The sequence below is a fragment of the Polaromonas vacuolata genome (genome assembly GCF_012584515.1).
GTDB lineage: Bacteria > Pseudomonadota > Gammaproteobacteria > Burkholderiales > Burkholderiaceae_C > Polaromonas > Polaromonas vacuolata.
Window position 1 is genome coordinate 997,773 of the sequence record NZ_CP051461.1, and the last position, 56,753, is coordinate 1,054,525.

Below are 56,753 nucleotides of genomic sequence, written 5' to 3' on the forward strand. Positions count from 1 at the left end.
GTGCCGACCAAAGACGTACCTTCACTGAAAATATCGGCGGTGCGCAAGCCTTGCGTGAGTACGCTGTCGACAGCTTTTTCAATCCGCGCTGCCGCTTCCGGTTGGTTCAAACTAAAGCGCAGCATCATGGCTACGCTCAATATCGTGGCCAGTGGGTTGGCCACGTCTTTGCCGGCGATGTCTGGCGCGCTGCCGTGGCTAGGTTCGTACAAGCCTTGGCCTTTGTCGTTCAGGCTGGCCGAAGGCAGCATGCCTATGCTGCCGGTAAGCATGGCGGCGGCGTCCGACAAAATGTCGCCAAACATATTGCCGGTCACGACTACGTCGAACTTCTTTGGTGCGCGCACCAGCTGCATGGCGGCGTTATCGACATACATATGGTCAAGCGCGATATCCGGGTATTGAAGGCCGATTTGCGTGACGACATCTTTCCAAAGCTGGAAGGTCTCCAGCACGTTGGCTTTGTCTACGCTGGTCACACGTCCTTCGCCGCCAGCCGCCTTGCGTTTGCGGGCTGCTTGAAACGCAACGTGAGCGATACGTTCGATTTCAGGACGCGAGTAGCGCATGGTGTCAAAGGCTTCTTCGGCGCCGGGGAAATGCCCGTCGGTAGCGATGCGGCGACCGCGCGGCTGGCCGAAGTAGATGTCACCCGTCAGCTCTCTAATGATTAGTATGTCTAGGCCTGAGACTAACTCGGGCTTGAGGCTAGACGCTTGGGTCAGCTGGTCGTAGCAGATGGCTGGGCGAAAGTTGGCAAACAAGCCAAGGTTTTTACGCAGACCCAAAATCGCTTGCTCTGGGCGCAGCGGACGGTCTAGCGTGTCGTATTTCCAGTCGCCTACTGCGCCGAACAGTACTGCATCGGCATCCATGGCTAACTTCAGCGTGGACTCTGGCAAGGGGTGGCCATGAGATTCGAAGGCCGCGCCGCCTACCAATGCGGATTCGGTTTCAAATTTCAGGTCTAGTACATTGAGAACCTTGACGGCTTCTGCAACGATTTCAGTGCCAATGCCGTCACCGGGAAGAATTGCGATTTTCATATTTTGGTATTTCTTTTTTTTAGGGTTGCAAGTGTCAAGCTGCGGTGCCACCGGGCACGGTGTTGGCTAGCCACGGCTTGGTTGCTAGGCGTTCGGCTTCAAAGGCTTTAATTTTGTCGCTGTGGCGCAAAGTCAGACCGATGTCGTCCAGTCCATTGATCAAACAGTATTTGCGAAATGGTTGCACTTCAAACGGCAATTCTTCGCCCTGCGCTTTGATGACGACTTGGCGCTCCAAGTCTATCGTCAAGCTATAGCCGGGAAAGCCTTGGCATTCGTCAAACAGCTGTGCGACTTGGTCTTCCGGCAAGGTGATGGGCAGCAAGCCATTTTTAAAACTGTTGTTAAAGAAAATGTCGGCGTAGCTAGGCGCGATGATGGCGCGAAAACCATATTGGTCTAGCGCCCAAGGTGCATGTTCGCGCGAGGAGCCGCAGCCAAAATTTTTGCGCGCCAGTAGTACTGATGCACCGCTATAACGCGGCTGGTTCAGCACAAAATCTGGATTCGGTTTGCGGCTGGTCGGGTCTTGGCCGGGAAAGCCAGCATCGAGGTAACGCCAAGCATCAAAAAGGTTTTGGCCAAAGCCGGTTTTACGTATGGACTTTAGGAATTGCTTGGGAATGATGGCGTCGGTATCGACGTTCTCGCGGTCCATTGGCGCGACCAGGCCTTTGTGTAGGTTAAATTTCTGCATATTATTTCTTCATTGAGTTTTCGATGGCCGATCCGGCCCTTTGCACATCCTGACCCACGCCCCTAATGGTGTTGCAGGCAGATAAAAGACCGACTGCAACAAGGCTTAGACAAATCAAAGCGAGTTTGGTTTTTTTCATGTGGGTGCTGCTTTGGGTAAAACGTTAGAGTCAGCGTTAGATGTAGCGGCGAACATCGACAAAATGGCCGTGTACTGCAGCAGCGGCAGCCATAGCTGGACTGACCAAGTGAGTGCGACCACCAGCGCCCTGACGACCTTCGAAATTGCGGTTGCTAGTCGATGCGCAGCGCTCGCCGGGTTCTAATTTGTCGGCATTCATGGCCAAGCACATAGAGCAGCCAGGTTCCCGCCATTCAAAGCCAGCGGCTTTAAATATGACGTCTAAGCCTTCTCGTTCAGCTTGTTCTTTGACCAATCCTGAGCCTGGCACAACCATCGCAAGCTTGATATTTTTCGCGACTTTTTGGCCTATTTTTTGGATGATGGCCGCGGCCTCGCGCATGTCTTCAATCCGGCTGTTGGTGCAAGAACCTATGAAGACTTTGTCGACATAAATATCGCTCATGGCTTTGCCCGGCTCCAAGTCCATATAAACCAGTGCGCGCTCTATGGCGCTGCGCTTGCTCAAGTCTTTTTCTTTTTCCGGGTCTGGCACATTGCCATTGATGGAGACCACCATTTCGGGCGAGGTACCCCAGCTCACTTGCGGCAAGATTTCGCTGGCATCGAGCACAACCGTGGCGTCAAAAACCGCATCGGCGTCGGACTGCAGCGTGGCCCAATGTTTCACCGCCATGTCCCACTCAACACCAGTGGGCGAGAGCAGTCGGCCTTTGACGTAGTCGATCGTTTTTTGGTCAACTGCGACCATACCAGCGCGCGCACCGCCTTCGATGGCCATATTGCAGACCGTCATACGGCCTTCCATGCTGAGCGCACGAATGGCGGCGCCGCCAAATTCAATCGTGTAGCCAGTACCGCCTGCCGTGCCAATTTTGCCAATAATGGCCAGCACTATGTCTTTAGCCGTACAGCCGCGCGGCAAAACACCATCTACCCGTATCAGCAAATTTTTGGCTTTTTTCGCCAATAAAGTTTGCGTCGCCATCACGTGCTCGACTTCACTGGTCCCAATGCCGTGAGCCAAGGCACCAAAAGCGCCGTGGGTTGAGGTGTGTGAGTCACCACATACGACCGTCATGCCAGGCAAGGTGGCGCCGTTTTCAGGGCCCATCACATGGACTATGCCTTGGCGGCGTGACAAAAACGGAAAGAATGCGGCGGCGCCGAATTCCGCAATATTGCTGTTGAGCGTGGTGATTTGCTCTTTGCTGACCAAGTCTGTGATGCCGTCGTAACCCAGTTCCCAGCCGGTGGTTGGCGTGTTGTGGTCGGCGGTGGCGACGATTGAGCTGATGCGCCAGACCTTGCGGCCGGCTTCACGTAGGCCCTCAAACGCTTGCGGGCTGGTGACTTCATGCACCAGATGTCTGTCGATATACAAAATGGCTGTGCCGTCTTCTTCGGTATGAACAACGTGCTCATCCCAGATCTTGTCGTAAAGCGTGCGTCCCATGAAAAGTCCTTAGTGGTTTGAATGAATTTTAGGCTGCTGTGTGGCGGCTCAGGTGCTCAACTAGTAGCCGGGCTGTCACAGGCAGGGTTGAAAAGTCTCGGGCAACGAGTTTTATCTGACGTGTTGCCCAGTCGTCTAGCAGTTCAACGGCTTGAAGCTCGCTGGTGCCGCGCATCAGTTCAAAAGCGCGCTGCGGCATTACTCCCAGCCCTAGGCCGTTATGAATCATGCGGCACATGGCGTCCAGCCCAGTCACATGTATGCGTAATTTGATGGTACGGCCTAGCGCTGCGGCAGTTGCCCGCATGGCCAAATAAATTGAGCTATTCGAGTCCAATCCGACTTGGTCGTAGTCCAAGGCAGCTTCAAAATAAATCGGGCCTTGATCGCACAGTGCATGAGCTGTTGGCACGATTAATACCAACTTGTCGCTGCGGTAGGGCAATGTCTGAAGTTCACCCGCCCCGTCAGCAGTATTGCAAATACCTAAATCTGCTGCGCCTTCCAGCACGGCGCGCACGACCTCTGTGCTCAGGTGTTCTTCAAGGTCAATCTTGATTTCGCTGTGCTGGTTGATAAAAGCGCCCAAGTCTTCCGGCAAAAACTGCACGGTGGCTGAAATGCTGGCATGCACGCGTACGTGGCCGCGCACACCATCGGCATATTCGCTCAGTTCAGCTTGCATTTTTTCTAAGCTAAACAGGACTGAGCGCGCATGATGCAGCAAGCTTTCCCCGGCCGGAGTGATGTTCACGCCGCGTGCGTGGCGGTATAACAAGCTCGTGCCTAAAGTAGCTTCGAGATCGCTAAGACGTTTGCTGACGGCTGATGCAGCAATGAATTCGCGCTCGGCCGCCTTGCCTATGCTGCCTTGTTCGCACACGGCCACAAACAACTGAAGCGAAGTCAGGTCTATGCGGCGGGCGAAATTGCGATCAGAGCTTTTGGATGACATGGATTTTAGTGGTCGTATCTTGCGACGACTTTCCATTTTGGCATTAATAAATAATCCCAGTCATCGTAATATGAGATGACTAACATGCCCGAGGCGCTGAGCTTGACGTCAAGCATTGGCTCAGAGCACTTATTTAAATAGCTAAGAAATTAGCCTGTAAATAAAAAAAGGCCGGAAAGAAGTCTTCCCGGCCTTTTGTATCTCACGAGATTTTGGGCTCGTGATTTTGTTTGACGGTTTTTTAGCGCTTTACGATTGGCATCACATCACGGGCAGCAGAGCCAGTGAACAACTGGCGTGGACGGCCGATTTTGTACTCTGGGTCACCAATCATTTCGTTCAGCTGAGCAATCCAGCCCACGGTGCGGGCCAGCGCGAACACTGCGGTGAACAGTGGCACTGGAATACCAATAGCGCGCTGAACGATGCCGGAGTAGAAGTCCACGTTAGGGTAGAGCTTGCGGGAGACAAAGTAGTCGTCTTCAAGTGCAATTTTTTCCAGTGCCATGGCGAGCTTGAACATCGGATCGTTCTCTAAGCCCATTTCTTTCAGCACTTCTTTGCAGGTTTCCTGCATCAGCTTGGCGCGTGGGTCGTAGTTTTTGTAAACACGGTGACCAAAACCCATCAGTTTGACGCCTGAATTCTTGTCTTTGACTTGTTTGATGAAGTCGCCGATTTTCTCGATTCCGCCTTGCTTTTGAATGTCACCCAACATGTTGAGTGCCGCTTCGTTGGCGCCGCCGTGTGCTGGGCCCCAGAGACATGCCACGCCAGCAGCAATCGCTGCAAACGGGTTGGTGCCAGATGAGCCGCATAGGCGGACGGTCGATGTTGATGCGTTTTGCTCGTGGTCAGCGTGCAGTATGAAGATGCGGTCTAGTGCGCGCTCTAATACTGGATTGACAACGTACTCTTCACAAGGTGTAGCAAACATCATGTGCAAGAAATTACCGGCGTAGCTCAGGTCATTCTTGGGATACATGTAGGGCTGGCCCACCGTGTATTTGTAAGCCATGGCAACCAAAGTAGGCATCTTGGCAATCAGGCGAATCGCGGCGATTTCGCGGTGCTGTGGATTCGTGATGTCGGTGCTGTCATGATAAAAAGCTGAGAGTGCGCCCACCAAGCCAGTCATGATGGCCATCGGATGCGCATCGCGGCGGAAGCCACGCAGGAAAAACTGCATCTGCTCGTTGACCATGGTGTGGCGTGTCACGAGTTCTGAGAAGTCTTTTTTGCCCTGTGCGTTTGGCAACTCACCGTGCAGCAGCAGGTGGCAAGTTTCCATGTAATCGCAGTTGGTGGCTAATTGCTCGATCGGATAGCCGCGGTATAGCAACTCACCCTTGTCGCCATCAATATAAGTAATTGCAGATTGGCAAGCCGCGGTGGACATGAAACCCGGATCATAGGTAAACATGCCTGTTTGACCATAAAGTTTACGAATGTCGACAACATCAGGACCAACATTTCCCTGGTAAATCGGCATTTCCAGGCTAGGGCTTCCATCGCTAAAGGACATGGTGGCTTTGTTGTCGGCTAACTTCATTGCGTTCTTCTTTCTATTCAGGTCAAACTTAAGGGTGATAAGAAGCTACGCGGCAGGCCGCAGCATTAGTAGGACTTCCCGGGCTTCAGGAGTAGAGGCGTTAGCCTTGGAATCTGCCTCAATTAATTGCTCAGGCTCTTTGCGTCTTAGCAGCAGGTCGAGCAGGTCATTGTCAGACAGTTCCATTAGATCATTCAAGCCTTGGGCTTGACTGACGCTAAGGGTAGATTCGTAGCTGTTAAAGAACTTTTCTATCAGTAAATCGTTCTCTAGCAGGCCGCGGCGGCAGCGCCAGCGCAGCTTGCTCAAAGAGCGCTGATCGAGCAAATCACTGCCGGCTGCCGCACTAGGTATGGCGGCTGCAGCGCTAGCTGCATTAGAATTCGATTCTGACATGGGTTTTATTAAATCGAGCGTAAAACCATCATCTCTTTGATCTTGCCAATCGCCTTGGTTGGGTTCAAACCCTTAGGGCAGACATCGACGCAGTTCATGATGGTGTGGCAGCGGAATAAGCGGTACGGATCTTCCAGATTGTCCAGACGCTCGGCGGTCGCTTCATCGCGTGAGTCGGCGATGAAACGGTAGGCTTGCAGCAAGCCTGCTGGGCCTACGAATTTATCTGGATTCCACCAAAAACTTGGACAGGCTGTCGAGCAGCTGGCGCACAAAATGCATTCGTACAAGCCATTGAGCTCGTCGCGCTCTTCTGGGCTTTGCAGACGCTCTTTTTCGGGTGGCAAGTTGTCATTGATCAAGTAAGGCTTAATCGAGTTGTACTGCTTGAAAAACTGCGTCATGTCGACGATTAAGTCGCGCACAACGGGCAGACCTGGTAACGGCTTGAGTGTGATGACACCGGGCAGGGTGCGCATATTGGTCAAGCAAGCCAGACCGTTTTTGCCGTTGATGTTCATGGCGTCAGAGCCGCAAACACCTTCACGGCATGAGCGCCTAAAGCTGATGCTTGGCACCTGGGCTTTGAGCTTCATGATGGCGTCTAGCAACATGCGCTCGCTGCCGTCAAGCTCGACCTGTACGGTCTGCATATAGGGCTTGGCGTCGGTATCGGGATCGTAGCGATAAATATTAAATGTACGTAATGTCATGGTGTTCTTTCCTTGTGTCTTTTTAATTGGACGGTAGGAGCCTGAGAAAATGCTCAGGCTTTTTTAACGCAGGGCTTAGAAGGTGCGCACGGTCAGTGGAATGGATTCAACTGTGAGCGGCTTCATTTGCACAGGCTTGTAGCTCAGGCGATTGCCTTCTTTGTGCCACAGCGTGTGTTTGTGCCATTCGTCGTCGTTGCGACCATTTGGATGCTCTGGCGTATCACCGTAGTCATCTACAGAGTGAGCACCACGGCTTTCGCGGCGCGCGGCGGCGGACACGATAGTCGCTTCTGCGGCTTCGATCAGGTTTTCGACTTCTAGCGCTTCGATACGTGCGGTGTTGAAGATTCTGGACTTGTCCTTCAGTCCTATCTTGTTGACACGCAAACGTAGTTCAGCAATCTTGGCCACGCCCTCATCCATGATGGCTTGGGTGCGGAAAACGCCAGCATATTTCTGCATGGCGGTACGTATGTCGTTAGCCACATCTTGTGCGTATTCGCCATCGGTAGCTTCGTCAAGACGTGCAATTCGGGCCAGCGTCGCGTCGGCAGCATTCTCTGGCAAACCGGTATGGGTAAGAGAGCTGTTGTTCTCCACAATGTGGTTACCAGCCGCGCGGCCAAACACCAGCAAGTCCAGCAGCGAGTTGGTGCCTAGGCGGTTACCGCCGTGCACGCTCACGCAAGAGCATTCGCCGACTGCGTACAAACCGTTGACGATGACGCTTTCGTTGGCATCGTTTTGAGTCACAACTTGGCCGTGAATGTTGGTCGGTATGCCGCCCATTTGATAGTGAATCGTTGGCACCACGGGGATTGACTCTTTGGTGATATCGACATTGGCGAAATTGTGGCCAATCTCGAACACCGAAGGCAGACGCTTCATGATGGTCTCTGCGCCCAGATGCGTCATGTCAAGGTTGATGTAGTCCTTGTTCGGACCGCAGCCACGGCCTTCTTTGATTTCTTGGTCCATGCAGCGAGAGACGTAGTCACGTGGTGCCAAGTCTTTGTACGCTGGTGCATAACGCTCCATGAAACGCTCACCCGTGCTGTTGCGCAAAATTGCGCCTTCGCCGCGGCAGCCTTCGGTCAGCAATACGCCTGCACCGGCTACGCCTGTGGGGTGAAACTGCCAAAATTCCATGTCTTCGAGTGGAATGCCAGCGCGTGCTGCCATGCCCAAGCCGTCGCCGGTGTTGATATAGGCATTGGTAGAGGCTGCAAAAATACGGCCCGCACCGCCGGTGGCCAGCATGGTGGTCTTGGCTTCAAAAATGTGCACGTCACCGGTTTCCATTTCAATGGCGGTGACACCGACTACATCGCCAGCCTCATTGCGAATCAAATCCATCGCCAACCATTCGACGAAGAAGCTGGTTTTTTCTTTGACGTTTTGCTGATACAGCGTGTGCAGCATGGCGTGACCGGTACGGTCAGCAGCAGCGCAGGCGCGCTGGACAGACTTTTCACCGTAGTTGGCGGTGTGGCCGCCAAATGGACGCTGGTAAATCGTACCGTCTGGGTTGCGGTCAAACGGCATGCCCATGTGCTCTAAGTCATAAACCACTTTAGGCGCTTCACGGCACATGTATTCAATCGCGTCTTGATCACCCAGCCAGTCACCGCCTTTGACGGTGTCATAAAAATGATAGTGCCAGTTGTCTTCCGACATATTGCCCAGTGCAGCGCCAATTCCGCCCTGCGCTGCCACGGTATGGGAGCGGGTTGGGAATACTTTGGATAGCACGGCGACGTTCAAACCAGCACGGGCTAGTTGCAGCGAGGCACGCATGCCGGAGCCGCCTGCGCCAATGATGACGACGTCAAATTTACGCTTGGGGAGTTTGGAGCTAGAGGTCATGGTTTTCTCTGAAATTGACTAGCTAGTCGTGCGGCAGGATGGCCGGCCGACTGCTCGATAGGGGTTTGCCTGACAAATAAACAATGGGTTCAAAGCTGCGTCAGGACCTTGTTGGCAATGGTTGTCGTAGTGCTTTTTATCTCAAAGACGCCACAGCACTTGAACACTCCAGCCGCTACAAGCGAGCAGCCAGACAATCGTGAAAACATGCAGGCCAAGGCGTAGGCCGACTGGCTTGACGTAATCCATCCAGATGTCGCGCATACCTACCCAGACATGCCAGAGCAGGGCGACGATGATGGTGAAAGTCAAAGCCTTCATCCACTGTGAAGAAAAGATACCGGCCCACTTGTCATAGCCAATCGGGCCTTTGTTCAAGATTAGCTGAGCCAATACCAGTAGCGTGAATAAAGCCATTAGCGCAGCCGTTACACGCTGGGCTAACCAGTCGCGCAGACCGTAGTGAGCGCCAACAACAATGCGTTTACTTCCGTAATTTACAGACATGGTGTTCTTCTTTTTGTGATGAATTAATAAAGACCAAACAGCTTGGCGCCGAGGATCACGGTCAGGCCAATACTCACAATCAGTGTGAAGATTGCCGATGACTTGCCAAACTCTTTCGTTGCCGCCGAGTGACTGGTATCCATGCGCAGGTGACGCAAACCGGCAAGTATGTGGTGTAAGGATGCCCAAATCAAAGCCAGCGCCACGAGTTTCCAAATCACGCCTGGCAAGCCCAGCATGCCGACTTCAAACGCGCCTTTAAAGCGCATAAAAGACACTTCAGACGATACCGATGTGTCGAACATCCAAATGATGAAAGGCATCAGGAGGAACATGATGGCGCCACTGACACGGTGCAAAATTGAAACGATTCCTGCGACCGGCAAGCGGTAGCTTGGCAGATCTCTGAAGGCGTTAATGTTGCGAAATTCTGGCCGCTTTTTGCTGGTGGCTTGCATTGGTTCAGACATGCTTGGCTTTCTTTGTTTTTAAGTAACTGCGATGTAACTCGCAAAATCTTCAGGATCCGTAAATTCTATTGCAATGCAGCATTGCATCACGACGTATGCGAATTTGTTCTTCAATGTTTTTTGTGTTTCTCATCGTACGATTTTTTCTTCAGTATTTATTTAACGCTGATCGATACCTTATCGCCAACATCAGTTGAGTATTTCGTCATGTCTGGTTTGAATATTTGTTATAGGACATCGAGATCAGACAACATTTCGGCGGCCTGTTTGCGCAGCGCTAAACGATCTTGATCAGTCATGCGTTGCAAATTCTTAATCATCAGCGCTGTGCGTGGATTGCTAGACATATCTTCTTCGTGGCGGTCAAGAAAATTCCAGTAGAGCGTGGTTATCGGGCAGGCATCTGGGCCAAGCCGAGCTTCTGGCGAATACGCACAGCCATCACAGTAATTGCTCATTCGCTTGACGTAGGCGCCGCTGGCCACATAGGGCTTTGAGGTAAAACGCCCACCGTTGGCAAACAGCGCCATGCCGGCCGTGTTGGGCAGTTCCACCCATTCCACCGCATCTACATATACCGCGAGATACCAGTCGCAAAGCTGCTGCGGTTCAATTTGCGCTGTGACACCAAACATACCTGTGATCATCAGTCGCTGAATGTGGTGGGAATAACCATTGGCCAATGTTTGCTTCAAGCTTTGGCGCATGCAGTTCATTTTTGTCTCACCCGTCCAATACCACTTGGGCAGGGCATTGGTGTGACCGAAATGGTTGGCTTTTTTCAGCTCTGGCATGTCCAGAAAGTAAACCCCGCGCATAAATTCGCGCCAACCCAGAACTTGGCGAATAAAGCCTTCGACGCTGGCTAAGTCTAGGTCTCGTTCGCGATAGGCGTTTTGCGCCGCCATCACGACTTCGAGAGGATTGAGTAGTTTGAGGTTGAGTGAGCTCGACAGCAGGGCGTGCCAGCCAAAGTCCATACCCGTCCACATCGCGTCTTGGTGAAGGCCGAATAAAGGCAGTCTGTGGGCGATGAAGTCGTCCAATGCCGTCAATGCTTGCTCGCGCGTGACCGGCCAATTAAAGCGGGCCAAGTCGCCGGGATGCTTGGTGAATTTTTCTTCCACTAAGGCCAGCACATCTTGGGTAATGCTGTCCGACTCAAAAACCAGTGGCACGGGCAGTTGCTGCGGCCCTTTGCGGCCAAAGCCTTTGCGGTTTTCTGCGTCAAAATTGAATTTGCCGCCCAACGGCTTTTCGCCGCAATCTTCCATCAGTACGCGGTATTGCTTACGCATGCGGCGATAGAAAAACTCCATACGCAAGCTGGCGGACTGACCGGCCCATTGGTTGAAGTGGGGCAGACTACATAAAAAGTGCCGGTCTTCGCGCCATTCGAGCGTGATTTTTGCGCCACTGTCTTTCACCGTCTGCTCAATCTGGGCTCGAACTCTGAGATCGCCCGGCTCGACACCAATAATTCGTTGCGGTTGGTGTTTGTCAATGGCTTGTTGTAAGCCTTGGCCTAGCGTTTTGTCGCCTTCAACATCCAGCGATCGGTACTCGACCGGCCAGCCGCGGGATTTCAGGCTTTCAGCGAAATGCCGCATAGCAGATAAAAACAAAGCGCTGCGCACTTTGTGTGACCAGACGTGGGTTGATTCTTCAAACGACTCAACCATCAATACCGAATCCAGCGCCGGATCGAACCCGTCGAAAGCTGCTGAATCATGATCGAGTTGATCACCTAGGATCAACAGGATATTACGGCGCGGTATTGATTTCATACCAATTATTCTAATAAAAAACTCATTAGTATTATTTGTAACATGGTTTTGCAACTTTGCATGGCTTACTTTTTTGCTGCGGCATTGACAACAGCCTTGGATTTGCTAGCGCGGCAGGCGTCTGAACAGTATTTGACGTCGTCCCAGTTTTTAGCCCAGCTTTTGCGCCAAGTCATTTCCCGGCCGCAGGCGACGCAGGGCTTGCTCGGCAGACTGGATTTATTTCCTTTAAAGCCCATGTGCTGTGCTCAGTTCAGGACGTTGAAGTAGTGATGGCTGTCTGTGCGGTAGTAACCACGGCGCAACTCCATGGGTAAGTCTTGGTAGGTGTAGGCGATGCGTTCAACGCAGAGCAAGGGTGTGCCTGGCGCCACTTTGAGCAGCAATTCGCGCCCATTGACTGCGGCTACCGCACGAATTTTTTCTTCTGCCCTGACCATACGTACATTAAATTCGGTTTCAAACAATGCATACATTGCGCCGTGGTGCTGGCTCAGGCGTTCTGCGTTCAAGCCTTTAAAAGGGGTGGCCGGCAACCAGAGGTCTTCCAAAATGGTGGGTACACCGACAAAACTCAGTACCCGGCGCACCTGAAGCACGGCGTCGCCTGTGCGAATCGCCAATGCACGGGCGACTTCTGCGCTTGCACGAATTTTTTTGCAGTCAATGATTTCACGTTGGGCCGGACCCTCGGCGCCCGGCGCGCCGCTGTCGGGCGCTAGCTTTAGAAACCGAAATTGCACATGTTGCTCAGAGTGCGTCGCCACGAAAGTACCCTTGCCTTGGCGCCTCACCACCAGGTTCTCAGTGGCCAGCTCGTCAATGGCTTTTCGTACCGTTCCCTGACTCACACCAAAGCGAGCAGCCAAATCCATCTCGGAAGGAATAGCTTCACCCGGTTTCCATTCGCCTGACTGCAGGCTTTGCAGTATCAAAGCCTTGATTTGTTGATATAGCGGGCTAAACGCTGGCGCCGCAGCCACCACCACTGGTACTGGCACTGAAGCGCGCGCCGTAGGGGCGGGCGGCTTGGCTTCAAACAAAGCGTTTGCGGCGTTAGGGGTGGAGTGTGTTGCGGCCATGGTGCTAGCTTTTTGTAGATCTGTATCATATCTTATATAAGACATAAGACAAGTTGACCTTTTCGTCAGTTCGAGCGTAGAATCCCGGGTTAGAGTTGGCGCAGTGACGCATGCGAGTACTTAAGCCAGCACTTGATATGGCTTACCCGCCGACGTAATCCGCCTGATTTTTCTAACCAACATGAAAGTTTTACCATGATCAAAAAGCCAGTCCGTGTCGCCGTTACCGGTGCAGCAGGTCAAATCGGTTACGCATTGTTGTTCCGCATCGCCTCAGGCGAGATGCTGGGAAAAGACCAGCCAGTGATTTTGCAATTGCTTGAAGTGCCAGTTGAAGGTCCACAAAAAGCCCTCAAGGGCGTGATCATGGAGCTCGATGACTGCGCTTTCCCGCTGCTCGCTGGCATTGAAGCCCATAGCGACCCAATGACTGCTTTTAAAGACACCGATTACGCATTGCTGGTCGGTGCTCGCCCACGTGGCCCGGGAATGGAACGCGCTGATTTGTTGGCTGCCAATGCGCAAATTTTCACAGCTCAGGGCAAAGCACTCAACGCTGTTGCCAGCCGCAATGTCAAGGTCTTAGTCGTCGGCAATCCAGCCAACACCAACGCCTACATCGCCATGAAAAGCGCGCCAGATTTGCCGCGTAAAAACTTCACCGCGATGCTGCGCCTTGACCACAATCGTGCACTCAGCCAGATTGCCGCTAAAACCGGTACAAAAGTTGCTGACATTGAAAAGCTCACGGTCTGGGGCAACCATTCACCCACCATGTACGCCGACTACCGTTTCGCCACGGCTAACGGCAAGATGGTCAAGGACTTGATTAACGACCAGGTCTGGAATGCAGACGTATTCTTGCCAACCGTTGGCAAGCGCGGCGCTGCCATCATTGAGGCGCGCGGTGTGTCGTCTGCTGCCTCAGCAGCTAACGCCGCCATTGATCACATGCGTGATTGGGCGCTGGGCAGCAATGGCAAATGGGTCACCATGGGCATTCCTTCGGACGGCCAATACGGTATTCCTGCGGATGTGGTGTTTGGCTTTCCAGTCACTACCGAAGGCGGCGAGTACAAGCTAGTTGAAGGCCTAGAGATAGACGCTTTCAGCCAAGAGCGCATCAACAAAACCTTGGCCGAGTTGCAGGGCGAGCAAGACGGCGTCAAGCATCTGCTCTAAGCCATTGAAAAGCAGCAAAACATTGGGAGACAGCGTGTGAGTGACTTCATTCATCCGCGTGTCGCATTGCTAGGTGCGCAATCTGGCGCTTGGCAACTCCCAGTCTGCGACCACTACAGTGGTGTTGAAGCCTTGATGCGCAAAAGCTTGAAACTTCAAGCCGACATGCAACAAGAGTTCGGCAGCTGCCTTTTTGATGTCACGCTCGACTGTGAAGACGGTGCGCCCGTGGGTGGTGAAGCCGATCACGCCGAACTAGTCAGCGCCTTAGTCCTACAAGCAGAGAGTAAATCGCGTGTTGCCGTTCGCGTACACCCAGTCGGGCACGCCGCCTTCGAGCAAGACATAGACATCATCGTGCGCCAAGCTGGCCACCAGCTATGCCACCTGATGTTGCCCAAGGTTGAGTCGCTTGCCGATATCGAAAGTGCCTGCAGCGCACTGGATGCCGTTGGCAATAACGCGCTTGCCCTGCATGCGCTGATTGAGTCGCCTTTGGCAGTTAGCAATGCGTTCGAAATTGCGGCCCATCCACGGGTTCAGTCTTTGAGCTTTGGTTTGATGGACTTTGTTTCCTCTCACGCCGGTGCGATTCCCCAATCGGCCATGAATAGCCAAGGCCAGTTCAGCCATCCGCTGGTGCTGCGCGCCAAGCTTGAGATCGCCGCGGCCTGCCACGCTAATGGCAAAGTACCGTCGCACTGCGTGGTCACCGAATTTTCCGACAAGCAAGCCCTGCAATCAGTAGCCCGGCGCGCCGCCCAAGAGCTGGGCTATATGCGGATGTGGAGTATTCATCCGAGCCAGATTTTGCCAATCCTCGCCGCTTTTGCGCCGGATCAAAGCGAGATTGATGATGCGGTTGAAATCATTGCCGCTGCCATCAAAGCAGATTGGGCGCCCAGCGCTTACGCGGGCAAGCTACACGACCGCGCCAGCTACCGTTATTTTTGGCAGGTGCTAGAGCGCGCTCACCAGACTGGTCGCGAGTTACCGCTCTCGACGCAGCAATATTTTGCCAACCCGATTTGAATTTCTTTTGTCGATCGCACCAGCCCCAACAGAAAACTTTATGAAAAAATTATTTAACCTTAAGCGTCTCGCCAATGCACTGTCGGTTGGCTTGATGGCGGTTTCAGGGCTGGCTTGGTCTCAGACTGCGCCCTCGCCAGATACGTCAGAAAAGGCCAAACCTGCAGCGAGCGCCAAAAAAGCCGTGACTAAAAAAGTTCAGGCTAAAAAAGAACCTGTGAAACCTGCGCGTGCGGCACTCAAGCTCGACGCCATAAACCTCGCGGTGGCGGCCGAAGCCGCCGATGCTGCGCTAACCCCCGACGAACTCGATATTGCTTCCCGCGTCTACATAGGCAAGCTGCCATGCGAGCTAGGTGCAAATGTGACCCTCAGTGCTGACGAAAAAAATCCGGGCTACTTTCACGTAGTCGGAAAAAACTTTAAGTACTACATGTTTCCAGTTGCCACCACGACCGGTGCGATCCGTTTGGAAGACCGCAAGGCTGGCGCTGTCTGGCTGCAATTGGCGAATAAGTCCATGCTGATGAATAACAAGCTAGGTACGCGCCTAGCCGACGAGTGTGCAAGTCCAGCGCAAGTGGCGGTGGCCGATGCGCTCAAACTCAATCCAGTCAGCGTGTTCGACGCTCCTAAGCCGGCTTTGCCAGCAGCATCGTCTGCCCAAGCTGAAGCCGAGGCAGCGCCGGCGAAATAAGCCGGTGCACCCCAAGTTTCTTCATTTTGATTTTTGCCCACAGGAGATTTCCGTATGTCATCAGAATTCTTGAAAACCTACCGCAGCCATGTCGCTGAGCGCTTGAGCCAAGGCATCCCGCCGCTGCCGCTGTCGGCGCCGCAAACCAGTGCTGTGATCGAATTACTCAAAAGCCCACCCCAAGGCGAAGAAGCCTTTTTGGTCGATCTGATCACGCACCGCGTACCCGCCGGTGTGGATAATGCCGCCAAGGTCAAGGCTAGCTATCTGGCTGCTGTGGCCCATGGCAGCGAAAAGTGCGAATTAATCTCGCGCGTCAAAGCCACTGAACTGCTGGGCACCATGCTGGGCGGCTACAACATCAGCCCAATGATTGCGTTGCTTGATGACGCTGATGCGGCGGTTGCCACACAAGCTGCCAGCGGCTTGAAGACCACACTGCTGATGTTTGACCAGTTTCATGACGTCAAGGAAAAAGCCGACAAGGGCAACAACTACGCCAAGGCCGTGCTGCAAAGCTGGGCCGATGCCGAGTGGTTTACCAGCCGTCCCGAAGTGGCTAAGTCGATCACCTTGAGCATTTTTAAAGTTGCCGGTGAGATCAATACCGATGACCTCTCGCCAGCGCCTGATGCTTGGAGTCGCCCCGACATTCCGCTGCACGCACTGGCTATGCACAAAAACACCCGTGCTGGCGTCACGCCAGAAGAAGACGGTAAGCGCGGCCCGGTTAAATTTATCGAAGCGCTCAAGGCCAAGGGCCATCTGGTTGCCTATGTTGGCGATGTGGTGGGAACCGGTTCTTCACGCAAGTCAGCCACTAATTCTGTGCTGTGGTGGACGGGCGCAGACATTCCGTTTGTGCCAAATAAACGCTTTGGCGGTGTCTGCTTGGGCACGAAAATCGCGCCTATTTTCTACAACACCATGGAAGACTCAGGCGCGCTACCCATTGAGTTGGACGTCAGTGAAATGGCCATGGGCGACGTGATTGAGCTGCGTCCTTACGAAGGCGTGGCCTTGAAAGACGGCAAGGTAATCGCCGAATTCAAACTCAAAAGCGAAGTATTGTTTGACGAAGTACGCGCTGGTGGCCGTATACCTTTAATCGTTGGCCGTGGTCTGACGGCTAAGGCGCGTGCCGCACTTGGTCTGCCGGTTTCCACCCTGTTCCGCTTGCCGCAAAATCCGGTGGATAACGGCAAGGGTTTCACACTGGCACAGAAAATGGTTGGTCGTTCAGTCGGTTTGCCAGAAGGTCAGGGCGTTCGTCCCGGTACGTATTGCGAGCCAAAAATGACCTCGGTCGGCTCACAAGACACCACTGGCCCAATGACACGCGACGAACTCAAAGACTTAGCTTGCTTGGGTTTTAGCTCGGACTTGGTGATGCAGTCCTTCTGCCACACCGCAGCTTATCCTAAGCCGGTCGATGTCAAGATGCACCACGAGTTGCCAGACTTCATCAACACCCGTGGCGGCATTTCGCTGCGCCCGGGTGACGGCATTATTCACAGCTGGCTAAACCGCATGCTGCTGCCTGACACGGTGGGTACCGGCGGTGACAGTCATACGCGTTTTCCTATCGGCATTAGCTTTCCAGCAGGCTCCGGCCTAGTCGCCTTTGGCGCAGCCACTGGCGTGATGCCGCTGGACATGCCGGAATCGGTGCTGGTGCGCTTTAAAGGCGAAATGCAGCCCGGCATCACCTTGCGTGACTTGGTAAGCGCGATTCCGCTTTACGCCATCAAAGCCGGTTTGTTGACGGTTGCCAAACAAGGCAAGGTGAATATTTTCTCGGGCCGAATTCTTGAGATAGAAGGCTTGCCAAACCTCAAGGTTGAGCAAGCATTTGAGCTCAGCGATTCGTCGGCAGAGCGCTCGGCGGGCGGCTGCACGGTACACCTGAATAAAGAACCCATCATCGAGTACATCACCAGCAACATCACCATGCTCAAGTGGATGATTGCCACGGGTTATGACGATGTGCGCACTATCCAGCGCCGTATTGATGCGATGCAGGCATGGCTGGCGGACCCACAATTGCTCAAGGGCGATGCGGATGCAGAGTACGCCGCTGTGATCGAGATCGATTTGGCTGAAATTCATGAGCCTATCGTGGCGTGCCCGAATGATCCGGATGATGTGAAAACCCTGTCCGACGTGGCTGGCAACGTGATTGACGAGGTCTTTATCGGTAGCTGCATGACCAATATCGGCCACTTCCGTGCTGCTTCCAAGCTGCTCGAAGGCAAGCGCGATATTCCGGTCAAGCTGTGGGTTGCACCACCGACAAAGATGGATGCTAAGCAGTTGAGCGAAGAAGGTCACTACGGCGTTCTGGGTTCGGCTGGCGCACGCATGGAAATGCCCGGTTGCAGTCTGTGCATGGGCAACCAAGCGCAGGTCAAGGAAGGCGCCACAGTGTTTTCGACCTCGACGCGTAACTTTCCTAATCGCTTGGGTAAAAACTCAAATGTTTATTTGGGTTCGGCTGAATTGGCGGCGATTTGCTCCAAGCTCGGGCGCATTCCTACCCGTGCGGAATACATGGCGGATATGACGGTGCTCACGGCCGCTAGCGCCGAGATTTATCAATACCTCAACTTCGACAAGGTCAAGGATTACACCGACATCACTGAGGCGGTGAAAGCGCCTGCAACGGCTTAATTCAGAGCTTGTTAAAAGTCTAAAAAGCGGCCTTAATGGCCGCTTTTTTTTGTGTTCGCCCGCCACCCATTGTGGTTAAAAACCCCTAGGTATTCAGACGTCATTTGCGTTAGCGTTAGAATATAAATGCAATTAATTCGTATTTGTATTTAGAATCGCCTGGCCAGGCTTGTTTTTATAAATCCTCGTGTGAACATAAAACTGTTAATCAAAGGTCAATGATGAAATTTCCCCTTCCGTCTTTAGCTACAGCCATCGCAATGGGCACCGCCATGCTGGCCGCGCCCATGATGGCAAATGCACAATCTTCCGACGGCATAGTGGTCTACAACGCCCAGCATGCAAGTCTGAATAAGGATTGGGTTGCGGGCTTTACTAAAGAGACCGGCATCAAGGTCACCATCCGCAACGGTGGTGACACCGAGTTGGGCAATCAGATTGTTCAAGAGGGCAAGAACTCTCCGGCTGATGTATTTTTGACTGAAAATTCGCCTGCTATAGCGCTGGTCGATTCGGCTGGCCTGCTTGCACCGTTAGACGCAGCTACGCTGGCCTTGGTGCCGGCCAACTTTCGCCCGGATCATGGCCGTTGGATAGGCATTGCCGCCCGCAGCACGGTGTTTGTCTACAACCGTACCAAGATGACAAAAGAGCAGTTGCCTAAGTCAATGCTTGATCTGGCCAATCCAAGCTGGAAAGGCCGTTGGGCTGCATCGCCAACAGGCGCTGATTTCCAAGCTATTGTTGGTGCGCTGCTTGAACTCAAGGGTGAGCCGGCGACGCTAGCTTGGCTCAAGTCTATGAAGCAAAACGTCACCGCTTACAAGGGTAACGGTTCAGTGCTCAAAGCTGTCAATGCTGGCCAGATTGAAGGCGGTTTGATTTACCACTACTACTTGATCTCTGACCAAGCGCGTACTGGCGAGAACAGCAACAACACTGAAACACACTACTTTCGCAACCAAGACCCAGGTGCATTCCTGAGTATTTCTGGCGGCGGAGTGCTCGCTACTAGCAAGCACCCAAGCGAGGCTCAGGCCTTTGTTCGTTGGGTTGCTGGCAAGGGTGGTCAGGCCATACTGCGTAACGGTGACTCTTATGAGTACACCGTGGGCAAAGGTCAAGCAGCCAACGCTAAACTAGTGCAAATTTCCGAGTTGCAAGCGCCACAGGTCGATCCTTCCAAGCTCAACAGCAAGAAAGTTTCCGAACTGATGATCCAGGCCGGATTACTCTAAAAATATCACCGATGATCGTTTTGATCAGACTGACTTGAACGCCTTACATCCAGCAGATACATCAAGCGCCAGCTTAAGAGCAACCGCCTTGTTGAGACCGTCAACGCCTGGCTTGAAACGCCAGCGTCGTTGGGAAATTTCGTGGATGGGGGCGCTCGCCGGTCTGGTGTCCTTGCTGGCTTTGCTCCCCCTAGGCTTTGTTGCTTGGGCCACACTGCAAACCGGCTGGGATACCGCTTACGCCTTAATAGTGCGGCCGCGGGTAGGCCAGTTGCTGATCAATACTGCTTTATTAATGTTTATCACCGTGCCCTTGTGCGCGGTTTTGTCGTTGGCGCTGGCTTGGTTGACAGAGCGCAGCGACATCCCCGGCGCCCGTACTTGGGCTTGGCTGGCAGTAGCGCCGCTGGCAGTGCCGGCCTTTGTGCACAGCTATGCGTGGATCACGGTCGCACCCGGCATTCACGGTTTGTTTGCTGGCGTGCTGATTTCCGTCATAGCGTATTTTCCGTTTGTTTATTTACCCCTCGCGGCTAGTTTGCGTCGGCTTGACCCCGGTATGGAAGACAGTGCTGCTTCCCTAGGCTTAGGACCATGGGCGGTGTTTTTCCGGGTCGTCGTGCCCCAACTCAGGCTGGCATTGTGCGGTGGCTCTTTGTTAGTTGGCCTACACCTGCTGGCCGAGTACGGTCTGTATGTGATGATCCGGTTTGATACTTTCACCACGGCAATCGTGGACCAATTCCAGTCCAGTTATAACGGCCCGGCAGCTAATATGCTGTCCGGCGTTTTGGTGATTTGCTGTTTTGCACTTTTAGCTGTTGAGTCACGCGCACGCGGCAATGCGCGCTATGCACGGATTGGCACCGGCGCACCGCGCACCGCGACTAAGCGTCGCCTTGGTCGATGGACCTTGCCGTGTATTTTGTTGCCGGTGCTAACGACCGTGTTGGCGCTTGGCGTGCCTATGGTGACTTTGACGCGTTGGTTAATCGCTGGCGGTGTTGATGTCTGGCTTGTCGGTGAAATCGGTCCAGCTATTTTTCAGACCCTTGCGCTAGCAGGTATGGGTGCATTGATCACCACGCTAGCTGCTATCCCTATGGCTTGGCTGGCCATTCGAGCGCCTAGTCGTTTTCAACGGGTACTGGAAGCTTGCAACTATCTGGTTGGCTCTCTGCCCGGTGTTGTGGTAGCGCTGGCCTTGGTGACCATTACTGTTCGCGTAGCCATGCCAATTTATCAAACCGCGGTAACTGTTTTACTGGCTTATTTACTGATGTTTTTGCCGCGTGCCTTAATCAGTCTGCGCGCCGGTATTGCCCAAGCACCTGTGGAGTTGGAATATGCAGCGCGCAGCTTGGGGCGCACACCGGCTCAGGCCTTATGGTCTGTCACCATGCGCTTAGCCGCGCCTAGCGCCGCGGCTGGTGCAGCACTGGTCGCGCTCGGTATTACTAATGAATTAACCGCCACCTTGCTGCTCGCGCCTAATGGCACGCGCACACTGGCTACAGCTTTTTGGGCCTACAGCAGCGAGATTGATTACGCTGCTGCCGCGCCCTATGCCCTGATCATGGTGCTGCTGTCGCTGCCCATGACTTGGCTGCTTTATACGCAATCGAAACGGACTTCTGGACGATGACTTCTCTTGAGCTTCATGCAGTACGAAAAAGTTATGCTGCGGTTGAGGTGTTGTGCGGGGTTGACCTGAGCATCACTGCTGGCAGCCGCACCGCAATTGTTGGCCCTTCTGGTTCGGGTAAAACCACCTTGCTACGCATCATTGCTGGTTTTGAAACACCCGACAGCGGTCGTGTGACACTAGGCGGCGATGTGCTGGCCAATGACACTGATTCTGTACCGGCGCACCAGCGAGCGATTGGGTTTGTTCCGCAAGACGGCGCGCTATTTCCGCATTTAAGCGTAGAGGGGAATATTGGCTTCGGTCTGCCGCGAAATACGCCGCATCGCACGCAGCGTCTGCATGAACTGATGGACATGGTGTCGCTCAACGTGTCTATGTTGAGTCGCCGGCCGCATGAACTTTCAGGTGGCCAACAGCAGCGTGTTGCGTTGGCACGTGCACTGGCTCAACGTCCGCGCCTGATGCTGCTTGACGAGCCGTTTTCGGCGCTAGATACCGGTTTGCGCGTGAGCACTCGCAAAGCCGTCGCCAAACTGTTGGGCGACGCCGGCATCACCACGATTTTGGTCACGCACGACCAAAGCGAAGCACTGTCATTTGCCGACCAAGTCGCCGTCATGCGCGCGGGTCGTTTGGTGCAAGCGGGCAGACCGATAGATTTGTACACCCGTCCGACTGATGAGGCAACGGCCAGCTTTTTAGGTGAAAGCATTGTTTTACCTGCTAACTTAACTGAGGGTTGGGCCGACTGCGCGCTGGGCCGCGTAGCGGTAAATGACAGCGGCCGTAGCGGCTTGGCCAACATCATGCTGCGGCCAGAACAATTGCAACTGATGGAAGTGCCGCTGAGCGAGGCCGCGAACACGGCGAGCCCGCTACCCGATGCGTCGGCCTGCTATGGTGCGGTGCTCGATGCCGACTACGGTGGTGCGATCTGCGTGCTGTCGGTGCGGCTGCTGCGCGGCGGATCTTCGTTGGCTTCGGTATTGAATCAGCCGCAATGGAATAGTCCTCTGCAAGTACACAGCCCATCCATGAACGTACCGCCAGTCGGCGCCATGGTGCGCATTACTGTGGCTGGTCAAGCCCATGTTTTTCCTGGTTAAAGTGCTGCTTATCTAGGGTATAAACTGAGCCAAACGTATCAGGTTCTCTGCGAGAATCACGTTTTGCATTTTACCGTGGGGTGCTTTTTCTAGGCCGTGTCCAAAGCACGGCTATCGAATAGACCTCGCGGGCAGCAAAAAAAGCATCACCTGCGTAAAGTCGTCATTTCCTAAAATCACAAGTCACTATTCTGGAGAAGTTTTATGGATCGTCGCTCCCTCATTAGAAACGCTGGCATCGCTGGCGTACTCGCAGCTGGCATGGCGCCAGCAGTTCATGCACAAGCCACTGTTCGTTGGCGCATGGCGTCGAGTTTCCCTAAGTCTCTTGACACACTATATGGCGGCGCAGAGTTGTTCTCGCGTGCAGTTAAGGCCATGTCTGGCGGTAAGTTCGAGATCTCCGTGCATGCTGGCGGCGAACTTATGCCGGCCTTTGGCGTTGTCGACGGTGTGCAAGCCGGCACGGTTGAGATGGCGCAAACCGCCCCTTATTACTTCTACGGTAAAAATCCTGCTTTTGCGCTGGGCTGCGCCGTACCGTTTGGTCTGAATGCGCGCCAGATGGCGGCATGGATGAAGCACGGTAATGGCCGCAAACTCATGAATGAGTTTTACGCAAAGTACAACATCGTCAGCTATGCGGCTGGTAATACTGGCACCCAAATGGGCGGCTGGTTCCGTAAAGAAATTAAGGGCGTAGCCGACTTCAAGGGCTTGAAGATGCGCTTGGGCGGCGGCTTGGTCGGCGAAGTGATGCAAAAACTCGGCGCAGTGCCGCAAAGCATTCCCGGCGGCGAGTTGTATCAAGCACTGGAAAAAGGCACTATCGATGCGGCTGAGTGGGTCGGTCCCTACGATGACCAAAAGCTTGGCTTTAATAAGGTCGCGCCGTTCTACTACTACCCTGGTTGGTGGGAAGGTGGTCCAGAAATTGATTACTTCATCAATCAAAAAGCGCTGGACTCTTTATCGCCAGAAAATAAAGCCATCGTTGAAGCCGCCGCCGAGCTCTCCGCGTCAGACATGTTGGCTAAGTACGATGCGCTCAACCCGATTGCTTTGAAGCAATTGGTTGCCGCTAAGACAAAAGTGCTGCCGTTCTCGCAGCAGGTACTCGATGCTTCCTTTAAAGCCTCTATGGAAGTTTTTGCTGAGAACGACAGCAAGAGCCCAGAGTGGAAAAAGATTTACGCTGACATGCGTAACTTCCAGCGCGATCAAGTGTTGTGGTTCCGCTTCGCTGAAAACCGTTTTGATAACTTCATGGCAACGCAAAAACTCTAATTGCGCGCAAGCGTATTTGACCTTCCGGCTTAACGCTGAATAGTTCTCTCAATAAAAAAGCCGCTTTGTTTACAAGCGGCTTTTTTTTTGCGTGTTGACTGCTTTACGGCTGACGACTTTCTCGTTTCATGGCGTTTTGCAAAGCCTTCATTGGATCGTCGTCAGTTTGCGGCGCTGCGGCTTCCGGTTGTGGATCGCCTGGCATCACTAAGATTGGTGCTTCATCGCCAATGCGCGGCGGCATATTCGCTTCCATCTGACGACGCACTTTGTCCAGGTCATAGACCTCGACCTTGTCAATGTTGCTAGAGACTATTCCTGGGAACGCGATGATGGTGCCAACCATGATGATTTGAATAAACACAAACGGCACTGCGCCCCAGTAAATTTGCATAGTCGTGACCGGAGCAATGCGTTTTTTGGTCACCCTGTCGGTGTACTCTTCTGTGGGCGCTACGCTGCGTAAGAAAAACAGCGCAAAGCCAAACGGTGGGTGCATAAAAGAGGTCTGCATATTCACCGCCAGCAGCACACCAAACCAGATCAGGTCAATGTCAAGTGCCACCGCTACGGGTGCGAGCAGCGGCACGACGATGAAGGATAGCTCGAAAAAATCAAGAAAAAATGCCAAAAAGAAAATCAGCACGTTGACAACAATTAGAAATCCGACTTGTCCACCCGGTAGTCCGGTCAGCAAATGCTCTACCCACTTCTGGCCATCTACGCCCTGAAATACCAAGCTAAAAATAGTTGAGCCGATCAGGATAAAAAGCACAAAGCATGACAGTTTGGTGGTGCTCGTGAGTGCCTGTTTGAGCAGTGCAATATCAAGTCTGCGGCGACTCATAGCCAAAATAATTGCGCCCAGCGCGCCCATCGCACCACCTTCGGTAGGTGTCGCTACGCCCAGAAAAATTGTGCCCAGCACCAGAAAAATTAGCAGCAGCGGTGGGATCAGTACAAAGGTTACGCGCTCGGCGATGCGAGACAGCAAACCCATTCCCGTGACTTTGTTGATCAGCGCCACTACAAACGCCAAGGTTATGCCAGCGCAAAGCGACACCACAATGGTCTCGTCCTTCGCCGCAGGAACGACGGGCGTGTTGTTTAACCAACTCAAGAACTGCGCGTAATGCTCACCAAAATAAATCGCGACAGTGGACGCGGCTATGGTCAGAAATAGCAGCGAAATCAAACCGCTCTTACCACTAGGCTCGCGTGCGCTACGCGCTTCAAGCGGCAGCGCCGGTACCCATGCAGGTTTGAAAATCGCCAAACCGACGATGTAGATTACGTACAGTCCCGTCAGAGCAAAGCCGGGAATGAAAGCGCCTTTGTACATCTCACCAACGCTGCGCCCCAACTGGTCGGCCAAGATGATGAGAACCAGTGACGGTGGAATGATTTGCGCCAGTGTGCCCGAGGCGGCAATCACACCCGCTGCGACCCGTCTGTCATAGCCGTAACGCAGCATGATGGGTAGCGATATTAAACCCATAGATATCACCGATGCGGCAACCACACCGGTAGTGGCCGCAAGCAGTGCGCCCACCATCACCACCGCCAGCGCTAGGCCGCCACGCACCGGGCCAAACAACTGGCCTATGGTTTCGAGTAAATCTTCGGCCATGCCGCTGCGCTCAAGTATCAGTCCCATGAGCGTGAAAAAGGGAATTGCCAGCAGCGTCTCGTTCTGCATGATGCCCAGAATGCGCAGCGGTAAGGCTTGCAGCAAAGCTTGCGGCAGTATGCCCATCTCGACGCCAATAAAGCCAAAAAATAGGCCGCAGGCACCCAGACTAAAGGCCACTGGAAAGCCCATTAGTAAAAATAAAATCAACCCCATAAACATAAAGGGGGCGAAGTTTTCAATCAAAAAGCTCATCACAAATGCCTCGCTTAGCTTGCGCTATTGTTGTTTTTAGCTTTGTTCTCAGCGAGCGTGCGTATCGCTTTGGCGAGATCTTCTTCGGCGGTTTTATCTACCTTTTTCAAAGTGGGGTCTGGGATTAATCCCATCAAGAATGCAATCCGCTTGATTAACTCTGACCAGCCTTGCAGCAGTAGCAGCGTAAAACCCAGCGGCATCATGGCGTAGACCGGCCAGCGAATCAGTCCGCCGGCATTATTGGACATTTCACCGGAGTGATAGCCGCGCAGGAAAAACGGAATGCTGTGATAAAGAATAACTAGGCATATGGGCGTTAGAAACAGACTAAAGCCGATGATGTCCAACCAAATTTGTTTCCGCTTGGATAGGCGGCTGGTGATGACGTCTATTCGTACATGTTCGTTTTGCAGCAGGGTGTAGCCGGCGGCGATCATGAAGGAGGCGGCAAACAAATACCACTGCACTTCTAAGTAAGCGTTGGAGCTGATGTTGAAGGCTTTGCGGACAATCGCGTTGACCCCGCTGATGACGGCCGATGCGAGGATTAGCCAGATCACGTGTTTGCCGATCTGCGTGTTTAGCCAGTCGACGGCGTTTGAGAATTTCAGTAACGCGCGCATTGATTTTGTCTCCGGGGTGTAGAGCTGATTAGCGCAGCTGGTTGGCGGCACTAGGTCTTGAGTTTCAGGTCGTAAAGTTTAACCTGAACTGTAGTCAAAAGCCGTCACCCCGACGGCGCTAGCGCTGACCAAAGCGCTAACCGTTTATGTGCTCAATTTAGCGCTAAGCCGCGTGCCAATTCGGTGATGTTGTAGCGCATCATGCGCAAGTAGTCAGGTGCTGGACCGCTTGGTGCTGATAGTGCATCTACATACAGCACGGGTCCGACTTTTACGCCGGCATCTTTGCTGAGTTGCGTGAGTAGCTTGGTATTACTCATGTTTTCCAAGAACACTGCGCGGATTTTTTCACGTTGAATTTGGCGAATCAGCTGCGCGACTTGCTTGGCGCTGGGCTCAGTACCAGTAGACATGCCTTGCGGTGCTAAAAAACGAATTTTGTAGTGCGCTGCAAAATAACCAAATGCATCGTGCGATGTGATGACTTTGCGTTTGTCCGAGGCTATTGCGGTGAATTGCTGTTGGCCCCAAGCATCTAGACTTTGGAGTTCCGCCACATAAGCAGCACTGTTTTTTTGATAAACAATCGCCCCAGCTGGATCGATCTTGGCCAAAGCTTTGGCAATATTGTTGACATAAAGAATAACGTTTTGCGGGTCTTGCCATGCATGCGGATCTTTTCCTGCGTGGTCTTCATGTCCCGCATGATCAGCTTTTTCCTTTGAGGCGTGATTCGGTTCCACGTTGGCCGGCTCGGCCGCCATGCTGCGCCACTTCACGCCTTGGGATGCTACGACGCTCTGACCTTTGTATCCTGCGGCCACCGAGAGTTTGCCAAGCCAGGGCTCAAAGTCCAGGCCGTTACTCACCAGCAGTTTGGCCGCCAGCAGCGTTTTGGCATCGCTGGGCTTGGGCTCAAAAACGTGAGCGTCCTCGTCTGGGCCGACTAGGTTGTGAACGCTCACGCGATCGCCTCCGACTACTCGCACCAAGTCGCCCAAAATACTAAAACTGGCCACTACTGGTAATTTTTCCTGCGCCATGCTGCTGGCGCTGGCCAGGCACAGCGCCAGTGCTAGCCAAGTTTGGCGTGAAGGTGAAAGCGGATTTTTCATGAGGTTTCCTTTTTTGCAATGCGTGAATTAGGTTTTAGGCCAGTCGATGTGAGCGCTTGAACACTCGCGGCAACCAGCCACCCGGCGCTAGCAGTAAGGAGACTATGTAAAGCGCGCCGGCACAGCCAATAATCGTTGGACCCGACGGCGTGTCTAAGTGGTATGACAGCAGTAGCCCTAGATAACCGGCCAACATGGCTTGACACGCCGCGTTAAGCAGCTGCGCTAATAAGCCGTCATGCCAAAGTCTGGCCGATACAGCTGGCAACATCATTAGACCGACAGCCATTAGCGTGCCCAAGGTTTGAAAACCAGCCACCAGATTAATCACTACCAGCATTAAAAAGCCCTGTTGCCAAACCCATTTGTAGGCTCTGCCGCGACCAGCGACGCTTAAAAAAACGGGATCAAAACTCTCCAGCACTAAGCCTCGGTAGGCTGCTGCCAGCGCCAATACACTGATGCTGGTCACACTCGCCACTAGCAGTAGGCCGCCTCGGTCGACGCCGAGTGCGCTGCCAAACAAAATGTGTAGCAAGTCGAGTTGACTGCCGTGGCTGGAAATTAGCATCACGCCCAGCGCTAAGGCGAGTAAATAAATCGCGGCCATGCTGGCGTCTTCTTTAAGCGTGGTGTATCGACTAATGAAACCGGCCAGCGCCGCCACTAGCATGCCGGCAATTACGCCGCCTAGCGCCATCGCGGTGAGTGAGAGACCAAACACCATAAAACCAATGGCTACGCCAGGCAAAATGGCGTGACTCAATGCGTCGCCCAGCAAGCTCATACGGCGCAGGCTTAAAAATACGCCCAATGGTGCAGCGCTTAGAGATAGCGCTAGCGTGGCGACTAGCGCTCGGCGCATAAAGGCGAACTCGGCAAATGGTGCCAATAGCAGAGCCCATAATCCGTGGCCTGCGGCGCTAAAAGCGTCGATAACAGCCATCATGCGGTTTCCTTGTGCGTGTGCGGTGCGGCATGTGAATGCGCTAACTGGTGTGCGCTGGGCTGAACGTTCAGGTAACTGCTTTGCAGCGTTTTAGACGGTGTGCTTGGTTCAATGGTGCAAACTTCTGCGGTTTCGTCCCACACCTGCGACATGGCGCGAGCCTTGTTTAGGTTGACCAGGTCTAAGGCTTGCGCTGTCGGGCCCCAAGCCACGACTTCGCGCGCCAACATCAAGGTTTGCGGAAAAAATTCTAGTGCTTGTGCGTTGTCATGTAAGACGCAAATAACTGTGCGCCCTTGTTGATGCCATAAGCTAACTAGGCCGAGTAACGCCGCCGTGGTCTTGCTGTCCATGGCGTTAAATGGCTCGTCCAGCAGGATTAAGTCGGCGTCTTGCAGCAGCAACCGCGCAAACAGCACGCGTTGTAGCTGGCCTGTTGACAGGGAGCTGATGGGTCTGTCCTCAAAGCCTTCTAAACCAACGGCGCAAAGTGCCTCATCAATCGCTTGCTGCTGGGCCTGAGCGACCCGGCCCCAAGCGCCTTGATGCGGCCAGCAGCCGAGTGCGACGCAGTCGCCCACATCCATGGGGAAACCCTTGTCCATCTCGGCCAATTGAGGCAAATAGGCAATGCGCAGTCGGGGTGTGCTGACCTCAATGTGTCCGCTGTCCACCGGCAGTAAACCAATGATGCTTTTGAGTAAGGTTGACTTTCCGGAGCCGTTTGGCCCCATGACTGCCGTCAGCGAGCCGGCTGCGAATTCACCGCTTACATGGTGAAGAGCCGGGTGACGACGGTAGCTAACCGTTAGGTTTTCTAGTCTTACCACGGCGCGGCCTCTAAACCAGTCCAAAGCACCGCTAGCCAAAGCAGTAGCAAGGCTGGTAGCACCGCCAACATGCGTTGCCAAGCCGGCCAATTGAGTACGCTGTTGCGCCTTGCCTTGGTTTTTTTGACCGCATGACTATGGCCGTGTTGTGCGTCGGCGTCTGCGTGAATAGGGGTGGATTTGTAGTTCACAGTAAATACTTAAAGAGTGGTCATAATGCAACCAGATTGCGATATATTCTAATGCAACTCAATTGCGTTTATTAAATAAAAATCATGGATTCATCAAAAGTCAGCCCTGCCACCCTCGCGGACCCGATAGACACATTGCTGTCGGCCCACGGTTTGCGCCGCACGGCTGCCGCACGCTTGGTGCTGGGCTTGTTGCTCGCCCATCCGGACACCAGTTACACCCATGCACAGTTGTTGGCTACTTTGCAAGATGATGCGCATCCGGCGCTAGATCGTGTCACTTTATACCGTTTGATTGACCGTCTGACTCAGGTCGGTCTGCTGTTATGCCGGGTCGATGTAGAACGCGTACGCCGCTACCAAGCGATGCCATCCAGCGTTTATGCGATTCCCCACTTTGAGTGCCAGAGCTGCCACCGTGACAGCCCGCTGTCCGGCGCTTTGGAATCTAGCGCAGATGACTTAGAACGCGCTGCACAAACTGCACTGGAGACATTAAAGGCGCTAGGCTATCAAGGGCTGAGCGTGGACTTTGCTGTGCGCGGCGTGTGCGTCGATTGCGCCAGCGGCGCTCCGGGGCATGCATGATTAGCACGCGTGCGCTAACTTACCGGTATCAATCCGGTCCAGAACTTTTTTTTGCGGATACAGAGGTAGCGCAGGGCGGCGTATTGCTGCTACGCGGCGCTTCGGGTTCTGGGAAATCGACTTGGTTGGCGCTTGCCGCCGGCTTGCTAACGCCTAGCAGCGGTCAGATTACGGTTGCTGACCAAGCCATGCAGACGCTGAGCCGACTCGCAAGCGATGCTTGGCGCGCCAAAACTATTGGATTTTTGCCGCAAAAACTGCATTTAAGTGCTGCTTTAACGGTGCATGAAAACCTTGCTATGGCGCAATGGGCGGCTGGCCAGTCGCAAAACGAAGACGCTTTGCGTCATGCCTTGACGGCGCTAGGTGTGGACCATCTTGCGCAGCGCAAGCCCGCTCAGCTATCCGGTGGTCAAGCCCAGCGCGTGGCGTTGGCGCGTGCCGTGTTGCTAGCGCCCAAAGTGTTGCTCGCCGATGAGCCCACTGCCAGCTTAGACGACGAGTCCGCTAGCGCTGCTTTGAGCTTGCTGCGACAGACCGCCGAGCGCGCTAGTGCCACCTTAGTGATTGCCACCCATGACAGCCGTGTCGCTTCTTTTTTTAGTGGCCATGTTAATTTGCAAACGCTTTTTTGCACCACACAACCCGCATGAAAACTATCGCTTTTGCCTGGCGCTACCTGTGGTCCCGCCCGCTGGCCGCGGCGCTCAACCTTTTGCTGCTCACGCTGGGGCTGGCGTCAATTACTTTTTTGTTGCTGCTCAGCCATCAGCTGAGCAATGCTTTTCAGCGCGACCTAGCGGGCATAGATGTGGTGGTTGGCGCCAAGGGCAGCCCTATGCAACTGATCTTGTCGGGCGTGTTGCACTTAGATGTGCCGACTGGCAACGTAGCGTTGTCAGCCATCAAGGCCTTAGAGAGTCATCCCCTAGTCGCCAAAGTCATTCCGATTAGTTTGGGTGATAGCTTTCGCGGCTACCGCATTGTTGGCACGTCACCTGAATACTTGCGTCATTACGCTGTGAAGCTGGCACAAGGCAGTGTCTGGAGCCAGCCTATGCAGGCCGTCATTGGCGCGCAGGTCGCGAGCAAGACTGGGCTCAAAGTGGGGGATAGTTTTGTTGGAACCCATGGTTTGTCTGGTGGTGGCGAAGAGCACAAGCTCAGTCCTTACCGCGTAGTCGGTGTGTTGGCCGCCAGCGGCTTGGTGTTAGACCGATTGGTGATGACCGCCACTGAGTCGGTCTGGCAGGTGCATGAAACCAATACTGCGCTAGACGACGAAGACAAAAAAATCATGCGTGCCGAGCGCGAAATCACGCTGGCGCTGATTCAATACAAAACACCGCTAGCGGCGGTTACTTTTCCACGCTACATCAACACCAGCACCGAAATGCAGGCCGCGTCGCCCGCTTATGAAATTACGCGCTTGCTAAGCATGGTCGGGATTGGTACAGATGTGCTGCGTGCGCTAGCCGGCGTGCTACTTCTGAGTGCCGGGCTGAGCGTTTTTATTGCGCTCTGGGGCGCGGTTCGCGAACGCCGAGCTGACTTGGCTTTGCTGCGCATGTTGGGCGCGCCGCCGCGAAAAATTGCTGGCTTGCTGCTTTGCGAAGCTCTGTGGTTAGCCCTACTAGCCAGTGTGTTGGGTTTGCTGGTCGGCCAAGGATTGACGGCGCTGATAGGCTGGCTGCTACAGCTTGAGCAATCGGTGCTGATTGGTGATTTGGTGTGGCCACCCGAGCTGTTTGCCGTGCCTGCGCTGGCCTTGTTGGTGGGCTTGATTTCTGCACTGCTGCCGGCTTGGGAAGCGTACCGGGTCTCTGTTTTTGAACTTCTGCAATCACGTTAATTTAAGTCTGGATTCTCAAATGTTAAGCACTCGATTTGTTATTTCTGCCCTGTTGCTACTTGCCGCCAGTTTGGGTGTTAACGCGCAGGCACTGGATAAGCACACGCTACAAGACATAGAGCGTCACCGCGCTATGTCGCAAGCGCATGAAGCGGCGGCAAAATGTTTGGAGTCTGGCAAGAAAGATGATTTCTGTGAAAAGCAATTGCAACTGTCTTGCAAGGGCTTGGGTATAGGTAAATTTTGCGGTATGAAGCACCTCGATTGAGGCTTAAAAAAGTCCTCAATTAAAGTTCACAATCAAATGTTTTCAGCCAAGGGCGAAAGGCCAACGGCAATAAACTTCATTGGATAAATCATGACTGCTTCTTCTTTTTTAGTTCAGTGGCTACTAAGACTTAGCCTTTGCAGCACCTTACTGTTGGCCGCTTTTTTTGCCAGCGCTCAGGGTGCGCCTGTGTCGGGTGCAAAGTCAGGTTTGGGCAATGCCCCATCGCTTGATTTTCCGGTCGGTCAAGGACCAGGCGTACATGGTGCGAATAGCTTGTTTCCCAACTTGCAAGCGCGCGATGATGTCGTGCCTTGGTCGGTGCTAACGGATGTAAAAACCCACAAACAAAAAAATCGTATCTTGCCGATTTTTACCCTCAATCAGCTCGCGCTTAATCAGAAAACCCAGCGCATACAGGGCTACATGATGCCGCTCGATCCAGGCGAAAAACAAAAGCATTTTCTGCTTTCTTCTGTTCCCTTGACCTGTCCTTTTTGTGCTCCTGGCGGCCCCGAAAGCATGGTTGAAGTCAAGACCAGCACGCCGGTCAAATACAGCATGGAGCCGTTAGTCGTTGAAGGGCGATTTTTGGTTCTCAACGACGACGCCATGGGCTTGTACTACCGCATGCTTGACGCTAATAGTGTCAAGTGATTTGTATTTCTGCCATCCATGTGTTTGCGTTAGGCGCCATTCTTAGCGCGCAAAGTAATGTTTGCAAGACTAGTTTTCGCTGAGATTTTTGTACTCTCACCGCAGGCTATGCAAACGCTAGGGATTTTGGACCATAGCTGACTTATATTCACAATTAGGCCATCATCACACTGGCTTGATCTGTAGAGTCTCGTTTTTACGTTGAAAGCCTATTTTGGTTTTAAAGAGACCAGAAATTGCGCTATCTACCTTGTAAATAAGGACTTAGTCGATGGTAAATCGATTGCATGTCTGACTCTTTTAACGGTAGACAAAAGCGTTAAACTCATTTTTCAAAAATTGATAAATGCGATTTCAACCCAAAGATAAACCGAGAATAAAAAAGATGCTGTTTAGTAAGCTGCTACCGAAAGATGGTAATTTTTTTGAGCTGTTCAATCAGCACGCCGACCGGATTGTCGAAGCCGCCCAAGCATTCTCCAAGATGGTTGAAAACTACGACGATGTCGTAAAACGCCGCCAGTACAACAAAGAAGTTGACGCTGCCGAGCATGCCGCCGACCGCATCACGCATGAAGTCAACCGCGCCCTGCACAAAACCTTCATCACCCCCATAGACCGAGAGCACATCCATAAGCTGATAAACACAATGGATGATGTGGCCGACCTAATACAAGATTCGGCAGAGACTATGGCTCTCTACGATGTTCGGCATATGACAGAGGACATAGTGCGTCTGACCGATTTGAGTGTGAAATGCTGCGAGCGCTTGCGTGGAGCCGTCTCTATGCTGGCCAAAATTAGGCAAGCCGATGTTGCTGAAGCGGCGCTACAAACTTGCGAAGAAATTGACAAACTAGAGTCCGATGCCGACCGTGTGATGCGCTCTGCAATGAGTCGGTTGTTTCGGGATGAACCGGATGTGCGAGAACTTATCAAGCTCAAGGCAGTCTACGAATTACTCGAAACCATTACCGATAAATGTGAGGACGTAGCTAATTTGATTGAGGGCATAGTCCTCGAGAATTCCTGAGCCGGTCTTTATGCAAAGCGTACAGACAACACTTTGGGTAGTGGCCCTGCTAGTTGCCATGGCGATTATTTTTGATTTCATGAACGGCTTTCACGACGCCGCCAACTCGATTGCTACCGTCGTCTCTACCGGCGTTCTCAAACCCGGACAAGCCGTGTTATTTGCGGCATTTTTTAACCTCAGCGCCATTTTTATATTTCATCTGAGCGTGGCTGCCACCATCGGCAAGGGCATAGTTCAGCCAGACATTGTGGATACCCATGTCGTGTTCGGAGCCTTGGTCGGTGCGATTACTTGGAATTTGCTCACTTGGCTGTACGGCATTCCGAGCAGTTCTTCACACGCCTTAATTGGCGGCATTGTCGGTGCGGCCATGGCTAAGTCGGGCGCTGGCGCATTGATAGCCAGCGGCGTTGGCAAAACGGTGGCGTTTATCTTTTTGTCTCCCTTGTTGGGATTTTTGTTGGGCTCTTTGATGCTGGTGTCGGTGTCTTGGATTTGCCGACGCGCCACGCCCTCTAAGGTGGATAGCTGGTTTCGCCGTCTGCAGCTGGTTTCAGCCGGTGCTTATAGCTTGGGCCACGGCGGCAATGACGCACAAAAAACCATTGGCATTATTTGGCTGCTACTAATTGCTACAGGCTACGCATCGACTAGTGACAGCATGCCGCCGACCTGGGTCATAGTGAGCTGTTATCTAGCGATTTCGGCCGGCACCTTGTTTGGCGGTTGGCGCATCGTCAAGACCATGGGTCAAAAAATCACCAAGCTTAAGCCGGTTGACGGTTTTTGTGCTGAAACAGGCGGTGCTTTCACGCTATTTTTAGCGACGATTTTAGGCATTCCGGTGTCGACCACGCACACCATCACCGGCGCTATCGTGGGTGTAGGTTCGACTCGTCGAATGTCAGCGGTTCGCTGGGGTACGGCGGCAACCATTGTGTGGGCTTGGATCATCACCATACCGGCTGCGGCTATGGTGGCAGCGCTGGCTTACTGGGTCAGCATGTCTATTTTTTAGACCGGTAAAACCGGACTTAAAAGTAGCTGGTGTTATTGGCTGATTTTTCGCGCTTCTTGAACCTGATGCTCAAAATAGCGTTGAAAGCTAAACGCGATGCTAGACATCAGCGTGACCGCGCCAAACAGGAGTGAGAAAACAATTGCAAATATAGTCAGCCAGTTGGTGTTGCCCACTTGCGTTCCGGGGCTAGACGCATTGTGTTTAGCATTCCACTTTTCGGTGTCCATCAAGCCGTAGTAAATTGCCGTCAGACTAGTGGCAGCCAGCGTGAAACCAAGCAATGGAATAAGTAGCCAAGACAGCACATCGTCTTGACCGTACTCGCGCACACGTTCAACACCCCACCAACCAAGCCCTGCAAAAATAGGGTGAGCCCATGCCCACATATCAAAAAATCCATACAGATAGAGGCGATGCAAACCGAGTTGCCCGCCCAAAAAGGCAAGCCATGCTGCAAGGGTTTTGTTTTTTGTACGGGGTGTAGGCGTGATCGATGTTTGCATGCTTTGATTATGTAGCGTGGGCGTTGCGCAAAAAAAAGCAAACCCGCCGCATGCGGTGTTGGCGCGGGTTACAATCGCAGGCTTTGCAGCATTTCGCTGGCCGGGTGGCCATGTCGTGTGTCTCAATCGCTGCAACATACTTTAAACAGTTGGGATGGAAATTTCTTCATCCCACCACCCGAAGGAAATATTATGGTCGTCATCCGACTTGCACGCGGCGGTTCTAAGCACCGTCCATTTTTTAACATCGTTGTGGCCGACAAACGCGTTCGCCGCGATGGTCGCTTCATCGAGCGTATTGGGTTTTACAACCCAATCGCTAAAGGTGGCGAAGAAGGCCTGCGTATTGCGCAAGACCGTCTGACTCACTGGGTTGGTGTTGGTGCTCAGGCATCCCCAACTGTGACCCGTCTGATTAAGCAGGGCGCTGCTGCCGCTGCTAAAGCCGCAGTCTAAAGCGTGGTGTTCCTATGCTGACCGTCCTCGAGTCGACTGGCTTGCCAGCTGACGCCATTGAAGTCGGTCGCATATTGGACGCCTGGGGTGTTAAGGGTTGGCTAAAAGTTTTACCCCATAGCACCCAGCCAGAGGCCTTGCTAACTGCTAAAACGTGGTTTTTGCAAGCGCCCGACGCAAAATTTCGCCCTGGTTTCTCGGCCTTTAAAGGCACGGTCCGTGTGAGCGTTGATGAATCCAAAACCCACTCAGATTCCGTGGTCTCCAAGCTCGCTAGCATGGATGACCGCAATGACGCAGAAGCTCTGCGTGGCTGCCGCATATTTTTGCCGCGCAGCAGTTTTCCCGCCGCCACAACTGATGAGTACTATTGGGTCGATTTAATCGGCCTGAATGTCGTTAACCGTGAGGGCATTGTCCTTGGTTGCGTTCGTGATTTGATGACTACTGGCCCGCACTCTGTGCTGTGCGTCGAATCTCAAATGACTCAGGAAGATGGTCAAGAAGTTGCCACCGAGCGCATGATCCCGTTTGTCGCCGCTTACGTTGACACGGTTGATCTCCCGGGCAAACTCATCACTGTCGACTGGCAGCCCGATTACTAAAACCCAGCCTCTCGGTTAGGGCTTTATGCCTGTTTTTTATAAGCCTGTTAAAGGCGCTGGCTTTGTGATGTTTGCGGCCCTTAATCCTGCACGCGAAATCTCTGCACAATCTTTTTTATATGCGCTTTGACGTCATCACTCTTTTCCCTGAGTTGTTCGCTCCTTTTTTGGTCAGCGGTGTCACTCGGCGTGCTTATGAGTCCGGCTTAGTCGATGTTCGGCTCTGGAATCCGCGCGATTTCGCAGATGGTAATTACCGCCGCGTAGACGATAGGCCCTTCGGTGGCGGCCCCGGCATGGTGATGTTGGCTGAACCCTTGGCGCAATGCCTAGAAAAAATTCAACTCGACAGAGGCGCTGTAAAAGCGCCAGTCGTATTGTTTTCTCCAGTCGGCACTGCGCTTAATCATGCGGGTGTGCAGTCATGGTCTGCAGGCGATGGTGCAGTTTTAATTTGCGGGCGCTATGAGGGCTTAGATCAACGTTTTATAGATCGTTATGTCGACAGCCAAATCAGTTTGGGTGATTTTGTACTCTCGGGCGGCGAGATTGCCGCAATGGCTTTGCTCGATGCGGTCACCAGGCTGCAACCCGGTGTGCTTAACGACCAAGACAGCCACCATTTTGATAGTTTTAATCCGGCTCTCGACGGTCTGCTTGACTGCCCGCATTACACCCGGCCTGAGTCTTGGCGCGGTGAGTCTGTGCCGACCATGTTGATGTCTGGCAACCATGCGCATATTGAACGCTGGCGCCGCGAGCAGCGCTTAGCGCTGACCGTTAAACAACGACCCGAGTTGGTCAGGCAAGCGCGCAGGGCCGGTCAATTGAGTCTGCTTGACGAGACTTTTTTGACTCACTTGCCCAAGAAATCAGAGACTGGAAATGAACCGCTATAATTAGATGCTTTTCGATCCTCTGGCGGCCACTGCGACCTGAGCTTTTGTCCATAAATTTGCAAAGAATTTTGATGAGAGCTTATTCAGGATTTGCAGTCTTTTGCGTAGCGCGTGCATGAACGAGAAAACATTTCTGATGGAAATTTTATGAACCTGATTCAAATCCTTGAGCAAGAAGAAATTGCTCGCCTGAACAAGACAATTCCTGTTTACGCCCCTGGTGACACCGTCATCGTGAGCGTTAACGTGGTTGAGGGCACGCGTAAGCGTCTTCAGGCATTTGAAGGTGTTGTGATTGCCAAGCGCAATCGTGGCCTCAATTCCAGCTTCATCGTGCGTAAGATCTCCAATGGCGAGGGCGTAGAGCGCACTTTCCAGGTCTACAGCCCGTTGATCGCAAAAATTGAAGTCAAACGCCGTGGTGATGTGCGCCGCGCCAAGCTGTACTACTTGCGTAGCCGCAGCGGCAAATCCGCACGTATCAAGGAAAAACTTGGTATCAAAAACAAGATCGTTAAAGTCGCTTAATTGCACTTTGATCTGGTTTAAAAAGGTCGCTTCTTTGGAGGCGGCCTTTTTTTTCGACTCTGCTACGCTAGGTTTTGATTTTTATCTTTGCGCATGACTACTTCCACACCTTTATTCGATCCACGCAACGCTAAGATGCTGGGCATGGACAGTCATTTGCCACATGTCACACCCGATCAGCTCACGCCAGATTCGCTGCGTCTGCGTTTTAGTCAACCGCCGATATGGACACCTGAACACAGCGTCGAGAAAAAGTTTGGCGATCGCAAGCCTGCGTTTGCTGCCGTACTTGTGCCCTTAGTTATGCGCGATGAGTTAATGCTTTTACTCACCCAACGAAGCAGTCAGCTCTCGACGCATTCGGGTCAGATTGCTTTTCCCGGTGGCCGCACCGATGCCGGTGATATCAACGCCGCCGACACGGCGCTGCGTGAAGCCACAGAAGAAGTCGGCTTGCCGCGCGACTATGTGGAAGTACTGGGTAATTTGCCCATTTATCTGACGGGTACAGCCTTTATGGTCACGCCTGTGGTCGCGTTGGTCAGACCCGGTTTTGTGCTCAAGCCCAATCCGGCTGAAGTATCAGATGTGTTTGAAGTGCCCTTGCGCTACCTCATGAACCCCGCTCACCACAGACGCCATGAGATGCAGTTTGGCGATTTGACGCGGCGATGGCTGTCTATGCCGTATATGGATAACGCTAATTTGTTGGGTAGCGAGTTCAAAGAGCGTTTCATATGGGGTGCAACAGCAGGCATGTTGCGCAATCTTTATCGTTTTTTAATCGCTTAACCTGTCCTTGACGCGTCTTCGCGGTTTAGAACTCGTTCAGACCGTTATGATTTGGTATGAGCTTTTTCGCCGTATTGTTTGCACTAATTATTGAACAGGCCAGACCCATGGCCCGGGGCAACTGGATTCACCTTGGTTTTCGCGCCTGGGCACGCTGGTCTAGTCGCAGCTTGGATGCGGGTAAACCGCAGCACGGCTGGCTGGCTTGGAGTGTCGCCGTGCTGCTGCCGGCGTTGTTAACTCTCGCGATTCATTGGCTGTTACTCAGCTTTAGCATATTGCTGGCTTTTGCCTGGAGTGTTGCTGTGCTTTATGCAACTTTGGGTTTTCGCCAGTTTAGTCACTACTTTACGGATATTCGGGATGCGCTTGACGTTGGTGATGAAGCGCAAGCGCGTGAGTTGTTAGCGCAATGGCGTCAGGTCGATGCCAGTGAGTTACCGCGCAGCGAGATCGTACGCCATGTGATTGAGTACTCTGTGCTTGCGGCGCACAGACATGTGTTCGGCGTTTTGCTTTGGTTTTCTGTGCTTGCCGCGCTGGGTTTAGGCCCGGCTGGCGCGGTTCTTTATCGCCTGAGTGAATTTGTTTCACGTTACTGGGCTCACAAAGCGGCTTCATTAGCCGTATCCAGCGATGTCGCTAGCCCAGCTTTGCAAACGGCCGCTACGCGTGCTTGGGGTGCGATTGACTTCTTACCCGCTCGCGCGACTGCGCTAGGTTTTGCTGTAGTCGGTAGTTTTGAAGAGGCGATAGATTCTTGGCGCACGCATACTCAGCGGTTTGCTGCGGATTCACCGGCCGCCAGCGCCGAGCGCAATGACGGCGTGATACTGGCGGCGACCTCTGGTGCAGTCAATGTCCGCTTGGGTGGTCAGGCGCTAAAGCCAATAACTTTTACTTTGATTGCGGATGAGTCCGGTCTTGTTGACGGCTCTCAAGCTGAGGCGACCGAATCTAGTCCGGGCCGTGCACCAGAGCTAGCCCATTTGCGCAGCATTGTCGGGCTAGTTTGGCGCTCAGTAGTGCTTTGGATGATGCTTCTCGCCCTGTTGACGTTGGCGCGCCTATTGGGCTAGTGGCTGGAACCGAATTTAATAGCGGGTTTGTGACAGGTCTTCAAACAACTCGCCATAAAGTCGGTAGCGCGCCGCGCTAATACTGCTGGGCAGACTTTTGATTTCATTGATCACGCCACAGCCTGGCTCATGCAGATGAGTGCAGTTGTAGAACTTGCAGTTCTGCGCATGGCGCTTAAAGTCTGGCATCAGATTTGCCAATTGCATGGGTTCTATGTGATTAAGGCCAAACTCTTGAAAACCCGGTGAATCAATCAAAGCCGTGCTGCGCGCCGCATCCACCCAATACAGCGTGGTGCTAGTAGTCGTGTGCTTGCCAGAATTAAGTGCCTGAGAAATCTCTGCGGTCAGTATCTTGGCTTGCGGTATCAATAGATTGGTAAGACTACTTTTACCGGCACCAGAAGGGCCTAAGACTAATGTTTTTTTACCTTGTATCAGCGCCATCAAAGTGTCGGTTTGTGCTTGGTTGGCGTCGCCGGTATCGGTCTTGGGTTTGATGGCTAGCGACAGCATTTCGTAGCCCATGTTGCGGTAGGGCGCTAACTTGGTCCAGCCCCGGCCAAAGGGTTCAGTCAGATCGCTTTTATTCAAGGCAATGATAGGTTTGATACGTGCGGCTTCGGCCGCAATCAGTGCGCGCGTGAGTTGGCTTTCTGAGAATTCAGGCTCTGCCGCTATCAGTATCAAAACCTGATCTAAGTTGGCGGCAAAAGACTTGGTGCGCATTTCGTCTTGGCGATAAAAGACATTGCTGCGCTCGTCAACTTTTTCAATCGTGCCTTCGTCCTGCGACGGCAGCCAGCGGACATTGTCGCCCACCAAGGCTTGGCCTTTTTTGCCACGTGGGTGGCAAATTACGCGCTTGCCGTCTTCGGTCTCTACTAGCACATGGCGACCAAAACCAGCGACCACCAGACCCGTTAAGGTGCCTGGCAAGCTGGCAGCGGCGCGTGGTTCCCGCTTGCTCAAGAGAGCAGGGCGTCAACTTTCGACGCGCAGAAAAAGTCGCTAATGCTAAGGCTTTTGAAATCGTGGGTGCAAAAGCGCAGCGTGCATTTTGAGTAACTCACTGCCAGGTCTGGGTGGTGATTTTCGGTATTGCAGATATAGGCTACTGCGTTAACAAAGCCTATGGTTTCATGAAAATTTTTGAAGTTAAAACTTTTCTCCAACGCGCCATCTATCAGTAGCCAGCCCATCGCTTGCTCGCCATTGAGTTTGCTCAATTGGGTGACGATTTCGGTGGCGCTCAAAGCGTGTCGGTTTTGATGGATGGGGTTCATAGTGAGCGGCTTTCGGTCAGTAAATTCATGCGTGCCATCCGCTCTGATGCGGGTGGGTGGGAATAATAAAATTTCACAAACAAGGGGTCTGGTGTGAGGGTGCTGGCATTGTCTTTGTAGAGCTTTAGCAGCGCGCTTTGCAGATCACGACTATCGGTCTGCGAGACCGCATAAGCATCGGCTTGAAACTCGTCTTTGCGAGAGAGCTGCGCAAACAGCGGGGTAATAAAAAAGCTAAACAGCGGCAGCACCAGCATAAACAGTAGCAAGGCGATTGCGTCGTTGGCACCAGCAAGGTTTGGTAACACGCCTAAACCGGTGTAGAACCAGACTTGCGTCGAGAGCCATCCCAGTAGCGCAAAGCCGACAAGACTGAGTGCAAACATTGACGCAATGCGTTTGATGATGTGTTTGTGTTTGAAGTGGCCTAACTCGTGAGCCAGCACAGCATCGACTTCTGCTGGGTTGAGTTGATTCAGCAAGGTGTCATAAAAAACCACCCGTTTGGCCGCACCAAAACCGGTGAAGTAGGCATTTGCATGGGCTGAGCGACGGCTGCCGTCCATGATGAATAAACCCTTGGCTTCAAAGCCGCAGCGCTGCATCAAAGCCGTGACACGAACTTTTAAAGATTCGTCGTCTAGCGGTTTGAACTTGTTGAAAAGCGGCGCGATTAGCGTCGGGTAAAGCACCAGAGCCAGTAAGTTAAAGCCCATCCAGGCGGCCCATGCCCACAGCCACCACAAGCTGCCTGTGCTGCCCATAATCCAGAGAATAAGGGCTATCACCGGCAGGCCAATAATGGCACCGACTAAAGTTGATTTGACTAAATCGCCCAGCCACAACTTGAAACTCAGCTTGTTAAAGCCAAAGCGCTCTTCAATCACAAATGTTTTATATAAAGAGATGGGCAAATCGAGTAGTCCACCGATTAGGCCAAACGCTGCCAAGAGTGCAATTTGTGGAATCAGACTGCCATAGTTGCTGAGCGGCGAAGCCAATAGGGTTTGGTTCAGCGCGTCAAGTCCGCCCAGCAGCGTCCAACCTAGCAGCAAGGCCGCACCAATCGCCATTTCAAGTAAGCCAATGCGCGCTTTGGTAATGGTGTAGTCCGCGGCTTTTTGATGCGCTTGCAGCGAAATGGTCGCAGCAAAAGCTTGAGGTACCTCGCCGCGGTGCTCTGCCACATGGCGAATTTGGCGTGAGGCTAGGTAAAAGCGCACCAGCAGACTGAACACCAGCGCTGCGCAAACCAATAAAGTGAAAAGAAAGGGGTAATCGTTCATGCGACCAGTTTATTCGATCAGCGAGAATACCTGCATGTTAGATACCGAAACCACACTTAAAAAATCCGATCAAAATTTGGTCTGGCTAGACTGCGAAATGACCGGGCTTGACCCGCAAAAAGAACGCATCATAGAAATCGCCATTATTGTTACTGGCCCGCAACTCACGCCGCGTATTGAAGGCCCAGTGTTGGTGATTCATCAGTCCGACGAATTACTCGCTCAAATGGACAACTGGAATAAGGGTACGCACGGTCGCAGCGGCTTGATCGAAAAGGTCAAACTCAGCAACGTGACCGAGCAGGATGCAGAAGCACAGATATTGGCTTTTCTCGCGCTTTACGTGCCCAAGGGTACTTCGCCTTTGTGTGGCAACACGATTAGCCAAGACCGGCGTTTTCTGGCGCTTTACATGCCTAAGCTGGAAGCCTTCTTGCACTACCGCAATGTCGATGTCAGCACCTTTAAAGAGTTGGCTAAGCGCTGGAGTCCAGAGGTCTACACCGCGTTTAAGAAGAATCAACGCCATACCGCGCTGGCCGATGTGAATGAATCCATTGATGAGCTTGAGCATTACCGAACACATTTTTTGAAATAGACGTGAATTTGCCTTTAAAAACCAAACATGCCAATACTTTGGTTTTAATGAATGGCGGATTCAAGCTTGAAGTGCAACCGTATGCTGATAGGACTCTAACTGTTCCATAAAAACCTGATGCGGCGTTCGATACCCTAAACATTTTCTAGGACGATGATTGAGCCTGTGCATCGCTAAAGCAATGTCATCGTCGGTTATGCAATTAAAGCGCATCCCCTTTGGGAAAAACTGGCGAATCAAACCGTTCATATTCTCGTTCGCCCCACGCTCCCACGAGGCGTATGGATGGGCGAAAAAGAAATCTGCACTCAGCGCAGAAGCTATTCGTTCATGCTGGGCAAATTCCTTGCCGTTATCAGTCGTGAGAGTGTGCACGCAATGAGCGAACGGTTTGAGTAAAGTGATTAACGCGTCCCCTACGGCTTGCGCTGTTTTGAATGGCACGTGGAAAATTATTGAATAGCGAGAGACACGCTCATTAATCGTCACTAGTGCTTGCTTCTGCCCGGCACCAATCACCAGATCAGCCTCCCAGTCGCCAAAGCGCGCACGCTCAAGCACGATGTCGGGTCGCAGTTCTATTGAGACCTGGTGAGAGATGGTGCCGCGCCGTTCACGGCCACTGCTGCGTTTTTTTCGCGTCTTCTGGCAACGCAGTGTTTTATGCAAGGTGCCGCCCGCGCGTTTGTCAGCGTAGATGTACTGGTAAATGCTCTCATAGCTAACACCGGGTTGGTGGCTAGCTTCGAGGTGGCCGCTGATTTGCTCGGGGCTCCAAGCCTCAGCCAACTTTTCCTCCACTACAGCCCATGTCGAGTCAGCAACTCTAGGACTATTGGCGCAGGCAAGTCTACGTTCTTGGGCTTTGTCATTTGCCTGCTTAGGGCGATAGCCTCGTAGACCGCGGTTACGACGCAACTCACGGCTGATGCTCGATTTATCACGGTCCATCATTTTTGCAATTTCACTTTGATTGAAGTTTGCTTTGACGAGGATTGCAATCTGGTAACGTTCGTCACGGGTGAGGTGTGTGTAAATCATTCTGGGCAACTTTGACTTGGTAGTCGGGAAGCTTGGATGCTCTCACATCTCACCCACCCGTACGGTTAATTTCAAAGTTGCACTTCAGACTTGAATCCGCGAATGCTTTTCCTTAAATTGATTTCAATTAATTATTAGTAGAAACCCGTAAACCGTGCCATAATCTAAGACTTGCAGAAAAGCACACAGTGCATTTGCAATTATTTGTACATCTACCTCACACTTTTGGACCCTGAGAACAGGGTCAACGCATCAGGCAAATTTTTCTAGCCCGATTCGCATATTCGTTTGATGGTTGATGTTTTATTAACCATGAACGAAGCCCTTCGCGCAGCGGGGGGTGGAGTTTCCTGTCCCCATCATTTAATTGGGCGCGCAGGGGATTAGTGAGAAAAAAACATGACTGACTCTTTTGAGGCACGTGGCGAAGTTTCGTCCGACGCTATTACTGACAATATTTCCGACAACAACATGAACGAGAATTTCTCGCTCACCGTTGCCGATCTGACGCTGGATTCCTCCGACGTCGATGCCAACACGGTTCCTGACTTTATCGACGCCCCTGAAGGCCAAGTAACGTCACTAGACGCAGTTGCCGCAGAGCCAAACGGCTTTGTCAAACTTGGTCTGGCCAAAGAATTGCTGCAAGCTGTAGCCGACATGGGTTTCACCCAGCCGACCGCTGTTCAGCTCGCCACCATCCCTAAAGCCATGCAGGCCTTGGATGCTGAAAACAAAGACCCTAAAGCCAAATTCACCGACTTGCTGGTCTCCAGCCAGACCGGTAGCGGCAAAACTGCGGCCTTCTTGCTGCCAGTGTTGCACACCTTGTTGATGCAACAAGAAGAAGCTGAGCGCACCGAGCGTGCTGAGTTCGAACGCCTCAGTGCAGAAGCTATTGCCCGCGGCGAGTCCCCAGCTAAAAAGCCAAAGCGTAAAGACCCAACCAATACGCGCAATTTCAAAGCCGCCACACCCGGCGCCCTGATTTTGTGCCCAACCCGCGAACTGGCTCAGCAAGTTTGTGCCGACGCGATCGACTTGGTGCGTCATTGCCGCGGTCTGCGCGTTGCCAACGTTGTCGGTGGTATTCCTTACCAGTTGCAAATTGCAAAACTGCAAAACGCCAATTTGGTAGTTGCCACACCAGGTCGTTTGCTTGACTTGCAGCGCAGCATGCAAATCAAACTCGACCAAGTTCAGTTTCTCGTGGTTGACGAAGCCGACCGTATGCTTGACCTCGGCTTTGCCGATGATTTGACCGAAGTCAATCAGCTCACCATTGAGCGCAAGCAGACCATGATGTTTAGCGCTACCTTCGCGCCGCGCATCATGCAACTGGCTACCCGCGTAATGCGTCAGCCACAGCGCGTCGAGATCGATTCGCCGCACGAAAAGCATCTCTCAATTACTCAGTCCCTGCTGTGGGCCGACAACATGGCGCACAAGCGCAAGTTGCTCGACCACCTGCTGCGCGACACCACCATGAACCAAGCCATCGTGTTTGCTAGCACCCAAGTCGAGTGTGACGGTCTGGCTAACGATTTGGTGCAAGAAGGCTTTAGCGCCGTTGCATTGCACGGTGCTTTGAGCCAAGGTTTGCGCAATCGCCGCTTGATGGCTTTCCGTGACGGTCGGGTTCAGATTTTGGTTGCTACAGACGTCGCTGCCCGCGGCCTCGATGTGCCTAGCATCACCCACGTGATTAACTACGGTCTGCCGATGAAATCGGAAGACTATGTGCACCGTATTGGCCGTACCGGCCGCGCTGGTCGCAGTGGTTTTGCGATTACCATCGCCGAATTCCGCGATCGTCGCAAGATTCAAGATATCGAGCACTACACACAACAAAACCTCAAAGCCAGCACCATTCCAGGTCTGGAGCCACAACAGCGTTTTGCACCGACTTCCGAGCGCCCACGTGGCAACTTCGGCGGCGGTGGTGATCGCGGTCGTAGCGGCGGCGGTGGCGGCGGCGGTTATGCCGGTCGCAAGCCATCATTTGGCGGCGGCGGTAGTGGTGCAGGCGGCGGCTTTGGTGGCAACCGCGGCGGCGATCGTGGCAATGACCGTGGCGGCGAGCGTAACTTTAACGACCGTGGCGGTGACCGTCCACAGTTCCAAGGTCAGCCACAAGGCAACTTTGGTGGTGGCGATCGCAATTTTGCTGACCGCGCACCGCGCCGTCCTGATGACCGCAATTTCAATGCACCGCGCAACGAAGGCTTTGCACCGCGTAATGAAGGTTTCGCACCACGTAACGAAGGCTTTGCGCCTCGCAATGAAGGTTTTGCACCACGCCATGATGGTGGCCGCAACGAAGGTCGTAACGAAGGCTTTGCACCGCGTGCCGATTTCGCTAACCGCAAGCCAGCATTCTCACCCCGTCCAGCCGGTAAGGTGTTTGTGCCCCGTGATGCAGCCAAGAAAGCCGGTGGCGGCAAGTTTGGTAAGCCTTCACGTGACTAAGCTCTGCGCATTGTGATCAATTGGGTTTTTCAAGCCCGTTTGAATAAATACTAAAAAGCCGCTGCAAACCGAAAGGTCTGCAGCGGCTTTTTTTATGTCTAGGTTTTTGCCATTCATTTCTTTGTTGCTCGCTTTCTTCACCCTTATGGATCGAGCAGTTTTAAATGATTTCTCTAAATCTCTTGAGGCATGCGAACTTGACGCGTTGGTGAGATGTTTGCGAGCTGAAGTGATGACTCAGTCCGAACACCGTGAAGTCATTTTTGAGGTGTTCAAGCCGATGAGTGGTCTCACTTTCGACCGCTCAACAGACAGGTATTTGAGCGCCTGAGGTTTAGCCCGTGGACGCAGGCTTGATTGCCAACGCCAGCATAGTGGCCCAGTTTGAAGACTTCATGCAACGTGAAGAGTTGTAAACAAAAACGATTAGCTTTAATCAGCTTACACATGCTCGTCATAATGTGTTTGATCACTAAACCGCTAGCTCTGCTTTGGTAAACCAAAAGCGTAGGTTCGGATTGCTGGGCAGACGTTACAAGAACACAGTAAAACTAAGGTATTGACAATGAAGCAATCAGCAGAGATTTGGAATCCTGAGTGGCTAGACAGTATGTATAACAATCGTGCGCTTGTGCCCGATCATGCTGATTATTTCAAACGCTGGGGCGAGGATTCGCATCACGCACGCAAGTCCTTAGTCTGCACCTTAGACCAAGCCTATGGCGATGGACCGGCTGAAAGTCTTGATATTTTCCCTGCCGCTGCACCCGACGGTTCACCGGTTCCCGAAGGCGGTGCACCGGTTCTAGTGTTTATCCACGGCGGCTATTGGCGCTCATTGGATAAGGCCGATCATTCCTTTATCGCGCCGGCATTCACTGCGGCTGGCGCTTGTGTGGTGATTCCCAATTACGCGCTTTGCCCAGCCGTGACGATTCCAGAAATCAGCCTCCAAATGGTCAAAGCACTGGCTTGGACTTGGCGCAATATTGCCGACCATGGTGGCAACCCAAGACGCATTACTGTGGTGGGTCACTCAGCGGGTGGTCATCTCGCTGCAATGCTTCTGGCCTGCCAGTGGATGACCTATGCGATAGATCTGCCGTCTGATGTATTTCGCTCGGCGCTGTCGATTTCTGGCGTGTTTGATCTTGAGCCACTGCGGCATACGCCATTTTTAAAAGACTCTCTTCAACTCACGCCCGAGCATGTGTTGAAAGCTAGCCCAGCTTTGCTGCCGCGGCCGCGCCGCAAAACGCTTTACAGCGTGGCCGGTGGTGCTGAGAGTGCAGAATTTCTGCGCCAGAACCGTTTGATCCAAGATGTCTGGGGCCGTGTGACTGTGCCGATTTGTGGCGCGCTGGCCGATCTGAATCACTTTAGTATTCTTGACGCTTTAATAGAGCCTTCCCACCGACTGCATGAGCTGGCGCTGGAGTTGCTGGGGTTGGATAAACCGGTGTATGAAGAGCCTGAGTTGAGCCAGCCAGAACTGGTCTAAACTTTTTTGACGCTAGTGCCAGCAAAGGCACTAGTTTCAAAAATTTTTTTTGCAGTCAACGCACTTAGCGCAATAGGCGCCAAAACTACATACGCAAATGTGCACCGGAATTATCGCCACCTAAAATCACATAGTCGACCTTGCGAATATCCATTAGCTTTTTACCGCCAGAGTAGCTAATTGCGCTTTGCACGTCCTCTTCCATCTCACGTAGCGTGGCTTTTAGAGTGCCTTTGATGGGTTCTAAAATTCGCTTGCCTTCGACGTGCTTATATTCGCCTTTGTTAAAGTCCGATGCGCTGCCGTAGTATTCTTTAAACAGTTGTCCATCGACTTCCACCGTCTTGCCCGGGCTTTCTTCTAGTCCCGCCAGCATTGAGCCAATCATCACCATGCTGGCACCAAAGCGCACCGACTTGGCGATGTCACCATGCTCACGAATACCACCATCGGCGATGATGGGTTTGGTCGCCACGCGGGCACACCATTTGAGCGCAGAGAGTTGCCAGCCGCCGGTACCAAAACCGGTCTTCATCTTGGTGATGCAAACCTTGCCCGGGCCAATGCCAACCTTGGTCGCATCCGCGCCCCAGCTCTCCAAATCAATCACCGCTTCTGGCGTTCCTACATTGCCGGCGATGACAAAAGCGGTGGGCATTTTCTGCTTGAGATAGACAATCATTTTTCGCACACTCTCGGCGTGACCGTGGGCGATGTCAATCGTGATGTAGTCCGGCACTAGGCCTTCTGCGAGCATGCTGTCGACGCAGTCGTAGTCGGGTTGTTTGACGCCCAGTGATATAGAGGCATAAACACCTTGCTCACGCATTTGACGCACGAACTTAAGGTTATCTAAATCAAAACGATGCATGACGTAGAAGTAACCGTTTTGAGCCATCCAAACGCAAAGTTCTGCGTTAATCACAGTCTTCATATTCGCCGGCACTACCGGTATGCGAAAAGTGCGGCTGCCTAGCTCGACGCCGGCATTACATTCAGCGCGGCTTTCTACTATGCATTTACGCGGCAGTAGCAAGATATTGTCGTAGTCGAAGATTTCCATTTTTGAGTCCCAAGCTTTTTTAAAAAACTGTTGATGAACAGAAGGCACTTGGACTGCACCGGTTTTTTTTGGGCAAAAAAAACCGGGCGCAATTGCTTGGGCCCGGTATCCGAGTGTAGGGCCTAGTGCTGGTCATCGTTATGGGTTTTTTTGTATAGCCTTTAGTGGTGAATCCGGCTTATGAATTTGGCCAGCGCTGCTTTATAAGTTGACTATTTATTATTCATAAGTATGCATATGAGTCGGGAGCTTAATTGTTCAGCGTTGTTTTGGCTTTCTCCGCCGGCTCCGCCAAATCTTCGCAAGCCGACTGCGCCGCCATCACCACCTCACCGGCAGAATTTTCAAGCCAGCCTATGACCCGCAGCTGCTCTGCATTTGCGCTGCCAGCTACGCTCATGACACGCGACTCAAAACGTCGGCCTGCTGGCGCGTCTGAGCTGAGCGCTGCATCATTCCCGTTCCAAATCACTGCAATGGAATTGCGCACTAAGTGACGTGCCACTGGCGAGCCCTCAGTGCCCGCCGGCAAGGTTTCAACCAGCGCCAGCCAAGCAGTCAGTGCTTGATCGGAGTTTGCCTTGACCGCGGGTTTAAATTCAATCGAAGCGCCCAAATAGCCCGTCAATGCCAAGCCATGGGCCACGCGCAAACTTGCACCAGCTAACGGTTTGACTTCTTTCAAGCTGTTGTCCGTCTGGGCGGGTACGGCAAGTTTTAATGCCTGTAAGCGGTCCAAACTTTCGATGCCAGCGACGGCCGATAAAGCCGCTGCATCACCGCTAGCGCCCGGCACCACCCAGTCCAGCACAGCTTGGCCGGGCTTGGCTTTGAGCGTGCTGGGGTCTTGCCAGCAGTTCTCACATTCGGCGTTGATAAACCGTTCCAACAGCTGCACTGGCGCGGCTTGGCCATCACTGGCGCAAAACCCTTGCTGCTGTGCGTTAGCTTGTGTCATGGGCGCTAGCAGTGCTAGACAAATCAAACCCGTAGTGGGTGATAAAAAACACTGCATAAATTCTTTCATCGGGACTTTCTACAATGGGGAGATGTTCCAAGATGAATCGTCCAACTCCCCGCTTTTGCAAAACCTCAACCCAGAGCAACTCGCTGCCGTCACACTACCGGCAACCCACGCTTTAATCCTCGCGGGTGCGGGCTCGGGTAAGACCCGTGTGCTCACCACGCGAATTGCTTGGTTGCTGCAAACCGGTCAGGTCTCGCCCGGCGGCATACTCGCTGTGACCTTTACTAATAAGGCTGCCAAAGAGATGCTCACGCGTTTGACGAGCATGTTACCGGTCAATGCACGCGGCATGTGGATAGGCACCTTCCATGGCCTTTGTAATCGCTTTTTACGCGCCCATTACAAGATGGCAAACCTGCCGCAAAGCTTTCAGATACTCGACACTCAAGACCAACTCTCGGCGATTAAACGCTTATGTAAGCAGTTTAATATCGACGACGAACGCTTTCCGCCTAAACAGTTAATGTGGTTTATCGCCGCCTGCAAAGAGGACGGTCAGCGCGCCAAAGACGTGCCGGCGCGGGATGAAGAAGCACGTAAAAAAGTCGAAATTTATGCGCTTTATGAAGACCAATGCCAGCGCGAAGGCGTGGTGGATTTTGGTGAGCTGATGCTGCGCAGCTACGAGTTGCTACGCGATAACATCTCGGTGCGCGAGCACTACCAGCGCCGCTTTCGGCATATTTTGATAGACGAGTTTCAAGACACCAACAAACTGCAATATGCGTGGATCAAGATGCTGGCCGGCCAAGGCCCACACGCACCAAGCGATGCGGCCGCCATACCGGGTGGTTCTGTGATTGCCGTCGGCGATGACGACCAAAGCATTTACGCTTTCAGGGGCGCAAGAGTCGGCAATATGGCCGACTTTGTGCGTGAATTTAGCGTCACGCATCAAATTAAGTTAGAGCGCAACTACCGCAGCTTTGGCAATATTTTGGATTCGGCCAATCAGCTGATCAGCCACAACACCAACCGCTTGGGTAAAAACCTCAGTACTGATGCTGGCCCGGGCGAGCCTGTGCGGGTTTATGAATCGGTGAGTGATTTTGCCGAGGCGCAGTGGTTTGTCGATGAGGTTAAGCAACTGGTGGCCGATGGCACGTCGCGCAAAGAAATCGCACTTTTATACCGCAGCAACGCTCAAAGTCGGGTCATGGAAACGGCGCTTTTTAACGCCAGCGTGCCTTACCGCGTCTACGGCGGCTTGCGCTTTTTTGAGCGCGCTGAAATTAAGCACGCATTGGCTTATCTGCGCTTGCTAGAGAACCCCAACGACGACACCAGCTTTATGCGTGCGGTGAATTTTCCACCGCGCGGCATAGGCGCGCGCAGCATTGAGCAATTGCAAGATATGGCGCGCAGCTCGGGCTGCTCACTGCATGACGGTGTCAGCGCAGTTAGCGGTAAGGCCGGTACTAATTTGCGCGCCTTTGTCGCTAAGCTCGATGTGCTGCGTGAGCAAACCAGCGCCATGAGTCTGCGTGAAATCATAGAACTGGTGCTCACGCACAGCGGTTTAACTGAGCATTACAAACTCGAAAAAGAAGGCCAAGACAGACTGGAAAATCTCTCTGAACTGGTTAATGCTGCTGAGTCTTTTGTCAGCCAAGAAGGCTTTGGCCGCGACGTGGTGGCGTTGCCGGTTGATGAATTGGGTAACTCCATGCGCAGCCCAAATTTAAATCAATCGCCAGCCAGCCAAGGTCTAGATGCTAATTTTGAAATTCTCGATGAAACCTTGCCTGAGTTACTCGCACCCGATAGTGAAACCGGTGAGACTTTAAGTCCCTTGGTGGCTTTTTTAACCCATGCAGCGCTAGAGTCTGGCGACAACCAAGCACAAGCCGGACAAGATGCGGTGCAACTCATGACCGTGCATTCGTCCAAAGGTTTGGAGTTTGACTGCGTGTTTATCACCGGCATTGAAGAAGGCTTGTTTCCGCATGAGAACGCCATGAACGACGCTGGCGGTTTAGAAGAAGAGCGGCGCCTGATGTATGTGGCGATCACGCGTGCGCGCAAGCGTTTGTACTTAAGTCATTCGCAAACTCGGATGCTGCATGGCCAGACTCGCTACAACCTTAAAAGTCGATTTTTTCTAGAACTGCCCGAATCGGCGCTGAAGTGGATTACGCCAAAAAATCCTGGTTTTTCTTCTGGTTTAGGTGCCAGCAGCAGTTGGGAAAAACACAGCGCCAGCGGCAAGCGCAGTGACTGGGCCAGCAGTGTTTTTTCTGGCCGAGCCGAGCAGGCCGATCAAGGCCCAGCCGCCGCAAGCCAGCGCAGTGCAGCGGCGGCACACGGACTGAGAAATGGCACGCAAGTCTTTCATGCCAAGTTTGGTGAAGGCAAAGTCTTGATGCTAGAAGGCAGCGGAGACGATGCCAGAGCGCAAATTAATTTCCCTAGACATGGCGTGAAATGGTTGGCCTTGAGTGTGGCGAAATTAACGATTGTTTAAGCCTTGAAGCCGAGTTAATAACGCCTGCTATCACTCGACCTTCAAGGCAGGCTACGCGAGTAAATCGCCATGGCCTGAATCTCTTCATCCGTTAAAGAGCGTGCTGCACTGGCCATGGTGCCGTCCATGCCTGCGCGTTCGCCCGAACGAAAGTTCTTTAATTGCTGGGTGAAGTAGTCACTCGCCTGACCGGCTAGTCGCGGCACGTGTTTTTGTCCTTCTAACTTCGCACCATGACAGGAGGCGCAAAACTGCTGCTGCGCAATCTGCTGCCCACGTTCAAGCAGCGCGGTCTCGCTACCGGAGTGAGCTGGTGGCGCTGGCAAACTCGCATACCAAGCGGCGATGTCGCGCATATCTTGATCGCTCATATTCGCCGCAATCGCCTGCATCGCGTCGCTTTTACGTTGCTGGTTGCGAAACTGAATCAACTGATAAAACACCGACAGCGGTGGTTGCGCCGCCAGATGCGGTGTGCCGGCCATGCTGGAGATACCCTCTGCACCGTGGCAACTCACGCACAGCTGCGCTTTGAGCTTGCCCGCTACTGCGTCTGGCGCGGCCCAAGTGGGACCGCTCAGCACAAGGCTCAGCAGCATAACTGCCAAGCCTTGAGTCGTCTTAAAAATTTCAGTCAATCTCATTTAATCGCTGACACCCGAAAGATTGCGCCGGCTACATCGTCAGACACTAACAGCGAGCCATCTTTAATCACTTGCACATCGGCAGGTCGACCCCAGAAGTCATCTTTTTGAATCCAACCCGTGACGAAAGGCTCTTTCTTGACCACATTGCCTTTGTCATCGAGCACTACGCGCATGACTTCATAACCGGTCTTAACCGTACGGTTCCACGAACCGTGTTCAGCAATAAAAATATTGTTTTTGTACTCAGCTGGAAACTGCTTACCCGTATAAAAACGCATGCCTAGCGCAGCTACATGGGGGCCTAGCTTGGTGACTGGTTTGTCGAATTCATCGCAGGAGCGGCCCTTGCCAAACTCAAGGTCAAGTAAATCGCCTTGGTGGCAAAACGGATAGCCAAAGTTCATGCCTTTGTGCGTAACGCGGTGCAAAGTGTCGTTGGGCAAATCGTCGCTGACCCAGTCGCGTGCGTTATTGGTAAACCATAACTCGCCGGTGACCGGGTGAAAGTCCATACCCACGCTGTTGCGCACGCCTTGGGCTACGGTTTCTAGAATATTGGTTTTGAGGTTTAAGCGAACAATCACAGCATGTGTGACCGGTTGCACGGTGATGTTTGCGGGTGTGCCAATCTGAAAATAAAGATAGTTGCCGTCTGGACTCAAGCGCATGAATTTCCAGCCATGTGCTTCGTCTTTTGGCAGTGCATCGAAAACCACTACTGGTGTTGGCGGCTTGTCCAGATTCGCTTCAATGTTGTCGTAGCGAAGGATGCGAGAAAGTTCAGCCACATACAGCGAGCCATCTTTAAACGCCACACCGTTTGGGCGGTGTAAGCCCTTGGCAATTACCTTGACTTCGCGTTTGCCGTCTTTCTCAACCACGGCGTAAACACTGCCTGGAAAGCGTGTGCCGACAAACAGCGTACCCGAAGGTGTCTGCACCATGGAGCGTGCGTTAGGCATGCCCGAGGCCCAAAGTTCAACCTTAAAACCGGCTGGAACTTTTAGTGAACTGGTCGGGATTTCATCGGCCGGCATGGCGAAAATGCCCGGTGGATGCGGCACTAAATTCATGCTCAGTTGCTCTGGCGTGCGGCCTTGAGCCCAAGTTGGCGGAATGGCTGCCGCAGCGGGTGCGGCGACTGCGGTTTGGGCCATCACTGGACTGGCTAGTGACATGCACACGGTCATTGCAGTGCAGTACAGCGTGCCGATCAAAAATCTTTTTTTCATATTGTCTCCATCCTTAGGTGACTAATTAAATGCTTAATTTGAAGGTTTTAAAGTCACCTCTGAGACTAGGGTTAACACGTAATATTGGCTTCTTATTGTGGGCGTGAAAATTGCCAAAAAATGTGTTTTGTGAGTTGCTCATAAGTTACGTTTAATGCAGGGTCTTTGTCTTTTTTTTTATAAATTGATAAGGACTTTAGAGTTGTATTTCTTGTGTTTAAAAATGCTGAGAATCGTGGTTGAAATTTTTTTCTCTTTCGCTGCTCCAGCAAATGCATGAAATTGCTTGTGGGTGCGGCGACTACACTCGGTCGATGATTTCTGCAAGCCATGCTGCCAACCTATCTCTTAACCAGACTTTTGTTTATTTTTTAAGGCCTGACTTTAAGGCTAAAAATAGCCCAGCCAAAAGCAATCTAACGCTAGCTAAAGTGCAATTTTTCTGCCAATTGTTTAGCCGCCTAACGATGCGCGCCTCCGCATGAGTCAACGCGAATCGATTCAAGCGCCAGCCCTAGGCAACTGGCTTACCTTATCCGTCAGCCTTTTCATACAAGCCATGGTGGCAATGGCATTGCTGACCTTGCCAGTGATGGCGCCAGTAGTGTCCAAGGCCTTGCAAGTCTCCCCAGCTTTGGTGGGCTTTTATGTTTCGGTGACCTATATCGGCGCCATGATTTCTAGCTTGATGTCAGGTGCTGCGGTCTCGCGCTGGGGTGCAATTCGAATCAGCCAAATTGGTCTGCTGCTGTGCGCCTTGGGCTTGGTACTTTGCGCCGTGCCGTGGTTGCCAGTTGTTGCTTTAGGTGCTTTATTGATTGGCTTGGGTTATGGGCCCATCACGCCAGCAAGCTCGCATTTATTGGCTAGATCTACGCCGCCGCATCAAATGTCTTTGGTGTTTTCTATCAAACAAACTGGCGTACCTTTGGGCGCCATGATGGCCGGAGCAATCGTGCCCCAGCTGCTACTGCGGATTGACTGGCAATGGAGTTTGGTCAGTGTGGCTTTGGTTTGCGGGCTGTTTGCTGTGCTCGCGCAACGCTTGCGAGCGAGTCTGGACGATGACCGAAAACCCGCGCAAACCTTAAATGGGGCCAGCTTGATTCGTCCCATTCGTCTAGTTCTCGGCCATCGTCTATTGATGAGTATGGCGGCCTGCTCGTTTATGTTTTCTATGGTGCAAATGTCTTTGACGACTTACTTGGTCACCTTCTTGCACGTCAACCTCAACTATGGTTTGGTGGCTGCGGGGCTAGCACTTTCTTTAACCCAGATGGGCGGCGTGGTGGGCCGAATTGCTTGGGGCTTTGTCTCAGACCGCTGGCTTGGTGCTTTTAGGGTGCTGCTGTTGTTGGCGGTGTTGATGTCGCTTTGCGCGCTGGCCGCAGCGTTTTTTACACCGGACATGCCGACTTGGATTGTGTTGTCAATCTTGACGATTTTCGGTGCTTCAGCGATTGGCTGGAACGGCGTTTATTTGTCAGAAGTGGCTAGGCACGCGCCTAAAGGCTTGGCCAGTACGGCTACTGGCGGCACCTTAGCTTTTACCTTTTTGGGCGTGGTGGTGGGCCCTATGTTGTTTGGTCTTGTCTCCAACACCGCTGGCGGTTACCCCTTGGCATTTTTGTGCCTAACCTTTATTGCCAGTTTGTCTGCCGTCTTGTTGGTGTTTATTTTTCGGCGGCGATAAACGCGCTCAGCGCTGCCAAATGCGTTTTGCTTTTCAAAGCATTCCGTCTGATAAATTTTCTGGAGCAACTGCTTTGCTGGGGTCCGGCGTGGCTTCGAAACAGTCTAAGAATGTGTAGTAGATAGAGGTAAAAAACATCGCCATCATCATTAGTGCTATCGGAAACAACGCCATGCTGGCAATCTTAGGCTCACCCACAAGCACGGCAATCAGGCTGATCACTACGATTGCTGAGATAAAAAGACTGGCCCAAAACAAGGCATACAGCAGCATCGCGCCGAAGTTATGGTAGCAAGTCATCATGCTCAGAAATAGGCTTTTCACAGGGCTCACGCCATGCCAGTAAACCAGCGCTGGCGCATGCCAAAACATCAAAGACAGCGGCAGGTATAAAACCAGCGTGACCCACATCGCGGTTTGAAAGCCAGGCTGAGTCACGACTTCTTCGCTGACGCTGCCGCCGACTAAATACAACTTGGCGAAGTCGCCGCCGTCTAAAAGACTAGAAATAGCCATGATGAGCAGAAAACCCAGCGCGTAAAGACTGCCTAAAATCAACATCGACTTGCGCACTTGCGGGCCTTCGCGAAAGGCGCTCGCCAGCATGATGGGCATGGGAAACTTTCCCCTATCCGCTTGCTGGGTGGCCGCCATCAGTCCCAGCGTGGCCGCTGGCAGCAGTGCCAATGCAATAGCCGGACCAATCACTGGAAACAGTGTGGCGATCGATAAACTGGCCATGAACAAAAAGAACAAGCCTGACATGGCCAAGGGCTGACGCAAAAAAGTCCGGATCCCTTGCTTGGCCCAGAGAACACCGGTGCGGGCAGGGACGATATTGAGTTTCATGATGGCGCGTTCGACATGGGTGTGAGGGATTCTGGTCGGTGGTTTTAAAAAAGAAAATCGTAAAAAAAGACGGTCAATAAATACCGGCTAATAAAACAGCTAAGGTTTTATTTTTTCACAGCACCAGCGGGTGCTGCACGCGCTGCTTCAATATCCGTTCGAAATGACTGGGGTCATGGGGCTGCA

Annotated in this window: 57 protein-coding genes (2 of these 57 cut by a window edge); 26 read left to right on the top strand and 31 right to left on the bottom strand. The window is 52.8% G+C overall.

What is annotated here, in order from left to right; all coding sequences use genetic code 11:
- From leuB to HC248_RS04765, 14 genes are all read right to left on the bottom strand, one after another.
- Positions 1–1,046, bottom strand: the 5' portion of a protein-coding gene (leuB, locus tag HC248_RS04700) for a 3-isopropylmalate dehydrogenase (protein WP_168921498.1). Its footprint begins 46 nt before the window's first position; only the first 1,046 of its 1,092 coding nucleotides appear in the window; the start codon lies at positions 1,044–1,046; its stop codon lies off the left edge, out of view.
- 34 nt (positions 1,047–1,080) lie between these two features.
- The gene (leuD, locus tag HC248_RS04705; protein WP_168921499.1) at positions 1,081–1,743 is read right to left on the bottom strand and encodes a 3-isopropylmalate dehydratase small subunit; all 663 of its coding nucleotides are present in this window, start codon (positions 1,741–1,743) and stop codon (positions 1,081–1,083) included.
- 1 nt (position 1,744) lies between these two features.
- On the bottom strand, positions 1,745–1,882 hold the full coding sequence (locus HC248_RS04710) for an entericidin A/B family lipoprotein (protein ID WP_168921500.1): 138 nt from the start codon (positions 1,880–1,882) through the stop codon (positions 1,745–1,747).
- Positions 1,883–1,918: 36 nt separating this feature from the next.
- Positions 1,919–3,340 carry a 3-isopropylmalate dehydratase large subunit gene (leuC, locus tag HC248_RS04715; RefSeq protein ID WP_168921501.1) on the bottom strand — a complete coding sequence of 474 codons (1,422 nt, stop codon included), beginning with the start codon at positions 3,338–3,340 and terminating at the stop codon, positions 1,919–1,921.
- Positions 3,341–3,368: 28 nt separating this feature from the next.
- Positions 3,369–4,295: a LysR family transcriptional regulator gene (locus HC248_RS04720; protein ID WP_168921502.1), complete on the bottom strand. Its 927-nt coding sequence runs from the start codon at positions 4,293–4,295 to the stop codon at positions 3,369–3,371.
- Positions 4,296–4,536: 241 nt separating this feature from the next.
- Entirely contained in the window at positions 4,537–5,847 is a 1,311-nt protein-coding gene (gene gltA / locus HC248_RS04725) for a citrate synthase (RefSeq protein ID WP_168921503.1), read from the bottom strand.
- A gap of 45 nt (positions 5,848–5,892) precedes the next feature.
- Positions 5,893–6,243, bottom strand: a complete 351-nt coding sequence (locus HC248_RS04730) for an FAD assembly factor SdhE (RefSeq protein ID WP_168921504.1) — start codon at positions 6,241–6,243, stop codon at positions 5,893–5,895.
- Positions 6,244–6,251: 8 nt separating this feature from the next.
- A complete protein-coding gene (locus HC248_RS04735) occupies positions 6,252–6,956 on the bottom strand; it encodes a succinate dehydrogenase iron-sulfur subunit (RefSeq protein ID WP_168921505.1) in 705 nt (234 codons plus the stop codon).
- A gap of 75 nt (positions 6,957–7,031) precedes the next feature.
- The gene (gene sdhA, locus HC248_RS04740) at positions 7,032–8,825 is read right to left on the bottom strand and encodes a succinate dehydrogenase flavoprotein subunit (RefSeq protein ID WP_168921506.1); all 1,794 of its coding nucleotides are present in this window, start codon (positions 8,823–8,825) and stop codon (positions 7,032–7,034) included.
- A 141-nt stretch (positions 8,826–8,966) separates the two neighbouring features.
- The gene (sdhD, locus tag HC248_RS04745) at positions 8,967–9,332 is read right to left on the bottom strand and encodes a succinate dehydrogenase, hydrophobic membrane anchor protein (RefSeq protein ID WP_168921507.1); all 366 of its coding nucleotides are present in this window, start codon (positions 9,330–9,332) and stop codon (positions 8,967–8,969) included.
- Between the two features lie 23 nt (positions 9,333–9,355).
- Positions 9,356–9,790 carry a succinate dehydrogenase, cytochrome b556 subunit gene (gene sdhC / locus HC248_RS04750; protein ID WP_168923670.1) on the bottom strand — a complete coding sequence of 145 codons (435 nt, stop codon included), beginning with the start codon at positions 9,788–9,790 and terminating at the stop codon, positions 9,356–9,358.
- A 239-nt stretch (positions 9,791–10,029) separates the two neighbouring features.
- Positions 10,030–11,589, bottom strand: a complete 1,560-nt coding sequence (locus tag HC248_RS04755; RefSeq protein WP_168921508.1) for a cryptochrome/photolyase family protein — start codon at positions 11,587–11,589, stop codon at positions 10,030–10,032.
- Between the two features lie 65 nt (positions 11,590–11,654).
- Complete coding sequence (locus HC248_RS04760) at positions 11,655–11,828, bottom strand: DUF2256 domain-containing protein (protein ID WP_168921509.1); 174 nt, start codon at positions 11,826–11,828, stop codon at positions 11,655–11,657.
- A gap of 9 nt (positions 11,829–11,837) precedes the next feature.
- Positions 11,838–12,671, bottom strand: a complete 834-nt coding sequence (locus tag HC248_RS04765) for a GntR family transcriptional regulator (protein ID WP_168921510.1) — start codon at positions 12,669–12,671, stop codon at positions 11,838–11,840.
- A 195-nt stretch (positions 12,672–12,866) separates the two neighbouring features.
- On the opposite strand from HC248_RS04765, the gene HC248_RS04770 reads away from it, so the two are divergent.
- The 8 genes from HC248_RS04770 to HC248_RS04805 all read left to right on the top strand — a co-directional run bounded on the left by HC248_RS04770 (position 12,867) and on the right by HC248_RS04805 (position 23,531).
- Positions 12,867–13,853 (top strand): malate dehydrogenase, encoded by a 987-nt coding sequence (locus tag HC248_RS04770; protein ID WP_168921511.1) that lies wholly within the window; start codon positions 12,867–12,869, stop codon positions 13,851–13,853.
- A gap of 36 nt (positions 13,854–13,889) precedes the next feature.
- Positions 13,890–14,885 (top strand): HpcH/HpaI aldolase/citrate lyase family protein, encoded by a 996-nt coding sequence (locus tag HC248_RS04775; protein ID WP_238342718.1) that lies wholly within the window; start codon positions 13,890–13,892, stop codon positions 14,883–14,885.
- Between the two features lie 40 nt (positions 14,886–14,925).
- Positions 14,926–15,582, top strand: coding sequence for a hypothetical protein (locus HC248_RS04780; RefSeq protein ID WP_168921512.1), 657 nt, complete (start codon positions 14,926–14,928; stop codon positions 15,580–15,582).
- Between the two features lie 54 nt (positions 15,583–15,636).
- Positions 15,637–18,252 carry a bifunctional aconitate hydratase 2/2-methylisocitrate dehydratase gene (gene acnB / locus HC248_RS04785; RefSeq protein ID WP_168921513.1) on the top strand — a complete coding sequence of 872 codons (2,616 nt, stop codon included), beginning with the start codon at positions 15,637–15,639 and terminating at the stop codon, positions 18,250–18,252.
- Between the two features lie 221 nt (positions 18,253–18,473).
- The gene (locus HC248_RS04790; RefSeq protein WP_168921514.1) at positions 18,474–19,490 is read left to right on the top strand and encodes an iron ABC transporter substrate-binding protein; all 1,017 of its coding nucleotides are present in this window, start codon (positions 18,474–18,476) and stop codon (positions 19,488–19,490) included.
- Positions 19,491–19,578: 88 nt separating this feature from the next.
- Positions 19,579–21,135 carry an ABC transporter permease gene (locus tag HC248_RS04795; protein ID WP_238342719.1) on the top strand — a complete coding sequence of 519 codons (1,557 nt, stop codon included), beginning with the start codon at positions 19,579–19,581 and terminating at the stop codon, positions 21,133–21,135.
- Positions 21,132–22,244 carry an ABC transporter ATP-binding protein gene (locus HC248_RS04800; RefSeq protein WP_168921515.1) on the top strand — a complete coding sequence of 371 codons (1,113 nt, stop codon included), beginning with the start codon at positions 21,132–21,134 and terminating at the stop codon, positions 22,242–22,244. Before HC248_RS04795 ends, HC248_RS04800 begins: the two co-directional genes overlap by 4 nt.
- A gap of 204 nt (positions 22,245–22,448) precedes the next feature.
- Complete coding sequence (locus HC248_RS04805) at positions 22,449–23,531, top strand: TRAP transporter substrate-binding protein (protein WP_168921516.1); 1,083 nt, start codon at positions 22,449–22,451, stop codon at positions 23,529–23,531.
- A 103-nt stretch (positions 23,532–23,634) separates the two neighbouring features.
- On the opposite strand, the gene HC248_RS04810 is transcribed toward HC248_RS04805, so the two are convergent.
- The 6 genes from HC248_RS04810 to HC248_RS04835 all read right to left on the bottom strand — a co-directional run bounded on the left by HC248_RS04810 (position 23,635) and on the right by HC248_RS04835 (position 29,127).
- A complete protein-coding gene (locus tag HC248_RS04810) occupies positions 23,635–25,416 on the bottom strand; it encodes a TRAP transporter large permease (RefSeq protein ID WP_168921517.1) in 1,782 nt (593 codons plus the stop codon).
- A gap of 14 nt (positions 25,417–25,430) precedes the next feature.
- Positions 25,431–26,042 carry a TRAP transporter small permease subunit gene (locus HC248_RS04815; protein ID WP_168921518.1) on the bottom strand — a complete coding sequence of 204 codons (612 nt, stop codon included), beginning with the start codon at positions 26,040–26,042 and terminating at the stop codon, positions 25,431–25,433.
- A gap of 152 nt (positions 26,043–26,194) precedes the next feature.
- Positions 26,195–27,157, bottom strand: a complete 963-nt coding sequence (locus HC248_RS04820; protein ID WP_168921519.1) for a metal ABC transporter substrate-binding protein — start codon at positions 27,155–27,157, stop codon at positions 26,195–26,197.
- Positions 27,158–27,191: 34 nt separating this feature from the next.
- Positions 27,192–28,106, bottom strand: a complete 915-nt coding sequence (locus tag HC248_RS04825) for a metal ABC transporter permease (protein WP_420371996.1) — start codon at positions 28,104–28,106, stop codon at positions 27,192–27,194.
- Positions 28,103–28,936, bottom strand: coding sequence for a metal ABC transporter ATP-binding protein (locus HC248_RS04830; protein ID WP_168921520.1), 834 nt, complete (start codon positions 28,934–28,936; stop codon positions 28,103–28,105). Before HC248_RS04830 ends, HC248_RS04825 begins: the two co-directional genes overlap by 4 nt.
- The gene (locus HC248_RS04835; protein WP_168920679.1) at positions 28,930–29,127 is read right to left on the bottom strand and encodes a hypothetical protein; all 198 of its coding nucleotides are present in this window, start codon (positions 29,125–29,127) and stop codon (positions 28,930–28,932) included. The genes HC248_RS04830 and HC248_RS04835 overlap by 7 nt, the downstream gene beginning before the upstream one ends.
- Before the next feature lie 84 nt (positions 29,128–29,211).
- On the opposite strand from HC248_RS04835, the gene HC248_RS04840 reads away from it, so the two are divergent.
- The 7 genes from HC248_RS04840 (at position 29,212) to HC248_RS04870 (ending at position 34,546) form a co-directional block, all read left to right on the top strand.
- Positions 29,212–29,715: a Fur family transcriptional regulator gene (locus HC248_RS04840; RefSeq protein ID WP_168921521.1), complete on the top strand. Its 504-nt coding sequence runs from the start codon at positions 29,212–29,214 to the stop codon at positions 29,713–29,715.
- Positions 29,712–30,368, top strand: a complete 657-nt coding sequence (locus HC248_RS04845) for an ABC transporter ATP-binding protein (RefSeq protein WP_168921522.1) — start codon at positions 29,712–29,714, stop codon at positions 30,366–30,368. The genes HC248_RS04840 and HC248_RS04845 overlap by 4 nt, the downstream gene beginning before the upstream one ends.
- The gene (locus tag HC248_RS04850; RefSeq protein WP_168921523.1) at positions 30,365–31,567 is read left to right on the top strand and encodes an ABC transporter permease; all 1,203 of its coding nucleotides are present in this window, start codon (positions 30,365–30,367) and stop codon (positions 31,565–31,567) included. Before HC248_RS04845 ends, HC248_RS04850 begins: the two co-directional genes overlap by 4 nt.
- 19 nt (positions 31,568–31,586) lie before the next feature.
- A complete protein-coding gene (locus tag HC248_RS04855) occupies positions 31,587–31,835 on the top strand; it encodes a hypothetical protein (protein WP_168921524.1) in 249 nt (82 codons plus the stop codon).
- Positions 31,836–31,925: 90 nt separating this feature from the next.
- The gene (locus tag HC248_RS04860) at positions 31,926–32,492 is read left to right on the top strand and encodes a DUF3299 domain-containing protein (RefSeq protein WP_168921525.1); all 567 of its coding nucleotides are present in this window, start codon (positions 31,926–31,928) and stop codon (positions 32,490–32,492) included.
- Between the two features lie 385 nt (positions 32,493–32,877).
- Positions 32,878–33,525, top strand: a complete 648-nt coding sequence (locus tag HC248_RS04865; RefSeq protein WP_168921526.1) for a DUF47 domain-containing protein — start codon at positions 32,878–32,880, stop codon at positions 33,523–33,525.
- Between the two features lie 10 nt (positions 33,526–33,535).
- Positions 33,536–34,546, top strand: coding sequence for an inorganic phosphate transporter (locus HC248_RS04870; RefSeq protein ID WP_168921527.1), 1,011 nt, complete (start codon positions 33,536–33,538; stop codon positions 34,544–34,546).
- Between the two features lie 32 nt (positions 34,547–34,578).
- On the opposite strand, the gene HC248_RS04875 is transcribed toward HC248_RS04870, so the two are convergent.
- Positions 34,579–35,052: a hypothetical protein gene (locus HC248_RS04875; protein ID WP_168921528.1), complete on the bottom strand. Its 474-nt coding sequence runs from the start codon at positions 35,050–35,052 to the stop codon at positions 34,579–34,581.
- Between the two features lie 192 nt (positions 35,053–35,244).
- Between HC248_RS04875 and rpsP the strand changes: the two genes are divergently transcribed.
- The 6 genes from rpsP (at position 35,245) to HC248_RS04905 (ending at position 39,411) form a co-directional block, all read left to right on the top strand.
- Positions 35,245–35,508: a 30S ribosomal protein S16 gene (rpsP, locus tag HC248_RS04880; RefSeq protein WP_168921529.1), complete on the top strand. Its 264-nt coding sequence runs from the start codon at positions 35,245–35,247 to the stop codon at positions 35,506–35,508.
- A 14-nt stretch (positions 35,509–35,522) separates the two neighbouring features.
- Positions 35,523–36,113 (top strand): ribosome maturation factor RimM, encoded by a 591-nt coding sequence (gene rimM / locus HC248_RS04885; protein ID WP_168921530.1) that lies wholly within the window; start codon positions 35,523–35,525, stop codon positions 36,111–36,113.
- Between the two features lie 119 nt (positions 36,114–36,232).
- Positions 36,233–37,012, top strand: coding sequence for a tRNA (guanosine(37)-N1)-methyltransferase TrmD (gene trmD / locus HC248_RS04890; RefSeq protein WP_168921531.1), 780 nt, complete (start codon positions 36,233–36,235; stop codon positions 37,010–37,012).
- A 147-nt stretch (positions 37,013–37,159) separates the two neighbouring features.
- Positions 37,160–37,540 (top strand): 50S ribosomal protein L19, encoded by a 381-nt coding sequence (gene rplS / locus HC248_RS04895; protein ID WP_168921532.1) that lies wholly within the window; start codon positions 37,160–37,162, stop codon positions 37,538–37,540.
- Positions 37,541–37,633: 93 nt separating this feature from the next.
- Positions 37,634–38,332: a CoA pyrophosphatase gene (locus HC248_RS04900; protein ID WP_168921533.1), complete on the top strand. Its 699-nt coding sequence runs from the start codon at positions 37,634–37,636 to the stop codon at positions 38,330–38,332.
- A 56-nt stretch (positions 38,333–38,388) separates the two neighbouring features.
- On the top strand, positions 38,389–39,411 hold the full coding sequence (locus tag HC248_RS04905; protein ID WP_168921534.1) for a CobD/CbiB family protein: 1,023 nt from the start codon (positions 38,389–38,391) through the stop codon (positions 39,409–39,411).
- A gap of 15 nt (positions 39,412–39,426) precedes the next feature.
- Here HC248_RS04905 and rsgA read toward each other — a convergent pair whose 3' ends face one another.
- The 3 genes from rsgA to HC248_RS04920 are packed head-to-tail and all read right to left on the bottom strand — an operon-like array spanning position 39,427 to position 41,983.
- Complete coding sequence (gene rsgA / locus HC248_RS04910) at positions 39,427–40,383, bottom strand: ribosome small subunit-dependent GTPase A (protein WP_238342720.1); 957 nt, start codon at positions 40,381–40,383, stop codon at positions 39,427–39,429.
- Positions 40,380–40,697, bottom strand: a complete 318-nt coding sequence (locus HC248_RS04915; protein ID WP_168921535.1) for a 4a-hydroxytetrahydrobiopterin dehydratase — start codon at positions 40,695–40,697, stop codon at positions 40,380–40,382. The genes rsgA and HC248_RS04915 overlap by 4 nt, the downstream gene beginning before the upstream one ends.
- Positions 40,694–41,983 (bottom strand): M48 family metallopeptidase, encoded by a 1,290-nt coding sequence (locus HC248_RS04920; protein ID WP_168921536.1) that lies wholly within the window; start codon positions 41,981–41,983, stop codon positions 40,694–40,696. Before HC248_RS04920 ends, HC248_RS04915 begins: the two co-directional genes overlap by 4 nt.
- A 34-nt stretch (positions 41,984–42,017) precedes the next feature.
- Here HC248_RS04920 and orn point away from each other — a divergent pair, with 34 nt between their 5' ends.
- Positions 42,018–42,581, top strand: coding sequence for an oligoribonuclease (gene orn, locus HC248_RS04925; protein WP_168923675.1), 564 nt, complete (start codon positions 42,018–42,020; stop codon positions 42,579–42,581).
- A 60-nt stretch (positions 42,582–42,641) separates the two neighbouring features.
- Here the strand turns inward: orn and HC248_RS04930 are convergent, their stop codons facing one another.
- A complete protein-coding gene (locus tag HC248_RS04930) occupies positions 42,642–43,622 on the bottom strand; it encodes an IS30 family transposase (RefSeq protein WP_168920864.1) in 981 nt (326 codons plus the stop codon).
- A 399-nt stretch (positions 43,623–44,021) separates the two neighbouring features.
- Between HC248_RS04930 and HC248_RS04935 the strand changes: the two genes are divergently transcribed.
- The gene (locus tag HC248_RS04935) at positions 44,022–46,091 is read left to right on the top strand and encodes a DEAD/DEAH box helicase (protein ID WP_168921537.1); all 2,070 of its coding nucleotides are present in this window, start codon (positions 44,022–44,024) and stop codon (positions 46,089–46,091) included.
- Between the two features lie 565 nt (positions 46,092–46,656).
- Positions 46,657–47,592 carry an alpha/beta hydrolase gene (locus tag HC248_RS04940; protein ID WP_168921538.1) on the top strand — a complete coding sequence of 312 codons (936 nt, stop codon included), beginning with the start codon at positions 46,657–46,659 and terminating at the stop codon, positions 47,590–47,592.
- Positions 47,593–47,677: 85 nt separating this feature from the next.
- Here the strand turns inward: HC248_RS04940 and HC248_RS04945 are convergent, their stop codons facing one another.
- Together HC248_RS04945 and HC248_RS04950 are read right to left on the bottom strand one after the other, a co-directional pair.
- Complete coding sequence (locus tag HC248_RS04945; RefSeq protein ID WP_168921539.1) at positions 47,678–48,655, bottom strand: GMP reductase; 978 nt, start codon at positions 48,653–48,655, stop codon at positions 47,678–47,680.
- 250 nt (positions 48,656–48,905) lie between these two features.
- Complete coding sequence (locus HC248_RS04950) at positions 48,906–49,613, bottom strand: hypothetical protein (RefSeq protein ID WP_168921540.1); 708 nt, start codon at positions 49,611–49,613, stop codon at positions 48,906–48,908.
- A 91-nt stretch (positions 49,614–49,704) separates the two neighbouring features.
- Between HC248_RS04950 and HC248_RS04955 the strand changes: the two genes are divergently transcribed.
- Positions 49,705–52,146: a UvrD-helicase domain-containing protein gene (locus tag HC248_RS04955; protein WP_168921541.1), complete on the top strand. Its 2,442-nt coding sequence runs from the start codon at positions 49,705–49,707 to the stop codon at positions 52,144–52,146.
- A gap of 41 nt (positions 52,147–52,187) precedes the next feature.
- Here HC248_RS04955 and HC248_RS04960 read toward each other — a convergent pair whose 3' ends face one another.
- Both HC248_RS04960 and HC248_RS04965 read right to left on the bottom strand, forming a co-directional pair.
- Positions 52,188–52,790, bottom strand: a complete 603-nt coding sequence (locus tag HC248_RS04960) for a c-type cytochrome (protein ID WP_168921542.1) — start codon at positions 52,788–52,790, stop codon at positions 52,188–52,190.
- Positions 52,787–54,025, bottom strand: coding sequence for a PQQ-dependent sugar dehydrogenase (locus HC248_RS04965; RefSeq protein ID WP_238342721.1), 1,239 nt, complete (start codon positions 54,023–54,025; stop codon positions 52,787–52,789). The genes HC248_RS04960 and HC248_RS04965 overlap by 4 nt, the downstream gene beginning before the upstream one ends.
- A 481-nt stretch (positions 54,026–54,506) precedes the next feature.
- Between HC248_RS04965 and HC248_RS04970 the strand changes: the two genes are divergently transcribed.
- Positions 54,507–55,718 carry an MFS transporter gene (locus tag HC248_RS04970; RefSeq protein ID WP_168921543.1) on the top strand — a complete coding sequence of 404 codons (1,212 nt, stop codon included), beginning with the start codon at positions 54,507–54,509 and terminating at the stop codon, positions 55,716–55,718.
- Between the two features lie 33 nt (positions 55,719–55,751).
- Here HC248_RS04970 and HC248_RS04975 read toward each other — a convergent pair whose 3' ends face one another.
- Together HC248_RS04975 and HC248_RS04980 are read right to left on the bottom strand one after the other, a co-directional pair.
- Positions 55,752–56,567 carry a BPSS1780 family membrane protein gene (locus HC248_RS04975; protein WP_168921544.1) on the bottom strand — a complete coding sequence of 272 codons (816 nt, stop codon included), beginning with the start codon at positions 56,565–56,567 and terminating at the stop codon, positions 55,752–55,754.
- A gap of 115 nt (positions 56,568–56,682) precedes the next feature.
- Positions 56,683–56,753: the 3' end of a homoserine kinase gene (locus tag HC248_RS04980; protein WP_168921545.1), read on the bottom strand. It continues 880 nt past the right edge of the window; the window shows 71 of its 951 coding nt (coding positions 881–951); its start codon lies off the right edge, out of view; its stop codon occupies positions 56,683–56,685.

Coding starts and splice junctions, on each gene's coding strand:
- HC248_RS04955 (WP_168921541.1), top strand. CDS start 49,705: ATGTTCCAAGATGAATCGTCCAACTCCCCGCTTTTGCAAAACCTCAAC.
- HC248_RS04945 (WP_168921539.1), bottom strand. CDS start 48,655: ATGGAAATCTTCGACTACGACAATATCTTGCTACTGCCGCGTAAATGC.
- HC248_RS04805 (WP_168921516.1), top strand. CDS start 22,449: ATGGATCGTCGCTCCCTCATTAGAAACGCTGGCATCGCTGGCGTACTC.
- HC248_RS04975 (WP_168921544.1), bottom strand. CDS start 56,567: ATGAAACTCAATATCGTCCCTGCCCGCACCGGTGTTCTCTGGGCCAAG.
- HC248_RS04940 (WP_168921538.1), top strand. CDS start 46,657: ATGAAGCAATCAGCAGAGATTTGGAATCCTGAGTGGCTAGACAGTATG.
- rpsP (WP_168921529.1), top strand. CDS start 35,245: ATGGTCGTCATCCGACTTGCACGCGGCGGTTCTAAGCACCGTCCATTT.
- HC248_RS04870 (WP_168921527.1), top strand. CDS start 33,536: ATGCAAAGCGTACAGACAACACTTTGGGTAGTGGCCCTGCTAGTTGCC.
- HC248_RS04920 (WP_168921536.1), bottom strand. CDS start 41,983: ATGAACGATTACCCCTTTCTTTTCACTTTATTGGTTTGCGCAGCGCTG.
- acnB (WP_168921513.1), top strand. CDS start 15,637: ATGTCATCAGAATTCTTGAAAACCTACCGCAGCCATGTCGCTGAGCGC.
- rplS (WP_168921532.1), top strand. CDS start 37,160: ATGAACCTGATTCAAATCCTTGAGCAAGAAGAAATTGCTCGCCTGAAC.
- HC248_RS04845 (WP_168921522.1), top strand. CDS start 29,712: ATGATTAGCACGCGTGCGCTAACTTACCGGTATCAATCCGGTCCAGAA.
- HC248_RS04735 (WP_168921505.1), bottom strand. CDS start 6,956: ATGACATTACGTACATTTAATATTTATCGCTACGATCCCGATACCGAC.
- HC248_RS04815 (WP_168921518.1), bottom strand. CDS start 26,042: ATGCGCGCGTTACTGAAATTCTCAAACGCCGTCGACTGGCTAAACACG.
- HC248_RS04730 (WP_168921504.1), bottom strand. CDS start 6,243: ATGTCAGAATCGAATTCTAATGCAGCTAGCGCTGCAGCCGCCATACCT.
- HC248_RS04860 (WP_168921525.1), top strand. CDS start 31,926: ATGACTGCTTCTTCTTTTTTAGTTCAGTGGCTACTAAGACTTAGCCTT.
- HC248_RS04900 (WP_168921533.1), top strand. CDS start 37,634: ATGACTACTTCCACACCTTTATTCGATCCACGCAACGCTAAGATGCTG.
- HC248_RS04755 (WP_168921508.1), bottom strand. CDS start 11,589: ATGAAATCAATACCGCGCCGTAATATCCTGTTGATCCTAGGTGATCAA.
- HC248_RS04865 (WP_168921526.1), top strand. CDS start 32,878: ATGCTGTTTAGTAAGCTGCTACCGAAAGATGGTAATTTTTTTGAGCTG.
- leuC (WP_168921501.1), bottom strand. CDS start 3,340: ATGGGACGCACGCTTTACGACAAGATCTGGGATGAGCACGTTGTTCAT.
- HC248_RS04875 (WP_168921528.1), bottom strand. CDS start 35,052: ATGCAAACATCGATCACGCCTACACCCCGTACAAAAAACAAAACCCTT.
- HC248_RS04950 (WP_168921540.1), bottom strand. CDS start 49,613: ATGACACAAGCTAACGCACAGCAGCAAGGGTTTTGCGCCAGTGATGGC.
- HC248_RS04970 (WP_168921543.1), top strand. CDS start 54,507: ATGAGTCAACGCGAATCGATTCAAGCGCCAGCCCTAGGCAACTGGCTT.
- HC248_RS04930 (WP_168920864.1), bottom strand. CDS start 43,622: ATGATTTACACACACCTCACCCGTGACGAACGTTACCAGATTGCAATC.
- HC248_RS04790 (WP_168921514.1), top strand. CDS start 18,474: ATGAAATTTCCCCTTCCGTCTTTAGCTACAGCCATCGCAATGGGCACC.
- HC248_RS04800 (WP_168921515.1), top strand. CDS start 21,132: ATGACTTCTCTTGAGCTTCATGCAGTACGAAAAAGTTATGCTGCGGTT.
- HC248_RS04960 (WP_168921542.1), bottom strand. CDS start 52,790: ATGAGATTGACTGAAATTTTTAAGACGACTCAAGGCTTGGCAGTTATG.
- HC248_RS04915 (WP_168921535.1), bottom strand. CDS start 40,697: ATGAACCCCATCCATCAAAACCGACACGCTTTGAGCGCCACCGAAATC.
- HC248_RS04780 (WP_168921512.1), top strand. CDS start 14,926: ATGAAAAAATTATTTAACCTTAAGCGTCTCGCCAATGCACTGTCGGTT.
- HC248_RS04820 (WP_168921519.1), bottom strand. CDS start 27,157: ATGAAAAATCCGCTTTCACCTTCACGCCAAACTTGGCTAGCACTGGCG.
- HC248_RS04855 (WP_168921524.1), top strand. CDS start 31,587: ATGTTAAGCACTCGATTTGTTATTTCTGCCCTGTTGCTACTTGCCGCC.
- HC248_RS04965 (WP_238342721.1), bottom strand. CDS start 54,025: ATGAAAAAAAGATTTTTGATCGGCACGCTGTACTGCACTGCAATGACC.
- HC248_RS04935 (WP_168921537.1), top strand. CDS start 44,022: ATGACTGACTCTTTTGAGGCACGTGGCGAAGTTTCGTCCGACGCTATT.
- HC248_RS04760 (WP_168921509.1), bottom strand. CDS start 11,828: ATGGGCTTTAAAGGAAATAAATCCAGTCTGCCGAGCAAGCCCTGCGTC.
- HC248_RS04905 (WP_168921534.1), top strand. CDS start 38,389: ATGAGCTTTTTCGCCGTATTGTTTGCACTAATTATTGAACAGGCCAGA.
- HC248_RS04850 (WP_168921523.1), top strand. CDS start 30,365: ATGAAAACTATCGCTTTTGCCTGGCGCTACCTGTGGTCCCGCCCGCTG.
- sdhC (WP_168923670.1), bottom strand. CDS start 9,790: ATGCAAGCCACCAGCAAAAAGCGGCCAGAATTTCGCAACATTAACGCC.
- rimM (WP_168921530.1), top strand. CDS start 35,523: ATGCTGACCGTCCTCGAGTCGACTGGCTTGCCAGCTGACGCCATTGAA.
- HC248_RS04765 (WP_168921510.1), bottom strand. CDS start 12,671: ATGGCCGCAACACACTCCACCCCTAACGCCGCAAACGCTTTGTTTGAA.
- gltA (WP_168921503.1), bottom strand. CDS start 5,847: ATGAAGTTAGCCGACAACAAAGCCACCATGTCCTTTAGCGATGGAAGC.
- leuD (WP_168921499.1), bottom strand. CDS start 1,743: ATGCAGAAATTTAACCTACACAAAGGCCTGGTCGCGCCAATGGACCGC.
- sdhD (WP_168921507.1), bottom strand. CDS start 9,332: ATGTCTGTAAATTACGGAAGTAAACGCATTGTTGTTGGCGCTCACTAC.
- HC248_RS04825 (WP_420371996.1), bottom strand. CDS start 28,106: ATGATGGCTGTTATCGACGCTTTTAGCGCCGCAGGCCACGGATTATGG.
- HC248_RS04810 (WP_168921517.1), bottom strand. CDS start 25,416: ATGAGCTTTTTGATTGAAAACTTCGCCCCCTTTATGTTTATGGGGTTG.
- trmD (WP_168921531.1), top strand. CDS start 36,233: ATGCGCTTTGACGTCATCACTCTTTTCCCTGAGTTGTTCGCTCCTTTT.
- HC248_RS04840 (WP_168921521.1), top strand. CDS start 29,212: ATGGATTCATCAAAAGTCAGCCCTGCCACCCTCGCGGACCCGATAGAC.
- HC248_RS04770 (WP_168921511.1), top strand. CDS start 12,867: ATGATCAAAAAGCCAGTCCGTGTCGCCGTTACCGGTGCAGCAGGTCAA.
- HC248_RS04710 (WP_168921500.1), bottom strand. CDS start 1,882: ATGAAAAAAACCAAACTCGCTTTGATTTGTCTAAGCCTTGTTGCAGTC.
- orn (WP_168923675.1), top strand. CDS start 42,018: ATGTTAGATACCGAAACCACACTTAAAAAATCCGATCAAAATTTGGTC.
- HC248_RS04720 (WP_168921502.1), bottom strand. CDS start 4,295: ATGTCATCCAAAAGCTCTGATCGCAATTTCGCCCGCCGCATAGACCTG.
- sdhA (WP_168921506.1), bottom strand. CDS start 8,825: ATGACCTCTAGCTCCAAACTCCCCAAGCGTAAATTTGACGTCGTCATC.